The 57,671-nt window shown below is 41.4% G+C and carries 45 protein-coding genes and 2 tRNA genes (1 of these 47 running past the window's edge); 23 read left to right on the forward strand and 24 right to left on the reverse strand.

The window, feature by feature from the left end:
• The 6 genes from EOD41_RS02965 to EOD41_RS02990 all read left to right on the forward strand — a co-directional run.
• Window positions 1–546, forward strand: the 3' portion of a protein-coding gene (locus EOD41_RS02965) for a phosphogluconate dehydrogenase C-terminal domain-containing protein (RefSeq protein WP_127703283.1). Its footprint begins 279 nt before the window's first position; only the last 546 of its 825 coding nucleotides appear in the window; its start codon lies off the left edge, out of view; its stop codon occupies window positions 544–546.
• Window positions 547–551: 5 nt separating this feature from the next.
• Window positions 552–2,480, forward strand: coding sequence for a VOC family protein (locus tag EOD41_RS02970; RefSeq protein WP_127703284.1), 1,929 nt, complete (start codon window positions 552–554; stop codon window positions 2,478–2,480).
• 260 nt (window positions 2,481–2,740) lie between these two features.
• Entirely contained in the window at window positions 2,741–5,341 is a 2,601-nt protein-coding gene (locus EOD41_RS02975; protein WP_127703285.1) for a galactose oxidase, read from the forward strand.
• A 119-nt stretch (window positions 5,342–5,460) separates the two neighbouring features.
• The gene (locus EOD41_RS02980) at window positions 5,461–6,870 is read left to right on the forward strand and encodes a DUF1593 domain-containing protein (protein WP_127703286.1); all 1,410 of its coding nucleotides are present in this window, start codon (window positions 5,461–5,463) and stop codon (window positions 6,868–6,870) included.
• 34 nt (window positions 6,871–6,904) lie between these two features.
• Window positions 6,905–8,233 carry a hypothetical protein gene (locus EOD41_RS02985; RefSeq protein ID WP_127703287.1) on the forward strand — a complete coding sequence of 443 codons (1,329 nt, stop codon included), beginning with the start codon at window positions 6,905–6,907 and terminating at the stop codon, window positions 8,231–8,233.
• Window positions 8,234–8,237: 4 nt separating this feature from the next.
• Entirely contained in the window at window positions 8,238–10,634 is a 2,397-nt protein-coding gene (locus EOD41_RS02990; RefSeq protein WP_127703288.1) for an alpha-L-rhamnosidase-related protein, read from the forward strand.
• A gap of 222 nt (window positions 10,635–10,856) precedes the next feature.
• Here EOD41_RS02990 and EOD41_RS02995 read toward each other — a convergent pair.
• The 3 genes from EOD41_RS02995 to EOD41_RS03005 all read right to left on the reverse strand — a co-directional run bounded on the left by EOD41_RS02995 (window position 10,857) and on the right by EOD41_RS03005 (window position 11,682).
• A tRNA-Leu gene (locus tag EOD41_RS02995) sits at window positions 10,857–10,941 on the reverse strand.
• Window positions 10,942–11,019: 78 nt separating this feature from the next.
• Window positions 11,020–11,092 (reverse strand) — tRNA-Gly (locus tag EOD41_RS03000).
• A gap of 107 nt (window positions 11,093–11,199) precedes the next feature.
• A complete protein-coding gene (locus EOD41_RS03005) occupies window positions 11,200–11,682 on the reverse strand; it encodes a regulatory protein RecX (RefSeq protein ID WP_127703289.1) in 483 nt (160 codons plus the stop codon).
• A gap of 60 nt (window positions 11,683–11,742) precedes the next feature.
• On the opposite strand from EOD41_RS03005, the gene EOD41_RS03010 reads away from it, so the two are divergent.
• On the forward strand, window positions 11,743–14,205 hold the full coding sequence (locus EOD41_RS03010) for a bifunctional UDP-N-acetylmuramoyl-tripeptide:D-alanyl-D-alanine ligase/alanine racemase (RefSeq protein ID WP_127703552.1): 2,463 nt from the start codon (window positions 11,743–11,745) through the stop codon (window positions 14,203–14,205).
• 14 nt (window positions 14,206–14,219) lie between these two features.
• Here EOD41_RS03010 and EOD41_RS03015 read toward each other — a convergent pair whose 3' ends face one another.
• Window positions 14,220–14,957, reverse strand: coding sequence for a hypothetical protein (locus tag EOD41_RS03015; RefSeq protein WP_127703290.1), 738 nt, complete (start codon window positions 14,955–14,957; stop codon window positions 14,220–14,222).
• A gap of 154 nt (window positions 14,958–15,111) precedes the next feature.
• Between EOD41_RS03015 and EOD41_RS03020 the strand changes: the two genes are divergently transcribed.
• Window positions 15,112–15,711, forward strand: coding sequence for a DUF502 domain-containing protein (locus tag EOD41_RS03020; RefSeq protein WP_127703291.1), 600 nt, complete (start codon window positions 15,112–15,114; stop codon window positions 15,709–15,711).
• 243 nt (window positions 15,712–15,954) lie between these two features.
• Here EOD41_RS03020 and EOD41_RS03025 read toward each other — a convergent pair whose 3' ends face one another.
• Window positions 15,955–17,205 (reverse strand): TCR/Tet family MFS transporter, encoded by a 1,251-nt coding sequence (locus EOD41_RS03025; protein WP_127703292.1) that lies wholly within the window; start codon window positions 17,203–17,205, stop codon window positions 15,955–15,957.
• A gap of 77 nt (window positions 17,206–17,282) precedes the next feature.
• Between EOD41_RS03025 and EOD41_RS03030 the strand changes: the two genes are divergently transcribed.
• Window positions 17,283–19,211 (forward strand): redoxin domain-containing protein, encoded by a 1,929-nt coding sequence (locus EOD41_RS03030; protein ID WP_127703293.1) that lies wholly within the window; start codon window positions 17,283–17,285, stop codon window positions 19,209–19,211.
• A gap of 51 nt (window positions 19,212–19,262) precedes the next feature.
• Here EOD41_RS03030 and EOD41_RS03035 read toward each other — a convergent pair whose 3' ends face one another.
• Together EOD41_RS03035 and EOD41_RS03040 are read right to left on the reverse strand one after the other, a co-directional pair.
• Window positions 19,263–19,970 (reverse strand): LOG family protein, encoded by a 708-nt coding sequence (locus EOD41_RS03035; RefSeq protein WP_127703294.1) that lies wholly within the window; start codon window positions 19,968–19,970, stop codon window positions 19,263–19,265.
• Between the two features lie 29 nt (window positions 19,971–19,999).
• A complete protein-coding gene (locus EOD41_RS03040; RefSeq protein WP_127703295.1) occupies window positions 20,000–21,484 on the reverse strand; it encodes a sodium:solute symporter in 1,485 nt (494 codons plus the stop codon).
• Between the two features lie 182 nt (window positions 21,485–21,666).
• On the opposite strand from EOD41_RS03040, the gene recR reads away from it, so the two are divergent.
• From recR to EOD41_RS03055, 3 genes are read left to right on the forward strand one after another with little or no spacing between them, the layout of a single operon-like run.
• A complete protein-coding gene (recR, locus tag EOD41_RS03045) occupies window positions 21,667–22,284 on the forward strand; it encodes a recombination mediator RecR (protein ID WP_127703296.1) in 618 nt (205 codons plus the stop codon).
• A 1-nt stretch (window position 22,285) separates the two neighbouring features.
• On the forward strand, window positions 22,286–23,116 hold the full coding sequence (locus EOD41_RS03050) for a glycosyltransferase family 2 protein (protein ID WP_127703297.1): 831 nt from the start codon (window positions 22,286–22,288) through the stop codon (window positions 23,114–23,116).
• Window positions 23,100–23,915 (forward strand): SDR family oxidoreductase, encoded by an 816-nt coding sequence (locus EOD41_RS03055; protein WP_127703298.1) that lies wholly within the window; start codon window positions 23,100–23,102, stop codon window positions 23,913–23,915. Before EOD41_RS03050 ends, EOD41_RS03055 begins: the two co-directional genes overlap by 17 nt.
• 79 nt (window positions 23,916–23,994) lie before the next feature.
• Here EOD41_RS03055 and EOD41_RS03060 read toward each other — a convergent pair whose 3' ends face one another.
• A complete protein-coding gene (locus tag EOD41_RS03060) occupies window positions 23,995–24,855 on the reverse strand; it encodes an SDR family oxidoreductase (RefSeq protein ID WP_127703299.1) in 861 nt (286 codons plus the stop codon).
• A 259-nt stretch (window positions 24,856–25,114) separates the two neighbouring features.
• On the opposite strand from EOD41_RS03060, the gene trpD reads away from it, so the two are divergent.
• The 4 genes from trpD (at window position 25,115) to trpA (ending at window position 28,763) form a co-directional block, all read left to right on the forward strand.
• A complete protein-coding gene (gene trpD, locus EOD41_RS03065) occupies window positions 25,115–26,110 on the forward strand; it encodes an anthranilate phosphoribosyltransferase (protein ID WP_127703300.1) in 996 nt (331 codons plus the stop codon).
• Complete coding sequence (locus EOD41_RS03070) at window positions 26,107–26,724, forward strand: phosphoribosylanthranilate isomerase (RefSeq protein ID WP_127703301.1); 618 nt, start codon at window positions 26,107–26,109, stop codon at window positions 26,722–26,724. The genes trpD and EOD41_RS03070 overlap by 4 nt, the downstream gene beginning before the upstream one ends.
• Window positions 26,725–26,730: 6 nt before the next feature.
• The gene (gene trpB, locus EOD41_RS03075) at window positions 26,731–27,912 is read left to right on the forward strand and encodes a tryptophan synthase subunit beta (RefSeq protein ID WP_127703302.1); all 1,182 of its coding nucleotides are present in this window, start codon (window positions 26,731–26,733) and stop codon (window positions 27,910–27,912) included.
• 80 nt (window positions 27,913–27,992) lie between these two features.
• Window positions 27,993–28,763 carry a tryptophan synthase subunit alpha gene (gene trpA / locus EOD41_RS03080; protein WP_127703303.1) on the forward strand — a complete coding sequence of 257 codons (771 nt, stop codon included), beginning with the start codon at window positions 27,993–27,995 and terminating at the stop codon, window positions 28,761–28,763.
• Here the strand turns inward: trpA and EOD41_RS03085 are convergent, their stop codons facing one another.
• From EOD41_RS03085 to sucC, 4 genes are all read right to left on the reverse strand, one after another.
• Entirely contained in the window at window positions 28,764–29,384 is a 621-nt protein-coding gene (locus tag EOD41_RS03085; RefSeq protein WP_127703553.1) for an L-threonylcarbamoyladenylate synthase, read from the reverse strand.
• Between the two features lie 8 nt (window positions 29,385–29,392).
• Window positions 29,393–30,091 carry a hypothetical protein gene (locus EOD41_RS03090; protein ID WP_127703304.1) on the reverse strand — a complete coding sequence of 233 codons (699 nt, stop codon included), beginning with the start codon at window positions 30,089–30,091 and terminating at the stop codon, window positions 29,393–29,395.
• Between the two features lie 178 nt (window positions 30,092–30,269).
• The gene (locus tag EOD41_RS03095; protein ID WP_127703305.1) at window positions 30,270–30,803 is read right to left on the reverse strand and encodes a YceI family protein; all 534 of its coding nucleotides are present in this window, start codon (window positions 30,801–30,803) and stop codon (window positions 30,270–30,272) included.
• A 207-nt stretch (window positions 30,804–31,010) separates the two neighbouring features.
• Window positions 31,011–32,204, reverse strand: coding sequence for an ADP-forming succinate--CoA ligase subunit beta (gene sucC, locus EOD41_RS03100; RefSeq protein ID WP_127703306.1), 1,194 nt, complete (start codon window positions 32,202–32,204; stop codon window positions 31,011–31,013).
• Window positions 32,205–32,395: 191 nt separating this feature from the next.
• Between sucC and EOD41_RS03105 the strand changes: the two genes are divergently transcribed.
• The 4 genes from EOD41_RS03105 to EOD41_RS03120 are packed head-to-tail and all read left to right on the forward strand — an operon-like array spanning window position 32,396 to window position 35,532.
• Window positions 32,396–33,046 (forward strand): ABC transporter ATP-binding protein, encoded by a 651-nt coding sequence (locus tag EOD41_RS03105; protein ID WP_127703554.1) that lies wholly within the window; start codon window positions 32,396–32,398, stop codon window positions 33,044–33,046.
• A 7-nt stretch (window positions 33,047–33,053) separates the two neighbouring features.
• Window positions 33,054–33,362, forward strand: coding sequence for a hypothetical protein (locus tag EOD41_RS03110; protein ID WP_127703307.1), 309 nt, complete (start codon window positions 33,054–33,056; stop codon window positions 33,360–33,362).
• Entirely contained in the window at window positions 33,352–33,972 is a 621-nt protein-coding gene (locus tag EOD41_RS03115) for an HAD family hydrolase (RefSeq protein WP_127703308.1), read from the forward strand. Before EOD41_RS03110 ends, EOD41_RS03115 begins: the two co-directional genes overlap by 11 nt.
• A gap of 42 nt (window positions 33,973–34,014) precedes the next feature.
• A complete protein-coding gene (locus EOD41_RS03120; RefSeq protein ID WP_127703309.1) occupies window positions 34,015–35,532 on the forward strand; it encodes a S41 family peptidase in 1,518 nt (505 codons plus the stop codon).
• Between the two features lie 52 nt (window positions 35,533–35,584).
• Here the strand turns inward: EOD41_RS03120 and smc are convergent, their stop codons facing one another.
• From smc to lpdA, 10 genes are all read right to left on the reverse strand, one after another.
• Window positions 35,585–39,121 carry a chromosome segregation protein SMC gene (smc, locus tag EOD41_RS03125; RefSeq protein ID WP_127703310.1) on the reverse strand — a complete coding sequence of 1,179 codons (3,537 nt, stop codon included), beginning with the start codon at window positions 39,119–39,121 and terminating at the stop codon, window positions 35,585–35,587.
• Window positions 39,122–39,211: 90 nt separating this feature from the next.
• Window positions 39,212–39,997 (reverse strand): PhzF family phenazine biosynthesis protein, encoded by a 786-nt coding sequence (locus EOD41_RS03130; RefSeq protein ID WP_127703311.1) that lies wholly within the window; start codon window positions 39,995–39,997, stop codon window positions 39,212–39,214.
• A 26-nt stretch (window positions 39,998–40,023) separates the two neighbouring features.
• Window positions 40,024–41,451, reverse strand: a complete 1,428-nt coding sequence (locus tag EOD41_RS03135; protein WP_127703312.1) for a hypothetical protein — start codon at window positions 41,449–41,451, stop codon at window positions 40,024–40,026.
• Entirely contained in the window at window positions 41,448–42,425 is a 978-nt protein-coding gene (locus EOD41_RS03140) for an aspartyl protease family protein (protein WP_127703313.1), read from the reverse strand. Before EOD41_RS03140 ends, EOD41_RS03135 begins: the two co-directional genes overlap by 4 nt.
• A gap of 78 nt (window positions 42,426–42,503) precedes the next feature.
• A complete protein-coding gene (locus tag EOD41_RS03145) occupies window positions 42,504–42,755 on the reverse strand; it encodes an ATP-binding cassette domain-containing protein (RefSeq protein ID WP_127703314.1) in 252 nt (83 codons plus the stop codon).
• Between the two features lie 8 nt (window positions 42,756–42,763).
• Complete coding sequence (locus EOD41_RS03150; RefSeq protein WP_127703315.1) at window positions 42,764–43,165, reverse strand: ATP-binding cassette domain-containing protein; 402 nt, start codon at window positions 43,163–43,165, stop codon at window positions 42,764–42,766.
• 315 nt (window positions 43,166–43,480) lie between these two features.
• Window positions 43,481–44,185, reverse strand: coding sequence for a deoxyribonuclease V (gene nfi / locus EOD41_RS03155; protein ID WP_127703316.1), 705 nt, complete (start codon window positions 44,183–44,185; stop codon window positions 43,481–43,483).
• 49 nt (window positions 44,186–44,234) lie between these two features.
• The gene (locus EOD41_RS03160) at window positions 44,235–45,095 is read right to left on the reverse strand and encodes a sigma-70 family RNA polymerase sigma factor (RefSeq protein ID WP_114004714.1); all 861 of its coding nucleotides are present in this window, start codon (window positions 45,093–45,095) and stop codon (window positions 44,235–44,237) included.
• A 110-nt stretch (window positions 45,096–45,205) separates the two neighbouring features.
• The gene (locus tag EOD41_RS03165) at window positions 45,206–46,048 is read right to left on the reverse strand and encodes an MBL fold metallo-hydrolase (RefSeq protein WP_127703317.1); all 843 of its coding nucleotides are present in this window, start codon (window positions 46,046–46,048) and stop codon (window positions 45,206–45,208) included.
• A gap of 150 nt (window positions 46,049–46,198) precedes the next feature.
• The gene (lpdA, locus tag EOD41_RS03170) at window positions 46,199–47,590 is read right to left on the reverse strand and encodes a dihydrolipoyl dehydrogenase (protein WP_127703318.1); all 1,392 of its coding nucleotides are present in this window, start codon (window positions 47,588–47,590) and stop codon (window positions 46,199–46,201) included.
• A 351-nt stretch (window positions 47,591–47,941) separates the two neighbouring features.
• Between lpdA and EOD41_RS03175 the strand changes: the two genes are divergently transcribed.
• Window positions 47,942–51,106: a TonB-dependent receptor gene (locus EOD41_RS03175; protein ID WP_164849871.1), complete on the forward strand. Its 3,165-nt coding sequence runs from the start codon at window positions 47,942–47,944 to the stop codon at window positions 51,104–51,106.
• An 82-nt stretch (window positions 51,107–51,188) separates the two neighbouring features.
• Here the strand turns inward: EOD41_RS03175 and EOD41_RS03180 are convergent, their stop codons facing one another.
• The gene (locus EOD41_RS03180) at window positions 51,189–52,370 is read right to left on the reverse strand and encodes an AIR synthase related protein (protein ID WP_205780479.1); all 1,182 of its coding nucleotides are present in this window, start codon (window positions 52,368–52,370) and stop codon (window positions 51,189–51,191) included.
• Between the two features lie 60 nt (window positions 52,371–52,430).
• Between EOD41_RS03180 and EOD41_RS03185 the strand changes: the two genes are divergently transcribed.
• Together EOD41_RS03185 and EOD41_RS03190 are read left to right on the forward strand one after the other, a co-directional pair.
• Window positions 52,431–54,212, forward strand: a complete 1,782-nt coding sequence (locus tag EOD41_RS03185) for a chloride channel protein (RefSeq protein WP_127703320.1) — start codon at window positions 52,431–52,433, stop codon at window positions 54,210–54,212.
• A gap of 167 nt (window positions 54,213–54,379) precedes the next feature.
• On the forward strand, window positions 54,380–55,216 hold the full coding sequence (locus EOD41_RS03190; RefSeq protein ID WP_127703321.1) for a universal stress protein: 837 nt from the start codon (window positions 54,380–54,382) through the stop codon (window positions 55,214–55,216).
• A 32-nt stretch (window positions 55,217–55,248) separates the two neighbouring features.
• On the opposite strand, the gene EOD41_RS03195 is transcribed toward EOD41_RS03190, so the two are convergent.
• Window positions 55,249–57,423: a glutamine synthetase III family protein gene (locus EOD41_RS03195; protein ID WP_127703322.1), complete on the reverse strand. Its 2,175-nt coding sequence runs from the start codon at window positions 57,421–57,423 to the stop codon at window positions 55,249–55,251.
• Between the last annotated feature and the right edge of the window lie 248 nt (window positions 57,424–57,671).

A 57,671-nucleotide genomic window follows, 5' to 3' on the forward strand; every position in this document is an offset into this window, starting at 1 on the left:
GCCCCGCTTGCCGGCGCATTGCCTGAAAGGGCAGATGTTAGCTATTTTGCAGCACACCCGGCGCATCCATCCATATTTAACTACGAGGATACGGCAGAGGCGCACTTTGATTATTTCGGCGGTATAAAAGCCAAGCAAGCCATTGTTTGTGCGCTTATTCAGGGACCTGATAGTGATTACAAAAAGGGCGAAGCATTAGCTGAAAAAATATATGCACCGGTATTCAGGTCACATCGTATTACTATTGAACAAATGGGCTTACTGGAGCCTGCACTTTCAGAAACTTTTACAGCCTGTTGCCTGGCCATTATGAAAGAAGGATTAGACGAAGTAGTGAAAAAAGGCGTACCAAAGGACGCCGCGCGCGATTTCTTTTTAGGGCACATGAATATCCTTGCAGCTGTTTTATTTGAAGAAATCAATGGTGTCTTTTCTGATGCCTGCAACAAAGCCATTGAGATAGGAAAGCCGCTCATATTTAAAGACGATTGGAAAAAGGTATTTGACGATGATTGTGTTAAAGAACAAATAAAAGCCATAACCTGATAATAGTGGACGCTTTAACTGATAACATATTATTAAACGGCACAAATACCATAGCCGCAAAGCCACTTTTGTTAAAGGCAGGTAAACTCACCATGCAATATCAAAACGGGAATTTGCGCTATATAAAAGCCGCTGATGTTGAAGTTATACGCATGATATATGCTGCAGTTAGAGACGAAAATTGGGGTACTGTTGAGCCCGTAGTGCTGGCAGAAAATATCATACAAAAAGATACCTCATTTTCAATCAATCTAAAAGTTGAATATAAAGCCCTGCCTATACATTATGTTGCCGATTATGCCATTACAGGGCTTGAATGCGGAAAGATAATTTTTGATATGAAAGGCACATGTGTTACACCTTTCAGAAAGAACCGCATTGGCTTTTGTATACTGCATCCGTTAGCAACTTGTGAAGGAAAAACCTGTGAAATTACCCATGCAGATGGCAATACAGTTAAGTATCACTTTCCCAAATTGGTTAGTCCGGCACAGCCATTCTTAAATGTAGCAGGAATGGAATGGACACCGGCAAATAATATCACAGCCATACTAAAATTCAGCGGCGATATATTTGAAACGGAAGACCAACGTAACTGGACTGACGCTTCATACAAAACATATTGCACACCCCTGGCTTTGCCATACCCCGTATGGGTATCGCCCGGTGATGTATTTAAGCAACAGATTGAACTTACAGTTACAGGCGATTTTACAGACATTGACATTGATAAAACCAAGCATTTCATTCAAATCAATAAAAATAAGAAGTACTTGTTGCCGGAGATAGGCGTCGCCGCCGGACCAGCCTTAGATCAGCTAACCAATGAAGAATTATCGCTGCTAAAAAACCTGCGTTTCAAGCATTATCGCATTGATGTTAAAGTTGGAAGCACCGGCTGGCGCGAGAAATTGATAAGCCAGGCACAGGAGGCTGTTTTGCTGCAATTGCCACTGTTTATAGCTTTGCATGTCAATCTTCAGTTTGCTATTGAAGATATTGATGCGTTGTATAATGATGTGAAATCAGCAGGCGCTGAAGTAAATCAGGTTTTATTGTTTCAAACAGGTAGAAAAACAACAGACAATGAATTGTTACACCGGATTTTACCTGTTATAAGAGAAAGATTCCCGCTTGTAAACATAGGTGCCGGTACCGACGCTTATTTTGCGGAACTGAACCGGCAGCCTGTTTATGCTAAAAACATCGACTTTGTTAACTTTAGTATCAACCCACAGGTACATGCTTTTGACAACCCGTCGCTTATTGAAACGCTTGACGCGCAAACCGCCGTTTTGGCAAAAGCGAAGACGTTGTTTCCGGGTAAGCATATCAGCGTATCGCCGGTAACTTTAAAGCCTCGATTTAATCCTAACGCGGCGGCAGATAGCTCAGTTATTTGTGATACGGATGATACGATTGATGCAAGGCAAGGTTCGCTTTTTGTCGCCGGTTGGACGCTGGGCAGCATTGCCGCCTTAGCCAAAGGAGGGGCACAAAATATTACATTTTATGAAACCTATGGCGCTAAAGGATTTTTCGCCAGCCTGAACCAGGCGGAACAAGAGGTGGCACCCTTTATGCCGGGCTATCAGTTTCCTATGTTGCTGATGTTTAAACTGCTTAGCCAGTTTTCTGGCAAAGTACATTGCAAAGAAGTTGTAAATGATAATCCTTTAGATTTATCGGCATTGGTGTTATGTGCCGATAATAATAAAGAGCTGATTGTGCTGGCAAATCATACAGATGAAGTGTTATCGATAGGTATCAAAAGCGATAAAAGTTATTCAGTAAAGCAGCTTACCGCTGAGTTGCTTAAACAGGATAACTGGTTTTATGAATGGAATAACCAGTCAATTAGCACAACCGCCGCTACAAAAAATATAGTAAGCGTAGATTTAGAACCCATGGCTGTAGCAATATTGGCTAATTAGTTTATTAATAGGACAATAAAAATTATGTTTAAACAGGTAAAATATCATAACGCCGTATATATTTGCTGTATCTGCAACTTTAGTATAAACTGCACATAATTCGCGTGCAATGTGGTACATAAGTTCATACGGAGTGTAATAACATTCCTGCCAATAAACCTTAAAATTAGAATAAGTAAATAGAATATATGCCGTGCATATGTCTGTTTGTTTCTGATAGGATGAGATTTGCCAATTAGGAGTTAACTTATAAATACTGGATGATTACAGGTGTTTACAGGCTTTTATTACTTTGTGCTTTAATACTGTTTGGGTATGTGCCGTTGTTTGCCCAATCATCAGGATTAGAGTTTGCCAGTCATGAAGTAAATGCCGATAAACGTACCGGTGTTAGTTTAAGCGGCGAGAAAGCTTTGTGTTTTGAAGACGATATGGAAATGAAGTTTGAATTTTCCTTCGTGCCAAATCAAAATGATTATTTCGGTTATATATTCAGAATAACTGATGAAAACCGGAATAACATCGACTTTATTTACGATAAAGATTCTGCCAATCATTTCAAGCTGATATGTGGTAACAATTATTCAAAGGTTTCCTTCAATTTACCTGTCGCCAATCTTTACAACTCCTGGACGCGTATCCGTATCAAAGTTTCACCAAATAAGCGTTTAGTTCATTTTTGGGTAGGCAAGAAGTTATACACGCAGTCAATTAACGTAAGCCCCGGTAATTGTTTTAAAATATTTTTTGGCGCTAATGACTACGGCAGCGTGCGCACTAAAGATGTGCCGCCAATGAAAATAAAAAATGTGGAGATTGCTGAGAATGGGGATGCAAAATTTTCATGGAAGTTTGACGAAGATGCAGGCAATATTGCTCGCGAAGCGTTAAACGAACAAAACGCAACAGTAAATAATCCTGTGTGGATACGCAGGCTACACGCGGGCTGGCAGTTTGTGCAAAGCATAAAAACAAAAGGGGCTGCGAGTGTGGCTTTTGATAACCAGAAAGAAGAGTTGTTTATAATTGGCCAGGATTCGCTTACTAAATATTCTTTCGGGTCGCACCAGGTAAGTCGCGAAAAATATGAATCAGGCCAGCATGTATTGCTTCGTGGCAGTCAGTCGTTATTTAACAAAGCTGATGGTAAAATCTATAATTACTATACTGATCAAAAAAAGGTTATTACTTACAATCTGCAAACGCATAGCTGGGATAGTAAATTTAATGCTGATTCAATTACTGATAACTGGCATACTAACAAATTTTATTCTGCTGCCGATTCATCATTTTACATATTAGGTGGCTATGGTCATTTCAGGTACAAAAATCTTATTCGTAAGTATCATATCCCTACAAAAAGCTGGACAGAAGTAGTACCCAAAGGGCATCGCTTTATACCGCGTTACCTGGCAGCTTTAGGGCAGGCCGGCCACGGAGCCTATATTTTAGGCGGGTTTGGAAGTGTTACAGGCCAGCAATTACTTAGTCCGCAAAATCAATATGACCTGCTTTATTTTGACGCTAAAGCCAGTACATTAAAAAAAATATATCAGTTACCTTTTCCTGAAGAAGACTTTGTATTTGCCAACTCGATGATTGTTGATGAGGCTAACGGGTTTTATTACGCGCTTGCCTTTCCGCAACATAAATTTAATTCAAGTTTACAGCTTATTAAAGGTTCCTTAAGCAAGCCCGAATATAAGCCCCTGGGTAATCGTATCCCTCTAAACTTTCATGACATCCGCTCGTTTATCGACCTGTATTACAGTCCCGTAAGTAAGCGTTTTGTGGCTGTTACCATGTTTCGTAACGAGAACGATATTACTGAAACCCGGGTTTACAGCATAAATAGTCCGGTTATTGCCCGTGTACAAAAAGCAGCGCCATTTGAATTAAGTAAGTTGGCTAAAGTGATAGTTGGTTTTGCGGCGCTTGTTTTAATTGTTGGCACTGTGATTTTTATGGTCAGAAAACGACTGAAAAAGAATGGCGTTACAATAACCAGGCAGCCAAACCATGATATTCCACATATCACTGTAAAGCATACAGTTCCCTCAGCCTTGTCTGAAGAAGAGCGTTTGCCAATTATACCAACTCTTGAAGAGCCTGAAATTCCAAACGCGCCCGAAGAACACTACAAAAGCACCATTTTTACTTTTGGCGATTTGCGTTTATTTAGTGCAGAGGGCGACGAACTTACAAAGTACTTTACCCCACTAATAAAAGAACTGTTTTTGTTGATACTGCTCTACACCTTGAGGTGGGAGCGGGGCATTAGCTCTGAAAAGCTGAAAGAGTTACTATGGTCAAGTAAAAGTGTTCAACGTGCACGTAACAACCGTTCAGTAAATTTGGGCAAACTCAAAAGCATTTTAGATAATTTGCCCGGTTGCGAAATTGTGAAACAACCCGGCTATTGGAGCGTGGTTATTGATTATGACCGTATAAAAGTTGATTATTATGATTACCTGCGCATTGTAAAAGATAAAAGCAAGGTTGATAAGAAAAAAATAATCGCTTTAAGTAATATTACCCGTCGCGGCGCATTTTTAACTAATGCCGATTATGAGTGGCTTGATCAGTTTAAGGCCGAGATAAGTAACGACATTATTGACACCTATCTGCACTTTGCGAACTCTATTGAAATTGCCGATGACCCTGAATTCCTGATACAGGTAGCCAACTACATTTTTTATTTTGACGCTGTGAACGAGGAAGCGATGACCATTAAATGCAAGGCGTTCTCACATTTAGGCAAACACTCGCTTGCCAAAACCACGTACGAAAACTTCTGCAAGGAATACAAAGTAATTTATGGTGAAGAATTTAAACGCCCGTTTCATGCTATTTTAGAATAATTTCACAAAACTTCTGCTTAAAAGTGTAGATTAATCTGTTTTTAACCAATTTATAACTACTCCATCCGTAATTTATCTTCTCATTAACCTGCCTGAATATCCAGTGCACTAAACCAATTATGAAGATAATTTACTGTACTTTCCTTATTTGCCTAAGCCTTAGCATTTGCAAAGCAAACGTAGTGGATAGCTTACCGAACACTAAAAAACGGGTATTTATATTAACAGATATTTCTAACGAACCGGATGATGAAGAGTCGATGGTGCGGTTTCTTGTGTATGCCAATCAGTTTGATGTTGAAGGATTGGTAGCCACTACGTCTATGTACCTTAAAAACCAGGTACGTGAAGATTTAATACGCCGTCAAATTGCAGCTTATGCAAAAGTGCAGCCTAATTTAAGCAAGCATGCCGACGGCTTCCCGACGGGCGCTCAGTTAGAAGCTGTTACAGCATCAGGACAACCCGGTTATGGTATGGCGGCAGTAGGTAACGACAAAGCCAGTAAAGGAGCCGTGCTGTTAACAAAAGCAATTCTAAAAAATGATTCGCGCCCTTTGTGGATTTGTGGCTGGGGCGGGGTAAATACCCTGGCACAAGCATTAATTGATGCGAAAAAAAGCGTTTCACCTAATGTATTTAAAAAAGCAATTTCAAAATTGCGCGTTTATGCCATTGCCGATCAGGACGATGCCGGGCTATGGATTAGAAAGCAATTTCCCGACTTATTTTATATTGCTTCTCCGGCTACCGATTACCGTGAATATTTCCGTGCAACCTGGACAGGTATCAGCGGCGACCGCCACTACGCTAACGCACCGTTGTTCAAGTTTAATCTTGTAGATAATGCCTGGTTGCGTGCCAACGTGATTGATGGGCATGGGCCTTTAGGTGCCTTATATCCGCCTTACGCCTTCATAATGGAAGGCGACACCCCGTCATTTTTAGGGCTGATAAATAATGGGCTTGGCTGGGCAGAAAGCCCTGCAAATGGGGGATGGGGTGGACGTTACGTACTATTTAAACCCACAGGCGAATCGCGCGAATTCTGGACAAACAATCAATTTAGCCGTGACAGTGTGGCTGATGGTATGGGCGGAACATCAGTAAGTGACCCCGCTACAATATGGCGCTGGCGCGAACATTACCAGCATGATTTTGCAGCGCGGATGGATTGGTGCGTGAGCGATTTTAAGGGTGCAAACCATAATCCTACAGTTGTTTTAAATAACAATCGTACCACACAAATAATAAACATAGAAGCCAGGCCAGGTGAAACTATAACACTTGATGGTGCCGGAACTACCGATATTGATGGGAACGACACTAAAATCAGCTGGTTTGTTTATAAAGAAGCAGGTACTTACAATGGCACTGTAAAGCTTGACACTGGTAACAGCACCAAATGTTTATTAAAGGTACCGCCAGGCCAGGCGGGGCAAACCGTGCATATTATAATGCAGGTTAAAGACAATGGTACGCCATCGCTATACGCTTATCGCCGCGCTATAATCAAAATTTTGCCTTAGTCGTCATACTTAATCTATACAATTTATATCCATAATGTATAAAATTTCTACTTGCGCTGTCGCGCTGTTGCTATTGTGCACAACCGCTTGGTCACAAAAAAGTATTCAGACTACATTTAGCGAGGTTACACCGCTTAAAAGTAATATAGTTGCTGATGCCGTGGGCGTCAACACGCACCTTGATTATGTTAACACGGTTTATTACAAACGATATGAAGATATTATAAAACCACGGTTGGCCGAATTAGGTGTAAAGCACATCAGAGATCATTTTGGCGACACGCTGATTAACAACCGTTACGCCGAACTTGCCCGTTTGCATAACATCAGGCTACTGGTTATTGCTAAAGACAACGGCGAGGATTTACATCATTTAAAAAATGAAGTAAAACGGCTTAACCGCTCGCAACAAGTTGTGGAAATGATAGAGGCCGCAAATGAGCGTGATAATGGCTGGAAGCAAAACTGGAACAGGCTATGTTATTATTTAAAAGAGTTTTACGCCGTTTTTAAAGGTGATGGTGAAACAAAAGATATTCCTTTAGTTGGACCTTCTTTCGCGAATACGCGCGACGCGGCAGTAGAACTTGGTAAAGCCTGCAACGATGCGCAAAACAATATGGATGTAGGAAATATACATGCATACAGTGGGCTATTCCCTGAAAGCCCGATAGCCGGCGGCTGGGGAATAAGCCTTACCCAAGCTATTAAAAATTACCGTACAATAGCCGGTAATAAGCCCATTATAGAATCGGAATGCGGTTATAAAATGAGCGAAGGACTTGATGGACATCCGGCGGTTTCACAACGCACTGCCGCAAAGTATGCACCCCGTTTGGTGCTTGAGAGAATGCGGCATGGTATTAACAAGCTTTACTTTTATCAGCTTATTAATGATGTTGAAGACTTTGGTTTGTTAAATAATGATGGCTCTCCACGCGAGCAATTTGTCGCCTTAAAAAATCTCATCCATTTAACAACCGATAACAACAGCAATTTTACTCCGAACAAAGTAAGTTACGCGTTGACGGGCGATACAGCTAACATCCGGCAAATGGTATTGCAAAAAAGCGATGGTAAGTATCTGCTGATGTTATGGCAGGGGGTGAGCGGATCAAACAAAGGGTATCACCACAACGACCAGGTTGATGTAGCTGTAGCAGATAAAAAAGTAACGCTGCAACTTAAAAACAAGCCGGCTGCTGTAAGGGTTTTCAGGCCATCTTTCAGTAAAATGCCCGATGGTAATGGTATTAGGCCCGTTGCTATGTATAACGGGCAATCGTTGGTAAAGCTTAACGTGCCTGACCATATTGTTATAGTTGAAATAACACCAGCAACAGGTAAAGCTACATCTAAATAACACTATGATATCAATCAAATCATCAAGATTTGCTTTACTTACAGTGCTTGTGTTGTTATTGCTGAGCAGTACTTACGCTAATGCGCAAACTATCCGTCAAAAGCTTTTACAAAACCAATGGAAAGCATCATGGATAACTGTCCCGGGTGCAAGTGGTAAGGGATATGGTGTTTATTATTTCCGCAAACAAATCAATATTCACTCAAAGCCGTCTGCTTTTATTGTTCATGTATCAGCTGATAACAGATATAAGTTATATGTAAACGGAAAACTGGTTTCAATAGGGCCAACATCAAGTGATTTGGCGCACTGGAATTTTATGACTGTTGATATTGCTCCTTTTTTGATTAGCGGTAGAAATACATTCGCCGCCCAGGTATGGAATGAAGGCGATTGGCGACCCGAAGCGCAGATATCTTTAAGAACCGGGTTTATTTTACAAGGACAAAATGAAGCGGAAATGCTTAATACCGGTACAGGTTGGAAATGTATTGCCGATAGCAGTTATTCGCCTTTAACGGTTAAAACACCGGCTTATTATGCGGCAGGTCCGGGGCAAATAGTTAATATGAATCGTTCGGTTAAAAAGTGGCAAACCAGTGATGTTGATGATAGCCGGTGGCAGAATGCAAAAATCATTTCACCGGGTATTCCAATAAATACAATCGGCGAAGATGTGGCAACCGACGCCTGGTTGTTGCAACCATCAATATTGCCGCCTATGGAATTAACTTACCAACGGCTTACCGCAGTACGGCAATCAAATAAGGGATTGAATATTCCTGATGGTTTTCCTTCACAAAAAAAATCAGTAACCATACCTGCAAACAGCAAAGTCAATATTTTGCTTGATCAGGGTTTTCTGACCAATGCATATCCAACCATTGGTTTTAGCAGGGGAAAAGGTGCCACTTTAGCTTTAACTTATGCCGAAGCGCTTTATACGAAATACCCGGCAAAAGGCAACAGAAACGATGTTGAAGGTAAAACAATGATTGGACGAATGGATAGTCTGATATCAGACGGCACCACAGGCCAGCAGTTTACACCATTATCGTGGAGAACTTTTAGGTATCTGCAAATATCTGTTACTACAAGTGATGAAGCTTTAGTAATTGATGATATTTATGGAACTTTTGTTGGGTATCCGTTCAAGCAAAATGCATCGGTGCAAACAAGTAATACCGATATCAACAAAATCCTCGAAATAGGGTGGCGTACCGCCCGGCTTAGTGCCGTTGAAACCTATATGGACTGTCCGTACTACGAGCAACTGCAGTATATTGGCGATACCCGCATACAAGCTATGGTTTCTTTATACAACAGCGGCGACGACCGCCTGATACGTAATGCTTTAAACAATATGGATAATTCACGCCGGCCCGAAGGTATTACGCTAAGCAGGTATCCCTCAAAAACACCACAGTACATTCCAACCTTTTCGTTATGGTATTTAGGTATGCTGTATGATTATTGGATGTATGGTAGTGACCCAGCATTTGTAAAAAATAAACTGCCCGGTACACGGCAAATACTTAATTATTTCAATCAATACCAACAAAGTGATGGTTCTATCAGCAATATGCCGTTTTGGATGTTTACGGATTGGGCCAAAGGTGAGGGTTGGCACCTGGGCCGCGGACCAAAAAGTTCCGATGGTACATCTGCTTTAATTGACCTGCAATTGCTATGGGCCTATCAGTTAGCCGCCGAATTGGAAAGCCGGATTGGCATGAAAGAATATGTTGTTGAATACAACAAACGTATTGTGCAGCTAAAGGCGACTATTCGTCGAAAATATTGGAATGCTAACCGCCAGTTATTTGCCGACAGACTTGAAAAAGATTTGTATTCACAACATACAAACGCGCTTGCCATACTCACCGGAGTTATTTCAAATGAAGAACGAGCAGTTGTTGCAAAAAACATATTAACTGATAAGTCGCTTGCTGCAGCATCAATTTATTTTAAATACTATGTGCATCAGGCATTAACAAAAGCCGGTTTAGGAAATGATTATTTAAACTGGCTTGATAAATGGCGGCAAAATATACAAATGGGCCTGACTACCTGGGGTGAAACGTCAGAAATTGATACAACTCGTTCTGATTGTCATGCCTGGGGCGCAAGCCCCAATATCGAATTTTTCAGGACGCTGCTTGGCATTGATACTGATGCACCGGGTTTTTCCAAAGTGAAAATCACGCCTCATTTAGGTGGTATAAAAAATATAAGCGGTACCATACCGCATCCCAATGGTAAAATTTCGGTTGAGTACATCAATCGTGCTAATAATTATTACATTAAAATCGTATTACCACAAAATATTACAGGCACTTTGCTGTGGAAAGGCCGGTTATATAATTTGCATGGCGCTTCTAATCAATTTGTTTTGAATTAATATCCAACTTATTTAAACAGAACTTAGCAGGGTAGCTGATCTACTGACAGAAAGCGCGATCTATTTATAAGGCTTTATATTTACACCGTTTTAGTCGAAGGCGAAATAACCACTTCAGGCCTATCGAAAAGATGGAGTTTCTATCACAGCCGAAGGATAAGTCATTGGAACTAAAGTATAAAAAAAAACGTTCGCAAGTATATAGCAACTTGCGAACGTTTGTACTCAGAGCGGGAATCGAACCCGCACGCCTGTTGAGGGCACAGGATTTTAAGTCCTGCGTGTCTACCAGTTCCACCATCTGAGCAGGTGTTAACCTGTATTTCTGAAAGACCAAATATAATATCTTTCAAAAATAAATCCCTTCTTATTGGGAAGGGATTTGAGCGAAAGACGAGATTCGAACTCGCGACCCCGACCTTGGCAAGGTCGTGCTCTACCAACTGAGCTACTTTCGCGTTGGTGTTTCAAACATTTGAGAAGCGTTTACTTCCGTGTTTGTGGCTGCAAATATAGGGAGAAATGCATTTCCTGCAAGCAAAACTTTAAAAAAAATATAATAATTTCATAACTCGCTGTTTTTCAAAACATCTAAAATTACATCGCTTTCAAAACCCCTGCTATAGGCATATTGCTGCAGCTTGTAACGTCGTTTATAGCCGTCTTTCTCTTTTAAACCCGAGGCTTTTTTTGTCAATATATCCTGCAATACCCGCAGGTAATCGTCCATATCAATACCCAGCAGCGCTTTTTTGATCAGCACATCGGGTACCTGTTTTAATTTTAAGCCCTGTTTTATTTTGATCTTGCCCCAGTGTTTCTGGTTGAATTTACCCCTTGCATACTGTTTGGCAAAGCGCTCTTCATTCAAAAAGTTCTCTATGATGAGCCGACTTATTACAATTTCAATTACACGCCCGGCTACTCCCCATTCGTACATTTTGTTGCGCACTTCCTGTTGCGAACGTTCCTGGTAGACGCAATAACGCTGAGCTTTGGCAAGGGCTATGTTTTCGTCGGTAATTTTTACGGTTTTGGCGGGTTCCATTCAAACCAAAATTCGGGAAAATTCTTGTATTGGCAGAAATATAAGCAAATTAGCAAAGTGATGCATAAGAGCCGTTATACCACAAGCCAGATACGTGAAATACTGAATGCCAAGGGAAGCGTTGCAACCGACAATCCCATCAGCATACTGCTTACCGACAGCCGCCGCATAAGCAACCCGTCGGGCGGACTCTTCTTCGCACTCAGCGGCCGGCGCAACGGTCACGAATTTATTGCCGAGGCCTATAATGCCGGCGTGCGCGATTTCGTGGTAAAACAAATGCCTGAAGGCTATTTTCCGGAAGCCAATTTTTTGATAGTGCCCGATGTGCTTACAGCTTTGCAGCAGCTGGCAGCTTACCACAGGAAGCAGTTTAATTTCCCGGTTATAGGCATTACAGGCAGCAATGGCAAAACCATTGTAAAAGAGTGGCTGTACCAGCTGATGGCTGCCGATAAGAATATCGTTCGTAACCCCAAAAGCTATAACTCACAAATGGGCGTGCCGCTATCAGTGTGGCAAATAAACGACCGTAACAACCTTGGCATTTTTGAGGCCGGCGTATCCACCGTAGGTGAAATGGATAAACTGGAAGCTATTATACAACCTGAAATAGGCGTGCTTACGCATATCGGGTCGGCACATGACGAAGGTTTTGCCGACAGGGATGAGAAAATTGAGGAAAAGCTGAAGCTGTTTAAAAACTGCCGTTTGCTCATTTATAATTACGAACAACTGCTCGAATATAAGGAGGCCGTAAAAACGCCCGAAAAATTTATCTGGAGCCGTAAGTTTAATCAGGCGGATTTATACGTGTTCAGCGAAGCGGCAATAGAAAAAAACTACTACATGCGCGCCGTCTATAAGGGTGAAGAAATAGAGTGCCTGGTGCCTTTCAGGGATGAGGCTTCTATAGAAAACGCTATTGTATGTTGGGCAACCATGCTGGCGTTGGGCTATAGCCCGGCCGTTGCCGATGATCGCATTGAAAAGCTAACACCCGTTAGCATGCGCCTCGAGCTGAAAACAGGGATAAACGATTGCTCTGTTATTGATGACTCATATAACTCAGATGTGCAGTCGCTTGAGATAGCGCTTAACTTTTTGAGTCAGCAAAATCAGCATCCTAAAAAAACGCTCGTACTGTCAGATATCTACCAGTCGGGACTGCAGCAGGATGTGCTTTACAGGCAGGTAGCTGAGCTGGTGAAGGCGAGGGGCGTAAACAAGTTTATAGGTATAGGGGAGGCGCTTTCGGCCCACCGTGAATACTTTGATATACCTGATAAGCAATTTTATAAAAGCACTACTGATTTTTTAACACACCTGCAAACGCAGCAGTTCCGTAACGAGGTTATCTTGCTTAAGGGATCACGCACTTTTGAGTTTGAGCGCATAAGCCGCATGTTTGTGCAAAAGGCGCACGAAACCGTGATGGAGATTAACCTGAACGCGCTGCTGCATAACCTGAACTTTTACCGTTCGAAATTGAAGCCCGGCGTAAAAGTGATGGCTATGGTTAAAGCTTTTTCATATGGCAGCGGTACCTACGAGTTGGCGAACATGCTGCAATATAACAAGGTTGATTACCTGGCGGTTGCTTATGCCGATGAAGGTGTTGCACTGCGTCAGGCAGGTATTACATTGCCAATTGTAGTGTTGAACACCGAGGTTACCGCATTTGAAAAGCTTACCGCTTATAAACTTGAGCCCAATATTTATAGCTTCGGCTTGTTCGACGAGTTTATAAAATACGTGCAGGACAGTAATATATTTCATTACCCGGTGCATATTAAGATAGATACCGGCATGCACAGGCTTGGTTTTGAGGACTTTGAGATAGAAACGCTTTGCGATTTGCTGGAAGAGAACCCTTATGTGCGTGTACAGTCGGTTTTCTCGCACCTGGTTGCCAGCGATGCTGAGGCGCACGACCTGTTTACCTTAAAGCAGATCAACATTTTTGAAAAGGCTTACCAGCAGATAGAAGAGGTACTGGGTTACCGGGTGATCAGGCATATATGCAATACTTCGGGTATTATTCGCTGGCCTGCCGCGCATTATGATATGGTGCGGGTGGGTATTGGCCTATACGGCGTTGACGCGGCTATCCCCGAAGAAGAAAACGCGCTTCAGCCGATAGCAAGCCTTAAAACAAGTATTTCGCAGATAAAGAAAATACTTGCAGGCGATACCGTAGGCTACAACCGTAACGGCAGCCTGACGAAGGACGGCAAGATAGCCACCGTACGCATAGGCTACGCCGATGGCTACCTGCGCGCTTTTGGTAATGGTGTTGGCTGTATGCTTGTAAAAGGTACCAAAGTGCCCACGGTTGGCAATGTATCTATGGATATGTGTATGATAGATGTTACCGGGCTCGACGTTAGGGAAGGGGATGAGGTGGTAGTTTTCAACGACAAATTGAAGATAGAAGAGCTGGCTAAACAGATAGGTACTATCCCGTATGAGATACTAACAAATGTTTCGCAAAGAGTAAAAAGGGTGTATTTTTATGAGTGATGGTCACATCTCATTCATTTCGTTTTTTTATCGGCTTGATACCACCAATTATTTATAAAGTAGTAATCCTCTTTCCCTAAAATGATTACAGGAAAATAGCCATTAATCTTTTTTTTGATTGTTGATTGTGAATTAGTCGTAATAACTTTATTATTTAAGTTTTGCTTAGCACTATAAAAAACACTGTTCTTTTTATCAAAGTTTAAAATGGTGGTGTTGTTAAAAATGTAATTTTCCTCCGGATGTTGTTTTGATATAACATAATCGCAAATTTCCGCTACAATGCTATAGTTATTTTTGCTATCAACTTTCAAACTTGACTTGACATTATAAGCTTTTTTATAGGCACCGTCATCCCAATCACTGTATCTCAAAACATGCATGGCTTCAATCAATCTTCCATTTTTTACACATAGGATTAATAGCTTCCCCATTCCTAAGTTTGAACCACCTCTAACTTCGTACTTTAGTTCAAGAAAAGTACTGTTTAAGAGTTTAACTTCAGGTGGCACACCCCAAAACTCGCGAATACTGATTGTATCATTTAAAAAGGATAATTTTAATACATGTTTAACATAGTCTGAGGTAACGTTAACCTTGACATTTTCTCCATCCAGTGCTAAAATATTATATATTTTTGTTTGTTTATCAAGTGTTAGTGATTGATTATCAGTGATATTATCTTGAGCGGTAGCGCAATTCATTGTAAGAACAAAGACAGCGCAAGCGATAGTAATCAGTTTAGTGTTCAAGAAGCAGACTTATTAATTGAAGAAAAATTACAATGCCGAATTAAATATAAATCAAATAGTTGGTTATTAATAGCTACATAGTTTAATGAACGCATTTTTGATTTACTGTCCAAACCTTATATTTTTACCAGTTATTCAATCCAACTTTCCTTAAATGAAGAAACTTGCCGGTGCCATATTAAATTACTTTGTTAAAGGGCTGCTTGTTGTGGTGCCGCTTGGCGTAGTGTTTTTTGTGGTGTACTGGGCGATAACCGGAATTGATAATGCCCTTAACCTGAGTGAAGAACTTTGGACCGATAGTCATGGAAAACCTGTTTACATCCCTGGCTTAGGCATACTTACCGTATTATGCGTTGTGCTGATAGCCGGCGTGCTGGTTACCACGGTTGTTACCGACCCGATAAAGCGCTGGTTTGCCCGCTGGCTTAACCGTCTACCGCTTTTCCAATTTTTGTATTCATCTGTTAAAGACCTCACCGAAGCTTTTGTTGGCGAAGAGAAAAAATTCAGCGAACCGGTGCTGGTAGAGGTGAATGAAACGGGGTTAAAAAAGATTGGTTTCCTCGTAAAAAAAGACCTTGCATCTATCGGGCTTCCCGGCGAGGTGGCGGTGTATTTCCCATTGTCATACTCCTTTGCCGGGCAGGTGGTAATTGTGCCTTCCGACAAGATAAAACCCATCAACAAAAGCGCCGCCGAAGTGATGAAATTTGTTGTATCAGGGGGCGTAAGCGGACTGGATAATATTTAGCTTTTGCTACTACTGCCAAGATTTTGACAGTGTTGACGCGGTGTTGACGGGTGTTGATTTTTGGTGTTTCTGGTGTTGACTTTTAGGTCTCCCTTTTGGTTGTCTAAATTTTTTATCTGTATAAGTTTCTGATATATAATATGTTGCATATATAACCAATAGTCAGGCTTTAACTACTGCCAAAATTTTGACAGTGTTGACGGGTGTTGACGGTGTTGACTCTGTTGACGTCAACACCTTGCATTAAAGCGTATCAGCATCAACCTTTACAGGATGCACTTTTTTAAAACTGCGTATCGCCAAAACCGTACTGATCAGCATCAGCAAAGCCCCTAAAAAGAACGGCGCTCCAGGCAGGTGCGCAGGTGTCCCCGGCTTGGTAAAATAGTAAAACAAATAGGACATTGTCATAGGTGCGAAGGTGGAACTCAAGCTCATCAAACTGGTTAAACCACCTTGAAGTTCGCCTTGCTCATTTTTTGACACCTCATTGCTCATAATACCTTGCAATGCCGGGCCCGCAATGCCACCCAGGGTGTAAGGTATCAGAAAAACGAACATCATCCAACCCTTTGTTGCGAGCCCAAAAAGTACAAGCCCGATACTGTACAGTAACAACCCAATCCATATGCTACGCTGCAAACCAAGTTTTGGCAAGGTTATGCGTATCAAACCACCCTGAACAAGTGCAAACATAAAACCTACAAAACCAAGTGACCAACCCACTGTCCCTTCAGTCCATTTAAACTTGTACATGGTGAAAAACGTCCAAACGCTTTGTACCGCCTGCCCGGCAAAATAAACCAGAAACAGTGATACAGCTAAACCAATAACGGATGGATACTTTTTCAGTTGTTTTAATGTGCCAATAGGGTTGGCCCGTTTTATGTCAAATGGGCGACGATGTGCCTTATCAAGCGATTCGGGCAACACAAAAAATCCGTAAAGAGCATTTATAAACGCCAGCCCTGCAGCCGCAAAAAAGGGATATTGCGGATTGAATTCAGCCAAATTACCACCAATTATAGGACCTATTATAAAGCCTAACCCAAATGCAACGCCTATCATACCGAAGTTTTGTGCACGCTTTTCAGGTTCGCTAACATCGGCAATATAAGCTGAAGCTGTAGTGAAACTGGCGCCGGTTATGCCAGCTATTATGCGGCCAATAAATAACCAGCCAATAGTTGGCGCAAACGCCAGGAACAAATAATCTATTCCAAAACCCAGAAGAGAGCAAAGCAACACCGGTCGGCGGCCATATTTATCGCTGAGGTTACCAATTAGAGGAGAGAACAGGAACTGCATAAATGCGTACGTAAACAAAAGCCAACCAGACCAGTAGCTTGCGTCACTTAGGTTTCCATGAATTAGTTTCTCAATAAGTTTAGGAAATACAGGTATAGTTATACTAAGGCCAATAACGTCAATCAGTAAGGTGAAAAAAATGAATCCCAAAGCGGCGGGACGCTTCTGCGGTACAGGTTGTTCCATCACGCAAAGTAACAAAGTGGCTGATTAATTTGATATTAATTATTAAATTTTTAGCTTCACTAACAAATTAGTTGACCATGAAAAATATCAAAACCTTATCGGCAATATTGCTTTCGGTATGGACGTTTAAAGGGTACGCACAAACCGGCGAACGGCTTAAACTATCAACCGCTACACCCGCCGCAGGCCAAAAAATTACTTTTACTTACGATACAGCAGGTGCAGCCTTAGGTGCAAAGCCGGAAGCAACCGTTCACTTCCTGAATAAAGATTATCCTGTAGCTGATATCGATCTTGCTGCTCAGGGCAAAGGCTTTACCGGGGACTTTACTATCCCGGCTACAGCTAAAGCTTTTTACCTGAAATTTAAGGGAAGCGGTGACAACGTTGATAATAACGGTGGCCAAGGATATATCTACGAGGTATATAAAAACGGCAAGCCTGTTGAAAGCGCTTACGCCAGCGAAGCATACCTGATCTCAACCGGAATGGGTAACTACTTTGCAAAGATTGAAGCCGACAAAGCCAGAGCGGCGGAACTTTATAAAAAGGAATTTACATTACATCCGCAAAGTGAGCCGGAGTACATAAGTGAATATATTCCATTTCTTATAGTTTCAAAGGACGCCGGAGACAACGCACTTGCTAATAAGAAATTAGAAGCTCTGAAAAAGAAAGGCGATGAAAAAAGCCTGACTGCGTTAAATGCTATATATGCAAGGCTGCGTAAAAAAGCTGAAGCTGATTCGGTTGGTAACATACTTGTAGCTAAATATCCAAATAGTCGGTTTGCAAAAGATCAGGCTGCCGATACTTTCAGCCGGGAAAAGGATCTTGTAAAAAAAGAAGCGCTGCTAAAGGCCTACTTTGCAAAGAACCCTGATAATGCTGAAAATAAAAAGATAAATGATAACCTGAGGACGATCATGGCATCGTCTTACCTGAAAGCCGGTGATATGCAGGGATATGAAAAATATGCAGCCCAGATAAGTAACAAAGCTAATCTGGCAGGCAGCCTTAATAATATAGCTTATGACTGGGCAACAGGCAATCAGCGTTTAGATGATGCGGCTAAGTTGTCACAGCAGTCGCTGCAGATTTTGGATGCCGCTTATGCAAACGTTATAAACAATCCGTTTCAATCGCCTAAACAGGCGAAAGCAATTAATCGTGCTGATTATTACAATTATGCTGATACATATGCCTATATTCTTTACAAGCAAGGTAAGCTTAATGAAGCGCTAAAATATCAGCAGATGGCATATGATAGCATTGGTTATGATAACCCGGAAATTAATGAACATTACGCTTTGATATTAAATGCTTCAGGCAATACAGCTAAAGCAAAACAAGTAGCCGAAAAGTCAATAAAAACAGGTAAAGGTTCACAGGCTTTAAAGGATGAGCTGAAAAAGATCTACATAAAAGAAAAAGGAAGCGAGAAAGGCTTTGACGATTATATTGCATCATTAAACGGCGCGGCAAAAGACAAAATGCGTGATGACCTGGCCAAAACCATGATAAATGAAACTGCGCCTGTATTCACACTGAAAGATTTTAATGGTAACGCGGTTTCACTGGCAAGCCTTAAAGGAAAAGTTGTAGTACTTGATTTTTGGGCTACCTGGTGCGGTCCGTGCAAGGCTTCGTTTCCGGGCATGCAAATGGCTGTTAATAAATACAAAGACAATCCTAATGTGAAGTTTCTGTTTATCGATACCTGGGAGAACGGTGACAACTTCTTGCCTAACGTTAAAAAGTTTATTGCCGACAATAAATACACTTTCCATGTCCTGATTGATGAAAAGACTGAGGATGGCAGTCAATCGAAAGTGGTAAGCAGCTATAAGGTTGATGGCATTCCAACAAAATTTGTGATCGACCAAAACGGTAATATCCGCTTTAAACATGTAGGCTTCTCCGGGTCATCAGAAGGTGTGCTCGAGGAAGTTTCGGCTATGGTTGATATGTTAGTTAAACCTACAGAAACTGAAAAAAGCAGGTAAAAATTTTGATTCTATAAAAAAAGCGACAGGCAACTGTCGCTTTTTTTATGCTTAAAAGTTTGGCTTGAGCAGGTACTTATCGTAGAACTTGAAGATATGCTCGGTAGCTTCTTCTGCCGTATCAACCACACGGTACAGGTTTAGGTCTTCCGGACTGATGTTTTTCTCAGTGTTCAGCATTTTTTCTTCTACCCAGTTAAACAAGCCGCCCCAGTAATCCTTACCCACAAACACAATGGGAAAACGGGCAATCTTTCCGGTTTGAATCAGTGTTATAGCCTCAAACGATTCATCCATGGTGCCGAAGCCGCCGGGCAGCACAATAAAGCCCTGCGAATACTTCATAAACATTACCTTCCGCACAAAAAAGTAATCAAACTCAAGCAGTTTATCCCTGTCTATGTATTTGTTATGGAATTGCTCAAAAGGAAGTTCGATATTCAAACCAACTGATTTACCACCGGCTTCGTGAGCGCCTTTGTTGGCTGCTTCCATTATACCCGGTCCACCGCCTGATATTACACCATAGCCACGCTCTGTAAGCAGCCTGGCAATCTCTTCGGCGGTTTTATAGTAATCATGCTCATTACTGGTACGTGCCGACCCAAATATGGATACACAAGGGCCAATTTTAGCCAGTTTCTCAAAGCCGTCAACAAACTCGGCCATTATTTTAAATATCTGCCACGAGTCGGTAACTTTTATTTCGTGCCAGTTCTTGTTCTCAAAAGCGAGTCTTAGTTTTTCATCACCTGTCATAAATCACAATAGAAGTAGATACATACTAACTACAAAGCAGCCACACTTGTTTTGTGCCTGGAGGTTAGTAACAGTCCGGCAAATGTAATTAAACCGTTAACAATGATAAGTTCGTTATCAAAAACATAACCGCCAAGTAATGTTGCCGAGTGGCTGCTAAGGTAATAACAAACTGCAGGCGAAATAAGGCATATAAAAGGTACCAGCTTATCGTTTACCTGCCGACGACTCATAAATAGTCCGAATGAATATAAGCCAAGTAAAGGCCCGTATGTGTACGACGCAACCTTAAAAATAGCGCTCACCACAGCGTCATTGTTTATCGAGTTGAAAATAATAATCGTTAAAAACATCAACCCTGAAAAAGCTATATGCACATAATGGCGTGTTGCCACGCTTTTTTTGCTATTTACATCACCTTTCTTGTTGAAGTTGAGGAAATCCACACAAAATGATGTAGTTAAGGCAGTTAATGCCGAATCGGTAGTGGCGAAGGTAGCAGCAGTAAGCCCCAGCATAAAAACAATAGCCGGTGCCATGCCTAAATAATTCAACGCGATGGTAGGGTACAGGTAGTCTGTTTTTTCAACATTTACACCATTACGAGCGGCATAAATGTAAAGCAGCGCGCCAACGCTCAAAAAGAAAATGTTGATAATGACGAAAATTCCTGTAAAGCTGAACATGTTCTTTTGCGCTTCCTTAATGTTTTTCAGGCTGAGGTTCTTTTGCATCAGGTCCTGGTCAAGGCCGGTCATAGCAACGGTGATAAATAATCCACCTAAAAACTGCTTGCCAAGGTGAAAATGGCTGCTAATAAAATCTTCTAAAAAGAATATCTTAGAATAGCTGCTTTCTTTTATGGCGTCGGCTGCCTGAAAAATGCTCATATCAAGGCTGTCGCAAATGAAATAAATAGATAGAAACACCGAAGTTACCAGGAACAGCGTTTGCAGGCTATCGGTAATTATAATTGTTTTTAAACCGCCTTTGAACGTGTACGACCATATCAGCAGCAGGCATATCAGCACTGTAGCTGCAAACGGCACATGATAACTATCGAAAATGAAATGTTGTAACACAATCACAACCAGATACAGCCTGAATGCCGAACCAATAGTGCGGCTAATCAGGAAAATGCCCGCCGCAGTTTTGTAACTCCAGGTGCCTAACGCACCTTCAATGTAACTATATATCGAAGTGAGTTTTAAGCGGTAATACAACGGTAGCAAAACCGTGGCTATAATTATAAAACCAGCCGCATTACCAAGCACAAACTGGAAGTATGCAAACTGATCGCCGCTTGGTGCGCCTACTTTTCCGGGAACTGAAATAAATGTGACCCCACTCAATGCGGTGCCTATCATGCCGAAAGCTACCAGGTACCATTTGGAATTCCGGTTAGCTACAAAAAAGGTGTCGTTATCTGCTGATTTACGAGAGGTAAACCACGATATCAGCATGAGTATCAAAAAGTAGCCTATTACAAATGAAAGCAGTATTGCAGGAGACATGTGTTTGTTTTTAAGTCCGGAAGTTGGAAAAGTCCATACGTCCGAAAGATAAATGAAAATCGAAAATATGAATTTATTTATTATGAAACTTCAAGTGTTATTCTGTCTTCAACTTTAAGCTGTTTATTCTTTCGTAACTTACGGACTTTCGGTCTTCCATACTAAATACCTAAATTCGCACAATGAACTTTTCATCAAAGTTGCTTGAGGATGCGGTTGCCGAGTTTGCAAAATTACCGGGAGTAGGACAGAAAACCGCGTTGCGCTTGGTATTACATTTACTTAACCAGGAGAAAGAGGATGTTGAGCAGTTTAGCCGTACAATAAGCAAACTGCGTAATGAGATCAGGTTTTGCGAGGTGTGCCATAATATTTCTGATCAGGTGGTATGCGAGATATGTGCCTCACATAAACGCGACAAAAGTACCATTTGCGTTGTAGAAGATACCCGTGATGTTATGGCTGTTGAAAATACCAACCAATACAACGGTGTTTATCATGTACTTGGCGGCCTTATTTCACCAATGGATGGCATTGGCCCGTCTGACCTGGAGATTGATACCCTTGTTGAGCGGCTGAATAATGATGAAGTAAAGGAAATAATCTTTGCCCTCAGCGCTACTATGGAAGGCGACACTACTATATTCTACCTGAATAAACGCATTAAACATTTCAACATAACTATCTCAACCATTGCCCGTGGCATAGCCTTTGGTGGTGAATTAGAGTATGTGGACGAAATTACGCTTGGCCGTTCAATAGCCACGCGCGTTCCGTACGAGAATTCGCTAAGAAAGTAGTATGAAATTATCTGTTATTGTAGTAAGCCATAACCTTGACATGTGGTTGCGGCAATGTATAGGCTCTTTAGTTAGCGCTTGTAAGTATATTGACTATGAATTGATTGTAGTTGATAATGCTTCAAATGATAGCTCGGCTGCTATGGTGCAACAGGAGTTTCCAAATGCGCGTCTTATTAAAAACGATAAAAACGTGGGCACTGCCAAAGCGTATAATCAGGGCATTGGACTGTCCCGCGGCGAGTATGTTTTACTGGTCAGTCCGGATACACTTACAAAGAAAAAGACGCTTGAAAAGCTTATCAGTTTTATGGATGACCATTATGCTGTTGCCGGATCAACAGTGCGTATGGTAAACCCTCACGGCGAATTTTTGCCCTTTTCAAAAAACGGACTTGGCAAGTCATGGTCACGATTAATCAGGTGGACAGGGCTTGGTAAATATTTCCCAAAATCACATTTGTATCCACAAAAAAACAATCACATCAGTAACGAGTATGAAACGGCCGAAATTGATGTGCTGAATTGTGCTTTCATGATGTTACGCAGATCAGTGCTGAATAAGGTGGGTATGTTTGATGAGCGCTTTAAGTCATTTGGTTATAACATTGATCTTTCCTTTAGGCTAAAAACAGAAGGATTTAAAAACTATTATTTCCCGAAAACCTATATCATAAATTTTAATGTTCAGCCTCAGCATGGCTTTAAATACTTCAGGCATTTTTATGGGGCTATGTTTATATTCGTTGCCAAATACCTGTTTGAGGCACCAAAACTAACACTTGGACGTGTGCCGCAGGCATATTCTCCGCGGTATGAAGTTGAACAATAAGGTTATTATTATCACTGGTGCTTCCTCGGGTATTGGCAAAGCCATGGCTATGGAATTTGCGTCAAGAGGAGCTAATTTAGTACTTGGCGCAAGGCAATATGTTACTTTATGTGAAATTGCTCAAGATATTGAAAAAGAATTTAATATAAAAGCTATAGCAGTAGCTTGCGATGTTACAAAAGAAGACGATTGCGCTTTGCTTATTAAACAAGCATTAATCACTTTTGGCAGAATTGATGTGCTGATTAATAACGCCGGCATAACCATGCGCGCGCTGTTTAAAGATGCCGATATCGACGTTTTAAAAAGAGTTATGGACGTGAACTTTTGGGGGATGATTTATTGCACTAAACACGCCTTACCCGAAATTGTCAAAAGCAAAGGCAGCATTGTTGGTATATCCTCAATAGCCGGATACAAAGGATTGCCGGGCCGTACAGGCTACTCGGCATCGAAATTTGCCATGAACGGTTTCCTGGATTCACTAAGGGTTGAAAATCTGAAAACCGGGGTACATGTAATGACAGCTTCGCCGGGATTTACGGCTTCTAATATCCGTAATGTAGCGTTATCAAAAAATGGTTCACCGCAGGGTGAAAGCAGCCTGGAAGAAGATAAAATGATGACCGCCGAAGAAGTTGCCAAACTTATTGCTAACGGCATTGAAAACAGAACCCGCACACTGGTAATGACCGGTCAGGGAAAGCTTACTGTATTACTAAATAAGCTGTTACCAAGCTTTCTTGATAAAATGGTTTACAACGTTTTTTCCAAAGAAAAGGACGCGTTGTTGAAGTAGTCGATAGTCCATGGTCGATAGTCCATGGTCGATAGTCCATAGAGATTTAAGTACTATCGACCATGGACTATCGACTATACTACCCATTCACTACATCACCACCGTTCACGTGCAGTATTTGCCCGGTAATATATGAGGCATCCTGCGAGGCCAGAAATACATAAGCAGGCGCAACTTCTGAGGGTTGACCGGCACGTTCCATCGGTACATTCTGACCAAATTTCTCAACTTTTTCTTCTTCAAAGCTTGAAACAATAAGTGGCGTCCAGATTGGCCCGGGCGCAACACCATTTACGCGTATTTTCTTTTTAGCCAGGTTTGTAGCCAATGAACGTGTAAAACTGGTTATTGCGCCCTTGGTCGACGAATAATCAAGCAGTTCAGGAGATGACCGGTAGGCGGTTACTGATGTGGTATTAATTATGCAATCGCCTTCCTCCAAATAATCAAGCGCGGCCTTTGCAAAGTGGAAATATGCCAGTATGTTGGTTTTAAAGGTTGTCTCCAATTGCTCTTCACTAATATCCTGAAGTTCTTTTTGAGGATACTGTACCGCGGCATTGTTTACCAGTATGTTAAGTGCGCCAAGCTCTTTATAGGTTTGTTCAACAGCGCTTTTACAAAAAGCGCTGTCTTTAACGTCGCCTTTAATTAAAAGACAGTTCTTGCCTTCCATTTCAATCAGCTTTTGTGTTTCTTTCGCGTCGGCATCTTCGTCTAAATATACAATAGCAACATTGGCGCCTTCTTTTGCATAATGAATACTTACTGCTCTGCCAATGCCACTGTCGCCGCCGGTTATAAGCGCTACTTTGCCTTCAAGCTTCCCGGCAGCCTTGTAGTTTTCGTTTATATATTCAGGGCGGGGATGCATTTGCTGCTCGTTACCCGGTTGATGTTCCTGCGTCTCCGGCGGAAATGATGTTGGTTTAGTTTCCATAGTAGTAGTGTTTTTTATCTGAACAATGAAACATCCGTGCTGGTTTACTTTTGGGTAAATTTTTTAACTGTGAAGGTTTTCCCGATTTTTTTCATTCTACTTGCTTTTAGAAAAAATATTTTCATATTTGTGCCGTAATGGAAATGAACGCATTAAACAACTGCTGGTGGCTTAACGAGTAATCGTAAGGCAATTCTGTATTTGTTTATTTAGATATTCAGAAGGGTTGCCACAAGGCAGCCCTTTTTTGTTAAAGCCCATGAAACAGATATTAAACCACTTATTCGAGCATAAAACATTTACCCGCCAGCAGTCGAAAGAGATACTGACCGACATTGCGCAGGGTAAGTACAACGCTTCGCAAATGGCCGCTTTTATGACGGCTTATTGTATGCGCAGTATTACCGTGAACGAACTGGAGGGTTTCCGTGATGCTATGCTGGAGCTTTGCTTACCGGTTAATATTGAGCACGATACCTTGATAGACCTTTGCGGTACCGGTGGGGATGGTAAGGATACTTTCAATATTTCTACACTGGCCTCATTTGTAGTAGCCGGGGCAGGTTATAAGGTAGCCAAGCATGGTAACTATGGCGTGTCATCTGGCTGTGGTTCATCAAATGTAATGGAATACCTGGGTTACAGTTTTACGAATGATATGGATAAACTGAAGACAGGAGTTGACAAAGCCAATATCTGCTTTCTGCACGCGCCGCTTTTCCATCCGGCTATGAAAACTGTTGCGCCTATCCGCCGCGAGTTGGGTGTGAAAACGTTCTTTAATATGCTTGGCCCGCTGGTGAATCCGGCGAAGCCGAAAAACCAATTGGTGGGCGTTTTTAACCTTGAACTTGCACGTGTATATGCTTATTTATATCAGCAATCGGCTACAAAATATACTATTGTGAATGCTTTGGACGGTTATGATGAAGTTTCATTAACAGGCGATTTCAAAACTTTTTCTGCCGAAGGCGAAAAAATAAACAGTATTGACAGTCTTGGTTTTGAAAGGTTGAACCCTGATGAAATTACAGGCGGACATACTGTGGCTGATTCGGCGGCGATATTCACAGGTGTGCTTAACGGCGACGGCACCTCGGCACAAAACAACGTGGTGCTGTGCAACGCGGCACTGGCCATAAAAACTATCAATCCAGAAAAATCATTTGCCGATTGTTATTATGAAGCCGAAGAAGCATTGTTAAGCAAGCGCGCGCTGGATAGTTTTAAAGCACTGATAAGCACTGCAGCATGAAGATAAAGGTTTGCGGCTTAAGAGAACCGGATAATATACAGGCAGTTGTAGCTTTACAGCCTGATTATATCGGGTTGATATGTTATGATAAGTCGCCGAGATTTATTGATGATTTATCGGCCGAAGCTGTAAGCAACCTGTCGCAAAGCATTATAAAAACCGGGGTATTCGTAAATGAGAGTGCCGAAGAAATAGAACGGTTGATAGCAAATTATGGTTTAGGGGCCATACAACTGCACGGCAGCGAAACACCGCACTTTTGTGTGCGATTTAAAGGCAAAGTACAAGTGATAAAGGCTTTTGGTGTTGATGGAGATTTCGATTTCAATCAGCTTGATGCTTACACGGATGTGGTTGATTTGTTTTTGTTCGATACCAAAACTGCTGTGCACGGCGGGTCTGGAAAAACTTTTGATTGGGATATTTTAAAAAACTATACAGGCAATGTACCGTTCATGCTATCAGGTGGTATTGGTCCGGATAATATAGCCGAGGCGACAGCGGTTAATCACCCGCAATTTTACGGTGTGGATTTGAACAGCCGTTTTGAAACCGAACCCGGCATAAAAAATATTGAAGCCCTGCAAAAGGCATTTAACACGATAAGAAACTAAACATCCATGAAGTACGGAGTTGATGAACATGGTTATTACGGCGATTTCGGCGGAGCATACATTCCCGAAATGCTGTACCCAAATATTGAGGAATTAAGAAAGCAGTACCTCGCGGTATTGGAAGACGACGATTTTAAAGCCGAATTTGATCAGCTGTTAAAAGATTATGTTGGCCGCCCTTCACCGCTGTATTATGCCAAACGCTATTCGGAGAAATATGGCACCAACATTTTCTTTAAACGTGAAGACTTAAACCATACCGGTTCGCACAAAATAAACAATGCAATCGGGCAGATATTGCTGGCCGAGCGCCTTGGCAAAAAACGTATTATCGCCGAAACCGGTGCCGGGCAGCACGGCGTGGCAACAGCTACCGTTTGTGCTTTGAAAGGACTTGAATGCGTAGTGTACATGGGCGAAATTGATATGCAGCGTCAGGCGCCAAACGTATCGCGCATGAAAATGCTGGGCGCCAAGGTGGTGCCTGCAACATCAGGCAGTAAAACCCTGAAAGACGCTACCAACGAGGCATTGCGCGACTGGATAGGTAACCCGGAAGACACGCATTACATTATTGGTTCAGTAGTAGGGCCGTATCCTTACCCCGAAATGGTGGCCAGGTTCCAGTCGATCATCTCTTTCGAAACAAAAAAACAATTACTTGAACAAACCGGCAGCGAACTCCCAAACTATGTACTGGCTTGTGTGGGCGGTGGAAGTAACGCCATGGGCATGTTCTATCATTTTCTGGATGATGAGGACGTTAAACTGATAGCTGTTGAAGCTGCAGGCAAAGGCGTTGATACGGGCCATTCGGCAGCTACTACATTTTTGGGTAAAGAGGGTGTTTTACATGGTACCCGCACCATACTAATGCAAACAGAAGATGGGCAGGTAATTGAGCCGTACTCTATATCTGCAGGGCTTGATTATCCTGGCATTGGCCCGCAACATGCGCATTTATACAAAGCGAAACGTGCTCAATATGCAAGCATTACCGACGAAGAAGCACTTAACGCAGGTTTGTTATGCTGTCAACTGGAAGGCATAATTCCGGCTATTGAAAGCTCACACGCGCTGGCTTATCTTGAAAAAATTAAATTTAAGCCTGAAGATAACATCGTTATCTGTATATCAGGCAGGGGAGATAAAGACTTAGATACGTACATAAAGCATTTTGGATACTAAATTAGTCCGTAATCCATAGACGACAGACCATAGAAACAATCGGCTATCGACTATGGACCATGGTCTATTGACTAAAGAACATGAACCGTTTACACAACCTTTTCGCGAATAAAAAAAGTAACCTGTTGTCGATATATTACACTGCCGGGTATCCAACGCTTGACAGTACTGTAGCTATTGCCGAGGCGCTTGAAAATGCCGGTGTTGATTTCCTGGAAATTGGATTTCCTTATTCAGACCCGGTAGCAGATGGGCCAACCATTCAGCAAAGCTCAGAAAAAGCGCTTGAAAATGGTATGACCCTGAATGTGCTTTTTGAGCAACTGAAAGATCTGCGTAATCGTGTAAGCATTCCTATTTTGCTGATGGGCTATATCAACCCGATGGTGCAATACGGTGTTGAACGTTTCTGTAAAAAAGCGTCGGAAGTAGGCGTAGACGGTGTTATTGTGCCCGACCTGCCTATGTATGAGTATGAAAAGCTCTATTCAGGCTACTTTAAAGACAACAACCTGAGCAATATATTTCTGGTTACACCAAATACATCTGAAGAACGCATACGTAAGATTGACGGGTTGACCGATAGCTTTATTTATCTGCTTTCTTCATCGTCAATTACCGGCGGTAGCTTGCAGGTGTCAACTAATATTGAAGATTATTATAAGCGCATCCGGGGCATGGGACTTAGAAATCCTGCTGTTATCGGTTTTGGTATATCAAACAGCGAATCGTATAATAAAGCTTGCCAGTATGCGGCAGGTGCAATTGTAGGAAGTGCGTTTGTGAAGCATCTGGCTACCAAGAACTACTTAGAGGGTATTCCTGAGTTTATTAAAAATATCAGGCCGTAATTACAGGTATTGTTCCAGTTCGCCTTTACCTTCGCGGATAATTTCGAAATCGCCTGATGTGCAATCGACCACAGTAGATGCGAGGTTGCCACCGTAACCACCGTCAATCACCAGGTCAACAAGGTCTTCGTATTTCTCGTGAATTAGTTCCGGGTCGGTAGAGTATTCAATAATTTCATCTTCATCCTTTATTGATGTTGAGATGATAGGATTACCAAGCACCCTCACAATTTCACGGGCGATGTTATTATCAGGTACACGTATACCCACTGTTTTCTTGTTGGAACTTACCAATTTGGGTACAAGACCGCTGGCATTAAATATAAAGGTGAACGGTCCCGGCAGCGCTTTTTTCAGCACGCGGAAGGTGGTGTTATCTATGGGTTTTATATAGTCGGATATATGGCTTAAATCGTAACAGATAAAGGAAAAATTAGCCTTTTCAGGCTTAATGTTACGAATACGGCAAATACGCTCAATAGCCCGGTGGTTGGTAATATCACAGCCCAAACCATAAACTGTATCGGTAGGGTAGATGATGATGCCGCCTTTGCGCAGCACCTGCACCACCTGTTCAATGGCTTTCTCGTTCGGGTTTTCTGGATATATTTTGATAAGCATCATCTCGCCTAATAATTGTTATTTTGAAACTCCTGAGCCTGGTTTAAATAGAACTCGTCAGTTATTAAACCGTTAAGATGGTTTACTGTTTTTAGCAAGTCTTGTCTAACTGTTGCTTTATCCTTATCTGATATATCAAAATTATGCATAAGTTCGTCGTTAATGTATTGAATAAGCAAAGCTGTATATAATTTCTTTTGAGCCGAAATATTATAAGTTTTTAAATCGTTATATTTTTTTTCATAGTTGTATATATCAACTGAATATTCTGCATAACCCAATATTCGCGAATGTATATGTCCGAAGTAAGTACCGCCTCCCCCTAAACGCATGTAGATGTGATTAATATCCCTGAAAATTTTTACAAGGTTTTCTCTTCTTGCATTATCCTCATGCCCGCTTTTCTGTTTAAGAAAGTAAGCGTACAAAATGTAATAACTATCTTGCCCAACCTCGCTTTCAAAATTGTAACCATCCTCGCTTGCTTGTTTACTGTAGTTACGTTTGGCGTATGTAATATCAGGAGTCTCGGCTATCTCTTTAAACTCAGGATAGTATCTTAATATTTTTATCAGGTCATGTCTGCTTTCATAAAATGTATCTGAAGAAATCGTTCTGATATTAATTGTATCATTTTTAGGCGGATCATTATAATATGCGCCATTTGGAATAGTGCTTTCCGCCTTAATGCTATTTGTTCTGTTCAAATCGGTTGTTTCAGATTTTTTATTTTGAGGATTACTGCAGCCGACAAGAATCAAGAGGAGAAAACAGACAAGGGAATATTTCATGTAATTGTGTAAAGCTTATTGCCAATAAATATACCATAAATAACAAAGCCACCCTTCGCAAGGTGGCTTTAACAATAATATATTGAAACGTTTTTTATTTCTGTTTTGCAAACTGCACGTTGAAGATCAGTTTTACATCGTCGCCAACTACTATCGAACCGGCTTCGGTTACGCCGTTCCAGGTTAAGCCAAAATCTTTACGGTTAATTTTACCGCTTACTTCAAAACCTGCTTTGGTGTTGCCATAAAAGTCGTCGGCCGAACCACCAAACTCTACATCAAGGGTTACCGGTTTGGTAACATCTTTTATAGTTAAGTCGCCGGTTAATTTATAGTCGTCACCGCCTTCGCTTGTAAATGATGTTGATTTAAAAGTGATTTTTGGATATTGTTCAGCATCAAAAAAATCAGCTGATTTCAGGTGGCCGTCACGTTGGTCCTGGTTAGTATCAATGCTGTTAACATCTAATGAAAATTCAACCTGGCCGTTGGTTACGTCGTCGCCTTCAGTTTCAAGTGTACCTTCAAACGAGCGGAAGAAACCGGTTACGGTAGAAATTACAAGGTGTTTTACTTTAAATTGTACTTCTGAGTGGGTTGGGTCTAATACCCATTTTGTAGTTGCCATGATTGTATGTGATTTATTGTTTTATCTAATTATAAACAAAGATATAGATAGATGTTTAAACATGTATTGTCTCTTTGACGCTTTTACAATTGGGTGATAATTAGTGTTTGAACATCAAATATAAAGGATTGTTTTATTAAAGATCAGGCAGATACAAATAAAAAAGGGGACAAGCGTCCCCTTTTTATACACATATGTTTGTATAGCTTATTTAGCCAAAACTTCTTTCACACGCTCGGCAGCTTCTTTCAGTAATATAGCTGAGTAAACCTTTAGGCCTGAGTTATCAATCAGTTCTTTCGCTTCAGCAGCGTTGGTGCCTTGCAAACGAACAATGATAGGCACAGGGATGTTGCCAATTTCCTGGTAGGCATCAATTACACCTTGTGCAACACGGTCGCAACGTACTATACCACCAAAAATATTAATCAGGATGGCTTTCACGTTAGGGTCTTGCAAAATGATGTTGAAGGCAGCTTTAACAGTTTGCGCATTAGCAGTACCACCTACGTCAAGAAAGTTTGCAGGCTCACCGCCGGCAAGTTTAATAATGTCCATGGTAGCCATTGCCAAACCGGCACCGTTTACCATACAGCCTACGTTACCGTCAAGCTTTACATAGTTAAGGTTTGACTTGCTTGCCTCAACCTCGGTAGGGTCTTCCTCTGATGTATCACGCAGGGCGGCATAATCAGGATGACGGTATAAAGCGTTGTCATCAAGGTTTACCTTAGCGTCAACGGCCAATATCTTGTTATCAGATGTTTTTAAAACAGGGTTGATCTCAAACAATGACGAATCAGTTGCTACATACGCTTTGTATAAAGCGGTGATAAACTTTGTCATGTCTTTAAAGGCTTCGCCTGACAGACCAAGATTAAAAGCAATTTTGCGCGCCTGGAAACCTTGCAAACCTACTTTAGGATCAATCTCTTCTTTAAATATTTTCTCAGGAGTATGTTCGGCAACAGCCTCAATGTCCATACCGCCTTCAGTAGAGTACATAATGATGTTACGGCCTTTCGCACGATCAAGCAATACGCTTACATAAAACTCTTTGGTTTCGCTTTCACCCGGATAGTAAACATCCTGCGCAACCAGCACCTTATTTACTTTTTTACCTTCCGGACCGGTTTGCGGGGTAACCAACTGCATGCCTATAATAGCACCGGCCTTTTCTTTCACCTCATCAAGGTTCTTTGCAAGCTTAACACCACCGCCTTTACCGCGGCCGCCTGCATGTATCTGGGCTTTTACAACTACCCAGCTCGAATTAAAGTCGTCTTTTAGTTTTTGAGCAGCTTCAACTGCCTGGTCAACTGTGTCGGCAACAATGCCTTCCTGAACCCTTACACCAAAGCTTTTTAATATAGCTTTGCCCTGATATTCGTGAATGTTCATGTTTCTATAAGATTTGCGGTAAATCTACGCTTTTTTGTATTAAATGAAAGTTGATACCGTGATTAAGTGATATTCAAATGATTTTGTTTGGATTGAACATGGCATTACGTCGTAGCGATGGGTTTAAAACCCATCGCTACATAAACGCTACGTATATCGCTACTAACCAAACAAACCATTACCTTTGCTTTATGCTGAAAGCACATGCTATCCACAAAAAATACGGCCAGCTCGAAATATTAAAAGGAGTTGACCTTGAAGTGAACAAAGGCGAAATAGTAAGTATTGTAGGCGCTTCGGGGGCGGGTAAAAGTACCCTGCTTAATATTTTAGGCACGCTTGACACGCCTGATGCTGGCAGCATACATATTAACAACATCGAAGTAAGCCGGCTTAACAATAAGCAGTTGAGTAACTTCCGCAATAAGCATATTGGCTTTATATTTCAGTTTCACCATTTGCTTGCAGAGTTTTCGGCTATTGAAAACGTTTGTATGCCTGCTTTTATAGCCGGTAAAGCAAAACATGCCGCCGAAAAAAGGGCAGGGGAGTTGCTTGAACTTTTAGGACTTGAGCATCGTGTACATCACAAACCGGCACAGCTTTCGGGCGGCGAACAGCAGCGGGTAGCCGTTGCCCGCGCGCTTATCAACGATCCGGCGCTGGTGTTTGCTGATGAGCCGTCAGGCAACCTGGATTCGGCCAATGCCCGTGAACTGCACGAGTTATTCCTTAAACTTCGTAACGATTTCCATCAAACTTTTGTGATAGTAACGCATAACGAAGAACTGGCTGAACTTTCAGACAGGCGCGTTTTCATGAAGGATGGTTTAATACAATAATATCCACATGCCATATACTCTTATAACGGCGGCAACATCGCCAGGGGCATACCGCATAAGCAATAATTTAGGCAGTGAAAATCTCCTGCTGGGCGACTATCATGATATTCCCGGTTTTATGGTGTCGAGCGGTAAAATGATACAGTTGCCTAATCCGGCGTCGCCAAGTTATGCGCACCAGATGCTTACGCTTTGCCTTGATAAAAGCATCGATACCATATATCCGCTTAACAAAGAGGAAGCGTTGCTGCTTAATGAAGCGACGCAATTATTTAACGAATACGGCATTAACATAATTTATACCGATGAAGTATAACGACATCGACCCTAGAAAGCAGGCTTTTGTGTTTGAACTGGACAATGTACTGTACCCTGAAAAGGATTACCTTTTCCAGGTATATTACCTGTTTGCCAACATGCTTGAGTACACAGAACTGTGGGATGCAAAAGCCATGACAGCATTAATGACCAATACTTACGCAGAAAAAGGCCATGCCGGTGTTTTTGATACTTTAAAAGAAAAGTTTAATGTTGACGAAAGATATCGCACTAACCTGGAGGATATGCTTGTTACATCGCGCTTACCTTTAAAGCTCTTGCTTTACCAAAATATGCTCACTTTATTGCAGGATATAGTAGTTGACAGGAAAAAAATCTTTATCTTGACCAATGGCAATCCACAACAACAGCTAAATAAAATAAAGCAAACCGAATGGAACGGGCTCGAATCTTATTTAACCTGTTATTTTGCTGATGAGATAAGGGCTAAACCCGAACCCGACGCTTTAAACCAGCTGATTGCCGAACACAAACTGAACCGCAGGGATGTAGTTATGGTGGGTAACAGCAGTACTGATGAGTTTACTGCTGAAGCTGCTGGAGTTGATTATTATAAATCAGCTGATTTTGTTTTGAACTTTAAGTAAGTAATTGTCGTATATAGCGTTAATGATTGAATTGTGAGTGATATGAAGAAAAAACTGTTATTTATTCCCCTGATTATTTTAGCTGCCTTTACAGCTTGTAAAAAAGATAAAGCTCCAAAAGATGACGAGGATAAAGTACCAACTGAAGGCACAGCGTTTCAAAAAATACAGGATTCGGTATTTTTATATGCTAAAGAATCGTATTTATGGAATACTGCCTTACCTACATATGCGTCTTTTAAGCCAAGAGATTTTGACGGAAAGAGTGATCTGTCCACTTTGCAGGCCGAAGTTGACGCCCTTTCGCAGTTTGCCATAAACCCGGATACAAAAAAACCTTTCGAATTCAATGAAAGCGCTGAGGGCGAATCAAAATATTCGTTTATAGATGATGGAAGCACATCAGGCGAACTGGGTGGACAAGCGGGCGATTTTGGCTTTGATGTAAGGTATTCAATTGACGGAGAATTATATGTAAAATCTGTTTACCTTAACTCGCCTGCAGCTGCGGCAGGTTTAAGGCGTGGTTATAAAATTACCAGCATTAATGACCGCACTTCGCTTTCGCAAACCAATGCGAATATTTCTTTTCTTATAAATGCTTTATATAACAACGACAATATAAAACTTGGTTTGGAGAAACCCGACGGTTCCTCTTTTACTGCCGATTTTAATGTGGGTGAATACACCATCAACCCGGTGTTAGCATATAAAATAATAACCGTGGGCGGAAAAAAAGTAGGTTATATGGTTTTTGATACCTTTACCGCCATTGAAAACGCCAAGCCAAAAATTGCGCAGGCTTTTAATGCTTTCAGCGCAGGAAGTGTAACAAGCCTTGTAATAGATCTTAGGTATAATGGTGGCGGATACACCAATACCGCTGCTTATTTGTGCGATTTAATGGTACCCTCAGCAAAAAATAACGCTTTAATGTATAGTTATTACTTTAATGAGAATATACAGAATGCTAAATGCCCGATATTTAACAGAAAGGTATTTGACAATGAACTTAAGCCAGGAGATTTAAAACCAGAGAACCCTAACGCGCAAATACGTTTTAATAAAGAAGGATCATTAGAAGTGAGTAAGGTGGTGTTTATTGTCACAGGCAGCTCGGCTTCAGCCAGTGAATTGGTTATCAATAACATGAAACCGCATCTTGATGTACAATTAGTAGGTGAAACCAGTTATGGTAAGCCGGTAGGGTTTTACGGTACTCCCTTTGGAAAATATGACCTGTATATTCCACAGTTTGAAACAAAAAATTCAGTAGGAAAGGGTGGATATTATGCCGGTATGACACCTGGTTCAGCAACTTATCCCGGCGTTTATCAGTATGATGATGTTACACGCGATTTTGGTGACGAAAACGAATGGTGTTTAAAGCAGGCACTGAATTATATTACCAATAATAGTTTTCTACCTATTATTAAGAGCAACATGAAAAGGAAAGCGGAAGTACGTTCAGCATCTGTAATCCGTGAAATGGGCATACAACTAAGCAAACCGCGTTTTAAGGGTATGATACTCGGAAAAGACGAATTAAAAGTGAGATAAGCTTTTTAACTTTAACAAAGCGGTTGCCAAAAGTAATCGCTTTTTTTATGCCTTAATCGGCCAGTTCGCGCAAGTCAACCGCTACTACACGCGAGATGCCTTGTTCAACCATTGTAACGCCGTAAATAACGTCGGTACTGGCAATAGTGCGCTTGTTATGTGATACAATGATGAATTGCGAGTCGGTTGAAAATTTGCGGATGATGTTGTTGAACTTATCAATATTGGTATCATCGAGCGGCGCGTCAACCTCATCAAAAATACAGAATGGCGCTGGCTTTAACAGGTAAAGTGAGAACAGGATGGCCGTAGCGGTCAGTGTTTTTTCTCCGCCTGAAAGCTGGTTTATTGACAATGGCCTTTTTCCTTTTGGCCGGGCTATAATATCAATGTCCGACTCAAGCGGGTTCTGCGGATCGGTCAGTATCAAATCGCACGAATCCTCATCATTAAATAGTGAACGGAACACTTTTATGAAGTTCTCCCGCACCTGTGTAAATGCGCTCATGAATTTTTCGCGCGCGGTATCATCTATTTCCTGTATTGTAGCCAACAGTGATGCCTTTGCTTCAGCAAGGTCTCGCTTTTGTCCCTGAATAAACTCATAACGTTCATTCATTTCGTTATAAGCTTCAACAGCCATAGGGTTAATGGCACCAAAATCGTCAAGCTGTTTTTTTAGCTTCTCTGTTTTTTCGCGTAGCTCCTGTTCGCTTTCGTCAGCGGGGACTTCGGTATCAAGCAGGTCTTCAATATCTACATTAAACTCTACAGAAAGGCGTTCTTTCAATGAGTTTAGTTCTATCTTCAAGTTATTCCGCTGATCTTTCAGCTCATTCTCAATAGCTTCGGCATTGTCTTTTTTACGCCGAAGGGCCGATATTTCGTTTTCACTTTCAGCTATTTTACCGCGCCATTCATAGTATTCCTGTTCGGCTTGTTGCGTAGCTTTTTCCAACGATTCTTTCTGCTCATACATAGCCATCAAGTCATCATCCGAATGACCGGTTTGCTGCAGATTTTCATGGATAGCAGCCTTCACTTTTTCCAGTTCGGTACTGTTTTGTGTAATTCGCGTTTCCAGCGCTTCTTTTTGCGATTCGCGGTATTCCTGATCTTTCACCAGGCTTGAAACCTTGTTCTGCTGCTGATGAAAGCGTATATTTTGCTGGTTGTAGGCATTTGACCGGACAGTGACTAACTCGTTAAGCTCTGTAAACTCAGCCTGCTTTTCTTGTAGTAGCTCCTGCTGCGTTTGCTTTTGTGCCCGCAGGTCTTCCAATTGAGGTTTCAACGCCGCCATATCGTTGTTAATGCTCTCAATTTTCTGAGCGATGTCTTGCTTGCGGTTTAGGCTGTTTTCAATAAAAGCCTGGTATTGTTCCTGCCTGGTTTTTATGGTAACCAATTCGGTAGTGAGGCGGTTAAGTTCCTGTTGCTGCTGGCGTATTTCGACGGCCTTGCCTGCGGCTTTCATACCGGTTAATTGCGTTTGCAGGTTTTCCAGTTGCCCTTTTGAAGTGGTTAATTCAGCATCAAGCGATTTGATTTCTTTTTGAAGATTCTCAAGGTTTTTGGCACGACCAATCCGTTTACCTTCAAACAAGCCAACAGAACCACCCGCCATTGTGTATCTGGATTTATTGAACTTTCCGCTTTTACCCAATAATACAACATCAGCCGGCAGGGCAGAAGCATCCATCTGCTGATCGTTGGTATCGTCAAGCAGATAAACATTTTTAAGCAGGTGGCTGCACAATGCCTGGTATTTTTTATCAACCTCAATTACACTTAGAGCAGGTTTCCAGGTAGAGTTAATATCATCGGCTGTCTTAATATCCTTAAAGCTGTCGAGAATAAAGAACTGTGCACGGCCGCGCGCGGCATCACTCAACAGTTTTATAGCTGCTATAGCCTCCTCATAGCTTTCAACAACATAGTGGTTCATCAGCGGCTCAAGGTAGTTCTCAATAGCCACCCGGTATTCTTCCCTGCAAAATAAGATATCACTAAAAAGCGGTGCGTTTTTGGCCCAGTCAGTATTCTTCTTTAAAAACCTTATCGACTCTGGAAAACCTTCAAGGTTATCAACCAAGCTCTTTGTCAGGTTATATTCGTTTTGTTTCGCGTCGAGCTTGCGGCTGTCGGCAGTAATGGTATCTTTTAATGTTGAAATGGTACCTTCGGTATTGGTGATCTGCTCCTGTAGCTTGGTTTCAAAATCAACAGCTTGCTGATATTCGGTTTCAAGTGTTTCTACCCGCACCTGCAATTCGCTTACCGCCTCGTTAAAGTGCGAAAGTTCAGCTTCCTTGTTGCTTGCGTCCTCCATGTTGCGCTGGCTTTCCTGTTCAAGCGCCTGTTGTTGTATGCTTAGTATTTCGAGATCTTTTTCGGCTTTATAAACCTGGCTTTGCAACCTGTTGTTTACAGCGTTAAGCTCATTCAATTCATTACGAGCTTCAGTTTGCTGTTCGCGCAGATTATCAACGGCCAGCTTCAGGTCATTTAAAGCATCCTGTACGGTTTGTAGTGTCTCCTCTTCAAGAAGCTTTTCTTCTGCAAGACGCTTGAAATTATATAACACATGATTTAACTGCCCGCGGTCACGTTCCAACTCTTCGCTTAAGCGTTTTTCCTTGTCCTGCTGAAACTTCAGCTGTTCATTTTTTATCTTTTTCTCGCTCTCGTAAGCCCTTATCTTGGAAACGTACTCGTTGGTAGCCTTCTGCTGCACCGACAGGTTTTTTTCCCGTGTGATGCTTTCCAGCTTATCTTTTTGAACTTCAGCTTCCAGCTTATCAATTTGTGTTAGAATGCCTGTTTTTTCACCTCGCTGTTTTTGCTCCTGATCTTCTATTTTGCTTAGAGATTCACTAAATGATGCTATTCTAAATGAGGCAAGCGTAATGCTCAGTGCCTTATACTGATCTTTAAGTCGATAATACCGTTCGGTTTTTTTTGCCTGATTTTCCAGCGTTTTCAGGTTCTTTTCTATTTCGAAAAGCAGGTCCTCTACACGGGCCAGATCAGCTTCGGTATCTTTTAGCTTATTAAAGGTCTGCTTTTTACGCAGTTTGTATTTTGATATGCCCGATGCTTCTTCAAACAAGTTGCGGCGGCTGCCTTCTTTGTTTGTAATGATCTCATCGATCATCTTCAGCTCGATGATTGAGTAGGAGTCGGAGCCTATACCAGTGTCCAGAAACAGGTCGGTAATATCTTTCAGTCGGCACTGCACATCGTTCAAACGATATTCACTGTCGCCGGTACGGTATAGTTTACGCGTGAGTGTTACCTGAGAATATTCAGTAGGAAGGATGTTTTTGGTATTGTCAAAAGTAAGGGATACCTCTGCAAGGTTAGCTGCTTTGCGGTTTTTAGTGCCGTTAAAAATGATATTCTCCATTTTCTCCGACCGCAACGCACGGGTACTTTGCTCACCCAATACCCAGCGTATGGCATCCACAACATTTGATTTACCGCAGCCGTTTGGTCCTACAATACCCGTTACACCATCATTAAAATTAATAGTGATCTTATCACCGAAACTTTTGAAACCCTTGATCTCTAATCGTGTAAGCTGCATGTATTCTTTCCGCTCCTTAAAAGAAAAATCCTTTAACGAGGAAAGATACTAAAGAATAGGCAATTTTGATAGATGTGAAATGTAAAAGTATCATATGTAAATCTCACCCTTTAAAAACGTTACTGCTTTACCAGCCATAAGTGCCCTGTCGCCTTTATGCTCGCACCAAAGCTCGCCTTTACGCGCAGATAATTGATAAGCACGCAATTCGTTTTTGCCAAGTTTTTCTGCCCAGTAAGGAATCAAATTACAATGTGCCGAACCGGTAACCGGGTCCTCAGGAATACCGGCTGATGGGGCAAAAAAGCGTGATACAAAATCGGCTTCAATACCAGGAGCGGTGATGATAACGCCCAGGGTATCTATTTTCGAAAGTAATGAAAAGTCGGGGGCGGTGTTGCGGATGTCGTATTCGCTTTCGTATACCAAAAAGTAATCGCGCGATTTTAATACCTCAACAGGTTGTTTGCCGCCAAGCGCTTCAATCAGTCCGTCAGGCAAACTTGCAGGCTGCGGCGGTCGTGATGGAAAGTCCATTAAATATTTATCGCCTTGTTTAGCTACGGTTAATGTACCTGCTTTAACGGTTTCAAATTCTAAAGTATCGGCTGTATAACCTAATTCGGTGAATATAATATGCGCGGTAGCCAGCGTAGCGTGTCCGCAAAGGTCTATCTCATACTCGGGCGTGAACCAGCGCAGTTTATAGCCGGTTTTATTTTTAACGAAAAATGCCGTCTCAGCCAGGTTATTCTCAACTGCGATTTTTTGCATCATTTCGTCAGGAAGCCATTCTGTTAACGGGCATATTGCCGCCGGATTACCGCCAAACAGTTTATCGGTAAAGGCGTCAACCTGGTAAATAGGTATAGTCATCTTTATAAATAAATAGTTATGTTTTATCATTCAAGCCATAACACCGAATTGCCGGTGTTATGCTCATTTTCTTCCCATAGTTTGTTTGCCGGGTCGAGTATCCATTTACCATCAACTATAAATTTATAGCGGTGTTTACCCGGCGATAATTTCATGCTGATGTACCACTCGTCTTTATTGCGGCACATGGTATATTGATCAGGGTCCCAATTGTTAAAACTGCCCGCCACACGTACCGAACTTGCTTTGGCATACCCTTTAAGTCTGAACGTATAGGTTGGGTCAACTGCCATAAATGAGTTGGTTATACCGCCTTCAACAGCATAACAGGTATTTGCAGGGTCGGTCATCCAGTTACCGTCAACAATAAATTTATACTGATAGTTTCCTGGTTTTAATACCAGCGACATGAGCCATTCGTTATTCAGTTTTTTAAGATAAAGATTATCTGGTTTCCAGTTGTTAAAGTTACCCGCTACACATACTTTTTTGGCGTTCTGATATCCTTTTAGTTTGAATGCTACTGTTTCACCAAGGTTGATCACCGAGTTTGAGGTGCCATTATCTTCTTTTACTTTGGACGAGTTGGCCGGGTCTGCAAGCGATTTTCCGTCAACAACAAAATGATATTTGTACGATCCTTCATGCAGGTAAAGTGTAACCTGCCAGCCAGTCTTCGTTTTTCGCAAAGGTATATCATCAGCTTCCCAGTTATTGAAATTGCCTGTAACGGCTACGCTTTTTGCGTTTAAATAACCGGGAAGCTTAAAAGTATAATTGTACCTGAAATAAATTGAATTATATCCATGATAGCCGTCATCTTCGCTCTGCTGATTGAAGATATCGTGTGTCCATCGGCCGTTGATGATGTATTTATAGGCATAAATACCCGGCGATAGTTTGATGTCTTTTATCCAGCCGCTGTCGGTTTTAAGCATCAAGCCTTGCGATGTTGTCCACTTATTAAAACTGCCTGATAACTGCACTTTCTTAGCCGCAAGGTTACCCGGCATGAAAAATCTTGTCAATCCGGAAGGCAATTCACGCACGGTAAGCCTTGAGAATTTATTTCTGCCAAATACCACTTCAGCAGGATAACCGGGACGGCCCGATGTTTTAATAAGGTTAACAGTGAGCAGATATGGCTTCGAAGGTGCCACATCGCTTTCAATCGACTTGTTGAACTGCACAACATTGCCATGGCGTTCCCTTAGTTGCCAGCCATCTTTAAGCAGCGCTTTGAAGTCATTATTAAGTACATCGTCACCTTTGCCTGGCGGAATGCCTGCACGTTTTAATATACTGTCGATAGAATTTTGAGATGATCGAAGGTCGAGTAGCAGTATCAGTTTGTCATCAGTCAATACCAGGTTGTTGCTTGCTTTTTGGGCAAACGAAGGCATTCCGCACGCCAGCAGCAACAGCGTTAATATATAATACCTGATCAGCCTCATAGTTTATAAGTGTACATCTCAAACTCCTTCTTCACAAAATTAATTGTGAACACGCCCCGCATAAAAAAGTCGTAACCCAGTATACCGTCGACGGAGTGGCCATAAGCCCTTCCCATGTTCTCTAAATTGGTTAGCACTACCTGGTTTTTCATAAATATACGGTCGCCAACCATTAATTGATCAAACTTCGCGTAAATAATTTGATAGGATGACCCGCCAACGCCCGTAAGTTTTGCTGTGTTAAGCACTTCCATACTTTGCATTATTTTCTTTGACCTGCGGTAATCCAAAAGGTTTGTTTCGGCACCCGTATCAAAGGCCAGCCACATATCGTTATTGTTGATGCTGCTTTTCAGGAAAATCACGTCATTAAGCAGTTTAAACGGACTTGTCATATATGGCTGACTAAATATCCTTTCAGCTGTAGGGATATTTCCGTCTTCATCCAGTTTATGTATGTATAGTACGTTTTTAAATATATCTACTGTTATAGCGAACTTCGAAAAAAGCCGGGTCCCCAGCAAGCCGAGTATTTTTACATTACGACCGTTTTCGATAGCTGAAAGGTCGGTAACATCGGCTTTTAGCCTGCGGTAATACAAATCGAGTATAGAAAAGTTTGTTACTTCTGTAGTGAACGTATTGGCTACTTCGCCATTTATCCCGCCTGATTCCTGGGTATTAATAGGGGGCATGTATCGAAAATAAGTGGAGTTAAGTACCAGATGCGGCGCGCCGGTATCAAGCACAAAGTTGCCCATTATACTATCAATTTTCGCTTCTACAAGCAGCAGGTTACCAGCTCGTTTTATGGGAACAACTAAAGTTTTAAAATCACCATAAGTTTCGGGATCAGGGTCATAGTCATCCGTGCCGATATATACGCCGCCAAGTTCAATAGCAGTTGCCTTAGCAGTTGTAAAACCGCTTGCCGTAAGTACAATTGCAATAAGAAATGCGTATAACTTGTGCATCAATCAACAGGTTGAACACCCATAAGACGAGCATTATAATGCTTGTGTTACAATTGTTAATAAAAATGTATATACATGCTAATATCCGCTTATGTAATTGTACTCAACTAAATCGGCAGCGCTATTAATAGCTTTGGTTGCTCCGTTGTTTAAAAGAATTATCCTGTCGCTGATGTCAAGCACATTATAATATTGATGATCGGTTACAATAATGCCTTTTGTTTTGGCGCACTGTTTAATGAGCGGTTTAAAGGTCTCGACCTGTACAGGAGATATATGTGTAAAGGGCTCATCAAGCAAGATAAAATCAGCCCTGCTGCAAATAATCATTAAAGTTTCTAATTGGCGTAATTCGCCACCTGAAAGCTCACCGGCTGTTTTGTTGTGATAATTTTTATATATAGGATGTGAGGCAATTCATCCCAAATGTTAGGGTCGACAAGCGGTAGTGCCAGCTTTGATATTTTGATCCCTTTAGGCAAATAATTGTGTTGAGGCAAGTAAGCAATGCGGTTGTTGTGATAGCCTTTCTTAATGTATTCTCCATTAATACTTATGTACCTGTAACTACAATTAAGACTGCCAAAAATTATGCGTAGCAAAGATGATTTGCCACAACCGTTACGACCAAGCAAACCTATTACTTCACCCTGTGTGCAGCTAATGAAAACGTCCTGAAGAATCTTACGGTCATCAAACTCCAGTTGTACGCTATCAACCTTTAACGTTTGTAATGGCATAATGGATTAGGTGTGAAGGTATTGACAGAACAATATAAATCAAAAAATCTAATGCGAATGTATAAGTGTACATCTGCCGTGCACTGTAGCCCGCGTTACGGAAATAGAAATAGCTTTTAGGCTCAAAAAAGTACTGATATGATACAGTAACAAAATAACCGAACAATTTAATACCTATTGCAATTGGCAGCGAAGCTGCACCAAATACAGCACATTGATAAAGACTACCAAGCGTAAATAATAGATTTAGAAATATAATATGCTTATAAAAATGTAACACCAGTGCTTTTAAGTGCTTCATTTTATAATAAGATATTAAGTGAAAAGGTCATATTGATTACCGGGTTTAGCGCTGTTGGCTAAACGTACCTGGTTAACCAGCAAGTGTGCCTGCCGGGTTGGTTCGGGTATGCGGTAGCCGCGTATGCAATGTTTGATGATGTCAACGCTTTGCTGCATACTGATATTGTGCCCCGGTGAAATATAAATAGGATTGCAATTGCGTTTACTGCGTAAGGCTATGCCGATTAACTCACCTTTATCATACATTGCACTTTGAGCAAGGGGTTCGTTGTCTGGCTCCTCATATTTACCGGTTAACCTGCTTTTAGCGCTGCCAATGGTTGGAACGTTCATTATCAAACCGAAATGCGTAGCAATACCCAAACGACGCTCATGTGCAATACCTTGCCCATCAAGCACCAGGACATCTGGTTTTATTTCAAGCTTTTCCCACGCTTCAAGCAGGGCGGGTACTTCGCGGAAAGCCAGTAACCCTGAGATATATGGAAACGAAGTACGGCTGATGGCATTAGCATTGCCAACTATCTTTAGGTCAGGATAACTGAACAGCACAATGCCTGCATAAACGGTTTCCTCATATTTGTTGTAAGATATATCAGCCCCGGCAATAGTATTAATTGGCGTTTCAAGTGGCTTTATCTGTATCTGCTTTCGCAATTCATGCTGATAGGCAATGGCCTGGGCAGGAGTGAGGTGTTCGTAATCGGCAGGTTGCATAGGTATTTAACAAAAAAGGCTTCCAACTGTTGGAAGCCTTTTTTGAGTGTTAACCCAAATATGATTTAAGGATTTTACTCCTTGAGGTGTGCCGCAATCTTTGCAACGCCTTATCTTTTATCTGCCTTACACGCTCGCGTGTCAGGTTAAATTTCTCGCCAATTTCTTCAAGAGAAAGCGGGTGGTTGGTGCCTAAACCAAAAAATAATACAATAATTTCACGCTCACGCTCCGTTAATGTCGAAAGTGAACGTTTAATCTCCTCTGATAATGATTCATTGATCAGTATCGAATCGGTATTCGGTTCGTGGTTCTCCAATACGTCAAGCAGCGTGTTTTCTTCACCTTGTACAAAAGGCGCGTCCATTGATACATGGCGGCCTGAATTGCTTAATGTATCTGATATCTTGTCGACAGTAGTTTCCAGGATATCAGCAAGCTCTTCAGGTGAAGGCTCACGCTCATATTCCTGTTCAAGCTTTGAAAACGCTTTGCTGATTTTGCTAAGTGAACCTACTTGGTTTAATGGCAAACGTACAATGCGCGACTGCTCGGCAATAGCCTGCAGTATCGACTGACGGATCCACCAAACAGCGTATGAAATGAACTTAAAACCTTTAGTTTCGTCAAAGCGTTTGGCTGCTTTTATCAAACCAAGGTTACCTTCGTTAATTAAGTCGCCAAGGGTTAAGCCCTGGTTTTGATATTGTTTTGCAACAGAGACCACAAAACGAAGGTTGGTTTTGGTTAAGCGTTCAAGCGCAGCCTGGTCGCCTTCCCTTATTTTTTGTGCAAGTATTACTTCTTCTTCGGCAGTTATCAGGTCAACTTTACCAATTTCGTGAAGGTATTTATCAAGTGATTGCGATTCACGATTGGTAATGGATTGTGTGATCTTGAGTTGTCTCATCTATTTTATAGCCTCGATTCTTTGTTTTAGAATTGAACGTGCAAAGGTAAGCATTTGTTCTCTATTTTTCGCTGTAATATAACATATTTACGTAAAAAACATGTTAGGTGCTACACAATTTCTGCCAGGGTGAAAGTGTCTTTCACCCTTATTCCTTTCTCTGTCATTTGCAAAGTACAGCATTCATTAACAGCGTCATGCTCAAAGTACAAAATGTATTCCTTTTCTAAAGCTTCTGTCAAAATGGCCTTCTTTTCTGCCAGCGTTTTAAGCGGAAACATGTCGTAAGCCATTACATAAGGCAAAGGTAAATGCCCAACAGATGGCAGCAAATCGGCCATGTACAACAGCTTGCGGCCTTTATACTCGATCAGCGGCAGCATCTGGGCGTCGGTATGGCCATAAGCAAAACGCACGTCAAAACCGTTGATAAAGTTTACGCCATCTTGAGCATCAATAAACTTCAACTGACCGCTATCATGTAACGGTAATATATTCTCTTTTAAAAATGATGCTTTCTCGCGGTCGTTTGGGTTAACGGCCCAGTCCCAGTGTTGCGCGTTGCTCCAGTAGGTGGCATTTTTAAAAGCCGGAACCAGCTTTTCGCCATCACGATTAACGGCGCCTCCCACATGGTCGAAATGTAAATGCGTTAAAAAAACATCTGTAATATCGTCACGATGAAAGCCGTGTGCTTTAAGCGAACTATCGAGCGTGTCGTTACCATGCAAGTGATAATGACCTAAAAATTTCGCGTCTTGTTTGTTGCCAATGCCGGTGTCAATAAGTATCAGCCGGTTACCATCTTCAACCAGCAGGCACCGCATAGCCCATGTACACAGGTTATTTTCGTCGGCAGGATTAGTTTTGCTCCAGATAGTTTTTGGAACAACTCCAAACATAGCGCCGCCATCAAGTTTAAATAATTCTGTGTTTATGGTGTATAGGTTCATTAGTCCATAGTCAATAGACCATAGTCCATAGCGAAAATCCGAATTCCGAATCAGCGATTATGAACTACAGACAACTTTAATTCTATCAGCAATAATTCATAGTCAATAATCTCAATTTTATGGACTATCGACTATGGACCATCGACTAATTTAAATATGTATCACCTCACCGTAAGCAGCGGCGGCAGCTTCCATAATGGCTTCACTCATGGTTGGGTGCGGGTGTACCGATTTTATGATCTCCATGCCGGTAGTTTCCAGTTTGCGGGCTACAACGCATTCAGCAATCATCTCGGTAACGTTAAAGCCTATCATGTGCGCGCCTAAAAATTCGCCGTATTTGGCATCAAAAATCAACTTTACAAAGCCGTCTTTTGCGCCTGCTGCGCTTGCCTTGCCCGATGCTGAGAACGGGAATTTTCCCACTTTAATCTCATATCCGGCTTCTTTAGCGGCTTTTTCAGTATAACCTACTGAAGCGACTTCCGGTGAACAGTAAGTACAACCCGGTATATTGTTGTAATTAATAGGTTCAGGGTGATGGCCTGCAATTTTTTCAACGCAGGTAATACCCTCTGCCGATGCTACGTGTGCTAATGCCTGGCCCATTACAATATCGCCTATTGCGTACACGCCCTCTACGTTAGTACGGTAAAACTCGTCAACCAGTACTTTACCCTTGTCGGTTTTTACGCCAACTTCCTCAAGACCTATGCCTTCAATGTTAGTAGCGATACCTACTGCTGACAGTACAATCTCAGCTTCAAGCACTTCGGTACCTTTAGCGGTTTTAACACTTACTTTGCACAGGTCGCCTGAGGTATCAACCGATTCAACTGTTGAGTTGGTCATGATATTTATGCCTTGTTTTTTCAGGCTGCGCTCCAGTTGTTTTGAAACCTCTTCGTCCTCTAAAGGCACAACGTTTGGTAAAAACTCAACTACAGTTACCTGAGTGCCAATGGCATTATAAAAATATGCAAATTCAATACCTATAGCGCCCGAACCTACAACTACCAATGATTTTGGTTGCTTAGGCAACGCCATGGCCTGACGGTAACCGATAATCTTTTTGCCGTCCTGTTTAAGGTTAGGCAATTCGCGCGAGCGGCCGCCGGTGGCCAGTATAATATGTTTTGCAGATATGTCCTGGGTTTTGCCGTCTTCGGCTTTAACTTCAACAACGCCTTTACCTTTAAGCTTGCCGAAACCCATTATCACATCAATCTTGTTTTTCTTCATTAAAAACTGAACGCCTTTGCTCATGCCATCGGCAACGCCGCGGCTGCGTTTTACAACGGCATCAAAGTTAACAGCACCCTCGCCATTTATTGTAATACCATAATCGGCAGCGTGATTTATATATTCAAAAACCTGCGCACTTTTTAAAAGAGCTTTTGTAGGGATACAGCCCCAGTTAAGGCAGATACCGCCAAGGGATTCTTTTTCTACTATCGCGGTTTTTAAACCAAGCTGGGAAGCGCGTATTGCGGCAACATATCCGCCCGGGCCCGACCCTATAACTATCAAATCGTAGCTCATATTTTATTATGTGTGTTTTATGATGTTGCCAAAGCTAATTAAATAGGCTGAAATCCAAAAATTAACAGGGTTTGGTAAAACCTTATGGCTTTAAACTTACATACTTACACAGAAGTAACAAATTTAATACAAAGTAAAATTGACTTCGTTTTTAATTAAATGCTTAAATGGCAGGATATTACGAAACTGTGAATGAATTACACATTAATGTTGAGAATTTTTTTAAGAAACTTCACAATTAATTAACATAAGGCGTGAATGTTTTGCATAATTTTGCGGAAATTATAATTAACTGATTTATTAACAAATTCCCCTTACATGAAAAAGTTTTTACTTTTTTTACTTTTTTCTATGATTATTTGTGGAGCCTCATTTGCGCAGGTTACAACAAGTAGTTTAACAGGAGTTATTAAAGACGCCAAAGGCGAGACCCTTATTGGCGCTACCGTAAAGGCCACTCACACCCCAAGCGGTACAAACTATGCAACGGCAACCAATGCCGATGGTAAATTTACCCTTCCGAACATGAGGGTTGGCGGACCTTATCTAATTACTGTTACTTATGTAGGTTACAATGCCAAAAACATATCAGATATTTATCTGAAACTTGGTGAACCTTATTCATTGAATTTAACGCTGGAAAGCGGAAATGTTTTGCAAGACGTAGTAATTACTGCTAATCGTAATTCATTAATGAATTCAGACCGTACAGGTGCCGGTACTAACGTTAGCCGCTCAACCATTCAGGCAATTCCTACAATTAACAGGGGTTTGCGCGACTTTACAAAGTTATCACCTTTAGCAAACGTTAATGGTTCAGGTACTTCATTTGCTGGTACAAACAACCGTTACAATCAGTTTTCAATTGATGGTATAACCAATAACGACGTGTTTGGTCTTGCTGCTTCAGGTACAAATGGTGGACAAACCAATATCGAACCAATCAGCTTAGATGCGATAGAAGAGTTCCAGATCAACATTGCACCTTATGATCTGCGTCAAGGTGGTTTTACCGGTGGTGGCATCAATGCTGTAACACGTAGTGGTACAAACGAGTATCAGGGTTCAGTTTACTATTTTGGTAACAACCAAAGCTTGGTTGGCCAAAATAACCCTAATACTAACGTAAAATCAAAGTATCCTAAATATTCTGACTACCAATTAGGGTTCCGTGTTGGCGGACCAATAGTAAAGAACAAATTATTTTTCTTTGTAAATGGTGAAATAACACGTAATACTACACCAAACGCGTTTGACCCAACTGATCCGGGTTCAGGTTCAAAAGTGACGATTGATGAAATAAACCGCGTAGTTAATACCTTGAAAAGAATTGCGCCAAGCTATGATCCGGGTTCATATGGTAAAATTGATGATGAGACAAACTCAAACAAATTTTTGGTTAAAATTGACTGGAACATCAATGATAAACATAAGTTAACTGCCCGCCACAGCTATGCTTTTGGTGAAAATATTGATAATAGCCGGGGTAACAACAACCTTAGCTTTTATAATCATGGTCAATATTTTCCAAGCACTACAAACTCTACAGGTGTCGAGTTAAACTCAACCTTTAATTCGGAGTTTTCAAACAACCTGTTATTGGGTTATACCCGTGTTCGAGACGACCGTGATCCTTTAGGTGATCCATTCCCCGAAGTCCGCATAAACAATCTTAGCGGCGGCGGCTACATCTATTTGGGTAGTGAATATTCATCAGTGGCTAATCAGCTTGATCAGGATATCTTTTCTATTAATGATAACTTTAGCTGGTATAAAGGCAAGCACACTTTCACTATAGGTACCAACAACGAGTTCTACAAGTTCTACAACTTGTTTGCACAAAACATCTTCGGAAGTTATGCTTACAAAACTCTTGAGGATTTTGAATCAATAGGTACTGCAGCAGAAGTCGCACCAACTTATTATGCAAAAAGTTACTCCTTTGACCCTAACGACGGTCCATATCAAACAAATGCAGCTGCACGTTTCAGCGCAATGCAATTAGGTTTATATGTACAGGACGATTTCCAGGTTACTGACGACTTTAAACTAACCTACGGTATCAGAGGCGATCTTCCGGTATTCAATGATAATCCTCCGTTTAACCAGGATTTTGCAAATGCTTACGGTTCAAGAGGTTTATCAACCAGCCAAAAACCAAAAACAACAGTATTATGGTCTCCACGGCTTGGATTTAACTGGGATGTATTGGGTGACAAATCACTAAAAGTACGCGGTGGTACCGGTATATTTACCGGTAGGGTGCCATTTGTATGGATATCAAACCAATACTCAAATAACGGTACTGTTGTAGCTGGTGGTACTGTTGGTAACAGCTCTTCAAGCGGTAACCCAATCACGAACCCTACAGGTATAAAATTCAATGCTGATCCGTTTAACCAGCCTCAGGATGTGGGTGGAGTTATTAACCGTGGTGCGATAAACATTACCGATAAAGACTTCAAATTCCCGCAAACATTCCGTAGCAACATCGGTATCGATAAACAATTACCATGGGGCTTAATAGGTACTATTGAAGCCATTTACAGTAAAGGTATAAATAACGTAACCTTTGAAAACCTGAACAGGGAAGTAGACGCTTCATTTACCTTTAACGGTGCTGATCAAAGACCACGGTATTATACAGGCAGAAGAAACAGCCAGTTTGATGAGATTATTGTATTCGGTAACTCAAACAAAGGTTATTCATATAACTTTGTAGCACAACTTCAAAAACAGTTTAGCCACGGTTTTGCAGGTTCGATTTCTTATACCTACGGCAAATCAACAGATATCAACTCTGGTACTTCAAGTACAGCTTATTCAAACTGGAGATATGTAAACGCAATCGATCCGAACAATGTTGGTGCAAGTTATGCTAACTTTGATGTTCGTCACAGAGTTTCAGGTTTCGTTACTTACCGTATAGAATACGCTAAGAACTTCGCTACTCAAATTTCGTTGTTCTATAATGGTCAGTCAGGTCAGCCGGTATCTTATATATATGACGGTGACCTTAACAATGATGGTACTGCTAACGACCTTATATTCGTTCCGGCAAACAGATCACAAATCAGCCTGACAGATATTACAAACGGCCTTACTGCTGATCAGCAATGGCAAAAATTGGATTCATACATATCTAATAATTCTTACTTAAAAGATAGAAGAGGTAAATATGCTGAACGTAATGGTTCAAGATTGCCATTCCAGCAAGTGTTTGATGTAAGGATATTACAAGATTTGGGTATGAATATCGGTAATACTAAAAACAGGCTTCAATTATCGTTTGACATATTGAACTTTGGTAACCTGTTAAACAAAAACTGGGGAAGCTTTAATACCGTTCCTAACCAAACGTTTTCGTTTATTAAATACACTGGTTTAGCTACTGACGGAAAAACGCCGAACTTTCAATACACAGAAGCAGGACAAACAGATGGTAAAATATATTCTGAAAGTGATTTAACCTCTCGTTGGAGAGCTCAGATCGGTATCAGGTATATCTTTAATTAAGAAACCTCTTAAGCAAAAAGCCCTGCTGATTTTCAGCGGGGCTTTTTTATGTATCAGAATTAATTAAAGGGATAAGGAAGGATCAGTTATAGATAAACTTCCCAAATTCCGACTGCACGGTTACCTGTTTTTTCTCAGCTGCTTCAACACGGCCAATTACCTGGGCCTCGATATTAAAGCTTTTGGATATGCTAATGATATCATTAGCATATTCGGCAGGTACATAAAGTTCCATGCGATGGCCCATGTTAAATACCTTGTACATTTCCTGCCAACTGGTTTTTGATTCTTCGTGTATCAGCTTAAACAGTGGTGGAACCGGCAGTAGGTTATCTTTTATTACATGCAGGTTATCAATAAAGTGCAGCACTTTGGTTTGCGCACCGCCGCTGCAATGTACCATGCCATGTATGTGGCTGCGGTGCATATCAAGCACAGTTTTTATAACAGGTGCATAAGTACGGGTGGGTGACAATACCAATTTGCCTGCGGTTACGCTTTGCCCGTTACCGATATCAATTGGGTCTGTTAGGTTTTTACTTCCTGAAAAAATCAACTCATATGGTATGGCAGCATCATAACTTTCGGGATACTTCTCTGCAACCGTTTTATTAAATACATCATGTCTTGCTGATGTAAGGCCATTTGAACCCATACCGCCGTTATATTCGGTTTCGTATGATGTTTGCCCGTATGAAGCAAGCCCGACAATAACATCACCTGCCTGTATGTTATGGTTTGATATCACATCATCACGGCGCATGCGGCAGGTAACGGTTGAGTCGACAATAATGGTTCGCACCAGGTCGCCTACATCGGCAGTCTCACCACCGGTAGAATAAATGCCGATTCCTGCATCACGTAAGCCGGCTAAAACTTCTTCAGTGCCATTTATAATAGCAGCGATAACTTCACCGGGGATAAGGTTTTTATTACGACCGATTGTTGATGACAGCAAAATATTATCCGTAGCGCCTACGCAAAGCAGATCGTCAATATTCATGATGATCGCATCTTGTGCAATGCCACGCCAAACTGATAGGTCGCCGGTCTCTTTCCAATAGGTGTAAGCTAATGAAGATTTTGTGCCTGCTCCGTCGGCATGCATAATATTACACCACGCAGGGTCGTTGCTTAATATATCGGGTACTATCTTACAAAAGGCTTGAGGAAAAATGCCTTTATCAATATTTTTTATAGCGTTATGTACATCATCTTTAGAGGCGGAAACGCCGCGTTGATCATATCTTTGCGAAGAAATCATGGGCAAATATAGCCTTTAAACATTTAAAATATTACATTGCCCGCTTCCATCTGTCTGCTTATGTTCAAAAATCTGTTCTACAAAATAACCAAATGGCGGCTAAAACTTAACAGCCAACGCAATTTCCTTATATACTGCAGTGCTTTGGCCGGGTTACTTGGCGGATTAGCAGCGGTTGCCCTAAAGTTCCTGGTTCATTTTATGGAAGATGTAAGCCGCAGCATTTCTGCTCATTTGCCATTTCATTTTATATACGTCTTTCTGCCAGCTTTGGGTATCCTGTTTACGGTTATTTATACTCACTTAATAAACCGCGATAAACTTGAAAAAGGTATTGGCAGTATTTTGGTTAATATTAAACGTAATCGCTCAAACATCGCTGCAAACAATATGTACGCGCATTTAATTAGCAGTTCGCTCACAGTTGGTTTCGGCGGATCATCGGGGTTAGAAGCGCCAATTGTTTGCACCGGCGCTGCATTAGGCTCAAATACCGGCAGGTTTTTTAAGCTCACTTCCTACGAAAAAATGGTTCTGATAGGGGCAGGGGCCTCTGCCGGTATAGCGGCGGTGTTTAACAGCCCTATTGCAGGTGTATTGTTTTCGTTAGAGCTTTTGATAGGAGAAATCACTACTGCAACATTTATCCCCCTGCTTATTGCTTCGGCAACGGGTGTTGTGGTGTCAAAGGTTTTGTACTCACGGCAGTTATTCCATCTTGCTACTGATGGTTGGGTGATGGCAGCGCTGCCATTTTACATTTTGCTGGCACTGTTATGTGGTTGTATCTCAGTGTACATTGCAAACGTTGGCGGCAAACTTGAAAAAGGTATACTGCCAAAACAAAACAGATATGTACGTGCAATTATAGGAGGTTTATTACTTGGTATTATTATTCTTGTTTTTCCGCCTTTGTTTGGAGAAGGGTATCATGATGTACAGGAGATTCTGAACGGTAATATAGAGATTATTGCCAACGGTTCGATTTTTAGTGAGTGGTTAAGCCATCCGCTTGCCTTGCTTGGTTTTATTGCCTTGCTTGTATTTTTAAAAATAATAGCTACGGGTATTACAATAGGTTCGGGCGGTAACGGCGGTACGTTCGCGCCAACAATGTTTACGGGCGCATTTTTAGGATTATTTATTGCATATGGAATTAACCAAACCGGTTTGATACATCTTAACACCAGTAATTTTATTGCTGCGGGTATGGCTGGCGCGCTTAGCGGCGTTTTGCACGCTCCGCTTACAGCAATATTTCTTATTGCGGAGATTACAGGCGGCTATGTGCTGTTTATTCCGTTGATGATTGTTTCGGCTATTTCATATATAATATCACGCTATTTCAATCCGCACAACATGTATTGGCACCATTTGGTGCACGAGCGTAACATCAGGCCCGATCATGACGATGATACCTTGTACGCCATACCGCTTGACAGTGTTATAAACCGGAATTTTTCAGCTATCAGCAAACATTCTTCTGTAAAGGATTTTTATACTGTGCTTTCACAAACGCAGGCTAATATTTTTCCTGTATTAAATGATGGTGGCTCACTTGAAGGAGTTGTATTGCTCGACGAGATACGTAAACAATTGTTTGATACCGATATTGCCGGACAAAACATTGCTGATATAATGATAGCACCGCCTGCAGTGGTTAATTATGGTCAATCGGTAACAAGTGTAATGGCATTATTTGATGCTAATGATGTATGGCAGTTGCCGGTTGTAAAAGATGATAAATTCATCGGCTTTATATCAAAATCCACCTTGCTTGCCAAATACCGCGAAGTATTTATTAGCCAGCACCGGCAGGCTGACCCTTTTGCTCATTATTAATTTGTTCGTTCCGGTTAAACATTAAATAAAAAGTAAGATTGTGGATTTAATTGGGTTAAATTTTAGCTAAGTGTTGCTTTTTATCTGATAATCAATAACTTTGAAATACCGGAACCTAAATTAATAGATGCTAATGCCGGTAACAGTATTTTTTCAACCTGTTTCACATGAGTAATTTTCTGGTATTAACCAATTTTACGCCTTCATCACACAATGCCACATTGTATGCTTTGCAAATTGCAAAAAACATCAGGGCAAATATCACTTTATGCCATGTTATAAGCGGTGGAAACGATCAAATCCGCAGGGAAAAACAAGAAAATTTACGGGCTGTAGCCGAAAGATTAATGCACGATGACCGGTTAAGTGGTGGTAACGGATATAACCCTGTTGTTGATTATACCTGCCAAAGCGGAAAAATAACTGAAGTTGCAAAAAGAATATATGAAGATCGTGATATAGCCGTTGTTGTGATTGGTATGTCAGGCTCGGGTGGTGGATTGTTTTCAAGCAGTACAAGTAAAGATATTATTGATGAGGCGGAATTTCCCCTTTTAGGCGTACCGGTTAAGGCGGCTTTTAACGGGTTAGGCAAAATTGCGTTTGCAACCAGCCTTCGGGAGAATGATATTGACGTGGTTTCATCAATAGCCGAAATAGCGAGGGCTATCAATCCTGAAATTTTGCTGGCGCACGTTACCAACGAGAAATTTGACAACGATGTGCATAAGCTAAGGGTAAACCACTTTATAAATACAGCCAGCACCCGCTCAAACTACGGTAAGATATTTTACAGGCATATAAAAAGCGTAAATATTGATCAGGGACTTAACTGGCTTGCTACTAATGGAAATGTAAACATGCTGGCCATAGTGCACCGCAAACAGAAAGGCTTTTCGCTTTTTGAAAGCAGCCATACGCACCATCTGGCTAAGTCAACCGGGTTACCGCTCTTGGTTTACCCGCCTGCAAATGTTTTGGTGAAAACTGCAATAGTAAACTAAATACAAATAAAAAGGGGCTTGAGCCCCCTTTTTTATTTAAAGAATAATAGTTCTCTGAATTTTGGCAATGGCCATATCGAATCGTCAACTAATTGTTCCAGTTTATCTACATGGTAACGTATCGGTTGGAAGAATGAGCGCACCTTTTCGTCGTAATCAATAGCTTTCTGTCGTATATCATCAACCTGGTTGATCTGTTTACGCTGCTGCACCATCTCTTCAACATTATTTTTGATGAAGTTTATGTGTTCAGATAGTTTTTTGATAATATCTATCTGCGCGGAATAAGTTTCTTCGCCGAGCCCCAGTTCTTTAAGTCCGCGCACATTTTCAACCAGTTTGCTTTGATATGAAATAGCAGCCGGAATTATCACATTATTGGCAATTTCACCCATAACACGCGCTTCTATCTGCAGTTTTTTGTAGTAGCTTTCAAGTAATATTTCATGGCGGGCATGCGCTTCGCGAGAGGTGAAAACACCGGTTGATGCAAATAGCTCTTCCGTTTTTTCGTTTACCATAACATCAAGCGCTTTAGGTGTAGTTTTAATGTTGGCTAAACCTCTTGCTTCGGCTTCTTTTTCCCACTCTTCGCTATAACCATTGCCTTCAAAGCGGATATTCTTTGACTCTTTGATGTAGCGTTTAATCACCATCATCAGGGCAACGTCTTTCTTTTCACCTTTGCGTAAAAGCTTATCTACATCGTATTTAAATTTCTTAAGCTGATCAGCCACAATGAGGTTCAATACCGTCATAGGGCTGGCTGAGTTTGCCGAGGAACCTACTGCGCGTAGCTCAAACTTATTACCGGTAAATGCAAAAGGCGAGGTGCGGTTACGGTCGGTATTATCAGCAAGTATTTGAGGTATTTTGGGGATGCCTTGCCAAAGCGTGTTCTCTTCTTTTATTTTTTTGCTTAAGCGAGAGCTTTCAATTTCATCCAAAACTTCGGTTAACTGGCTGCCCAGGAATATAGATATAATAGCAGGCGGAGCTTCATTAGCACCCAAACGGTGATCATTATTTACTGATGCAATAGATGCGCGCAACAAATCAGCATGCTCATAAACAGCCTTTATGGTGTTAACAAAAAAGGTAAGGAACATCAGGTTGTTCTTTGGCGTTTTACCCGGCGAAAGCAAATTTCTCCCTGTATTGGTGATCATGCTCCAGTTGTTGTGTTTACCCGATCCGTTTATACCCGCATACGGCTTTTCGTGCAGCAGTACTTTAAAGTTATGCCTTTTTGCTACGCGGTCCATCAAATCCATCAGCAACTGGTTATGATCTATCGCTAAATTGATCTCTTCATATATAGGCGCACATTCAAACTGTGAGGGGGCCACCTCGTTGTGTCGGGTTTTTAACGGAATACCTAATAATAAAGCTTCGGTTTCCATATCCTGCATAAAGGCGTAAACACGCTCTGGTATCGAACCAAAATAATGATCTTCAAGCTGCTGATTTTTTGCTGAGATATGGCCAAACAAAGTACGGCCAGTTAAATACAAGTCGGGACGGGCGTTAAACAAGGCAATGTCAACCAAAAAATACTCCTGCTCAATACCTAATGAAGCATTTACCTTTTCGATGCTTTTGTCAAAATAATGGCAAACGTCAACAGCGGCTTTATCAAGTACTGACAACGCTTTTAACAAAGGTACCTTATAATCGAGCGCCTCGCCGGTGTATGATACAAATACTGTAGGGATACATAATGTACGGCCCATTATAAAGGCTGGCGACGAAGGGTCCCAGGCAGTGTAACCGCGTGCCTCGAAGGTATTGCGTATGCCGCCACTTGGAAAGCTTGAGGCGTCGGGTTCCTGTTGTGCAAGCGCGTCGCCCGAGAAACGTTCAATAGCGCCACCATCGGCGGTTGGCTCAAAGAATGAATCGTGCTTTTCAGCAGTACTGCCGGTTAAAGGTTGAAACCAATGCGTGTAGTGAGTAGCGCCTTTGCTTAATGCCCACGAGCGCATGGCTGATGCCACCTGCTCGGCCATATCACGGGGTATAGGCTCACCATTATCTATTGAGTTAACTATACTTTGATAGGCTTCGTCAGAGAGATATTCCTTCATTTTCTTTTTATCGAAGACGTTCGCCCCAAAAAAATCAGAGATTTTGGTAGAAGGCATTTTTACTTCAGGCACAGTGCGGTCCAATACCGACTGCAACGCTTGAAAACGGGTATTCAGCATGTTTAATGAATTTTAGGTTCCGCCAAAATTAAGCTATCCTTTTAATAATGCACAATTTTTATACATGACTTACATAACCTCCCTTCTACTTCGATTTAATTAGATAAATAAACTTGAAAACTATTTATAGCATGGTTTTCTGTAAATTTTAGTGATTTTTTTGCTTAAACGTCCTAATTAGTTTATAAAGTTGTCTGTTTTCAATTAAAAAAATGAAATTATCAACCTAAAAATAATATTGAAATCGT

Source organism: Mucilaginibacter limnophilus (assembly GCF_004005815.1).
Lineage (GTDB): Bacteria > Bacteroidota > Bacteroidia > Sphingobacteriales > Sphingobacteriaceae > Mucilaginibacter > Mucilaginibacter limnophilus.

What these genes read in the sequence shown, in the direction of transcription:
- smc (WP_127703310.1), bottom strand. Translation starts at nt 39,121, where the DNA reads ATGCAGCTTACACGATTAGAGATCAAGGGTTTCAAAAGTTTCGGTGAT.
- recR (WP_127703296.1), top strand. Translation starts at nt 21,667, where the DNA reads ATGAACTTTTCATCAAAGTTGCTTGAGGATGCGGTTGCCGAGTTTGCA.
- trpA (WP_127703303.1), top strand. Translation starts at nt 27,993, where the DNA reads ATGAACCGTTTACACAACCTTTTCGCGAATAAAAAAAGTAACCTGTTG.
- trpB (WP_127703302.1), top strand. Translation starts at nt 26,731, where the DNA reads ATGAAGTACGGAGTTGATGAACATGGTTATTACGGCGATTTCGGCGGA.
- EOD41_RS03145 (WP_127703314.1), bottom strand. Translation starts at nt 42,755, where the DNA reads ATGATTATTTGCAGCAGGGCTGATTTTATCTTGCTTGATGAGCCCTTT.
- EOD41_RS03195 (WP_127703322.1), bottom strand. Translation starts at nt 57,423, where the DNA reads ATGCTGAATACCCGTTTTCAAGCGTTGCAGTCGGTATTGGACCGCACT.
- EOD41_RS03185 (WP_127703320.1), top strand. Translation starts at nt 52,431, where the DNA reads ATGTTCAAAAATCTGTTCTACAAAATAACCAAATGGCGGCTAAAACTT.
- EOD41_RS02990 (WP_127703288.1), top strand. Translation starts at nt 8,238, where the DNA reads ATGATATCAATCAAATCATCAAGATTTGCTTTACTTACAGTGCTTGTG.
- trpD (WP_127703300.1), top strand. Translation starts at nt 25,115, where the DNA reads ATGAAACAGATATTAAACCACTTATTCGAGCATAAAACATTTACCCGC.
- nfi (WP_127703316.1), bottom strand. Translation starts at nt 44,185, where the DNA reads ATGCAACCTGCCGATTACGAACACCTCACTCCTGCCCAGGCCATTGCC.
- EOD41_RS03175 (WP_164849871.1), top strand. Translation starts at nt 47,942, where the DNA reads ATGATTATTTGTGGAGCCTCATTTGCGCAGGTTACAACAAGTAGTTTA.
- EOD41_RS03020 (WP_127703291.1), top strand. Translation starts at nt 15,112, where the DNA reads ATGAAGAAACTTGCCGGTGCCATATTAAATTACTTTGTTAAAGGGCTG.
- EOD41_RS03160 (WP_114004714.1), bottom strand. Translation starts at nt 45,095, where the DNA reads ATGAGACAACTCAAGATCACACAATCCATTACCAATCGTGAATCGCAA.
- lpdA (WP_127703318.1), bottom strand. Translation starts at nt 47,590, where the DNA reads ATGAGCTACGATTTGATAGTTATAGGGTCGGGCCCGGGCGGATATGTT.
- EOD41_RS03055 (WP_127703298.1), top strand. Translation starts at nt 23,100, where the DNA reads ATGAAGTTGAACAATAAGGTTATTATTATCACTGGTGCTTCCTCGGGT.
- EOD41_RS03035 (WP_127703294.1), bottom strand. Translation starts at nt 19,970, where the DNA reads ATGACAGGTGATGAAAAACTAAGACTCGCTTTTGAGAACAAGAACTGG.
- EOD41_RS03005 (WP_127703289.1), bottom strand. Translation starts at nt 11,682, where the DNA reads ATGGAACCCGCCAAAACCGTAAAAATTACCGACGAAAACATAGCCCTT.
- EOD41_RS03120 (WP_127703309.1), top strand. Translation starts at nt 34,015, where the DNA reads ATGAAGAAAAAACTGTTATTTATTCCCCTGATTATTTTAGCTGCCTTT.
- EOD41_RS03135 (WP_127703312.1), bottom strand. Translation starts at nt 41,451, where the DNA reads ATGAGGCTGATCAGGTATTATATATTAACGCTGTTGCTGCTGGCGTGC.
- EOD41_RS03060 (WP_127703299.1), bottom strand. Translation starts at nt 24,855, where the DNA reads ATGGAAACTAAACCAACATCATTTCCGCCGGAGACGCAGGAACATCAA.
- EOD41_RS03050 (WP_127703297.1), top strand. Translation starts at nt 22,286, where the DNA reads ATGAAATTATCTGTTATTGTAGTAAGCCATAACCTTGACATGTGGTTG.
- EOD41_RS03010 (WP_127703552.1), top strand. Translation starts at nt 11,743, where the DNA reads ATGCATAAGAGCCGTTATACCACAAGCCAGATACGTGAAATACTGAAT.
- EOD41_RS03070 (WP_127703301.1), top strand. Translation starts at nt 26,107, where the DNA reads ATGAAGATAAAGGTTTGCGGCTTAAGAGAACCGGATAATATACAGGCA.
- EOD41_RS03165 (WP_127703317.1), bottom strand. Translation starts at nt 46,048, where the DNA reads ATGAACCTATACACCATAAACACAGAATTATTTAAACTTGATGGCGGC.
- EOD41_RS03115 (WP_127703308.1), top strand. Translation starts at nt 33,352, where the DNA reads ATGAAGTATAACGACATCGACCCTAGAAAGCAGGCTTTTGTGTTTGAA.
- EOD41_RS03030 (WP_127703293.1), top strand. Translation starts at nt 17,283, where the DNA reads ATGAAAAATATCAAAACCTTATCGGCAATATTGCTTTCGGTATGGACG.
- EOD41_RS02980 (WP_127703286.1), top strand. Translation starts at nt 5,461, where the DNA reads ATGAAGATAATTTACTGTACTTTCCTTATTTGCCTAAGCCTTAGCATT.
- EOD41_RS03095 (WP_127703305.1), bottom strand. Translation starts at nt 30,803, where the DNA reads ATGGCAACTACAAAATGGGTATTAGACCCAACCCACTCAGAAGTACAA.
- EOD41_RS03180 (WP_205780479.1), bottom strand. Translation starts at nt 52,370, where the DNA reads ATGATTTCTTCGCAAAGATATGATCAACGCGGCGTTTCCGCCTCTAAA.
- EOD41_RS03105 (WP_127703554.1), top strand. Translation starts at nt 32,396, where the DNA reads ATGCTGAAAGCACATGCTATCCACAAAAAATACGGCCAGCTCGAAATA.
- EOD41_RS02985 (WP_127703287.1), top strand. Translation starts at nt 6,905, where the DNA reads ATGTATAAAATTTCTACTTGCGCTGTCGCGCTGTTGCTATTGTGCACA.
- EOD41_RS03190 (WP_127703321.1), top strand. Translation starts at nt 54,380, where the DNA reads ATGAGTAATTTTCTGGTATTAACCAATTTTACGCCTTCATCACACAAT.
- EOD41_RS03110 (WP_127703307.1), top strand. Translation starts at nt 33,054, where the DNA reads ATGCCATATACTCTTATAACGGCGGCAACATCGCCAGGGGCATACCGC.
- EOD41_RS03130 (WP_127703311.1), bottom strand. Translation starts at nt 39,997, where the DNA reads ATGACTATACCTATTTACCAGGTTGACGCCTTTACCGATAAACTGTTT.
- EOD41_RS03140 (WP_127703313.1), bottom strand. Translation starts at nt 42,425, where the DNA reads ATGCACAAGTTATACGCATTTCTTATTGCAATTGTACTTACGGCAAGC.
- EOD41_RS03040 (WP_127703295.1), bottom strand. Translation starts at nt 21,484, where the DNA reads ATGTCTCCTGCAATACTGCTTTCATTTGTAATAGGCTACTTTTTGATA.
- EOD41_RS03025 (WP_127703292.1), bottom strand. Translation starts at nt 17,205, where the DNA reads ATGGAACAACCTGTACCGCAGAAGCGTCCCGCCGCTTTGGGATTCATT.
- EOD41_RS02975 (WP_127703285.1), top strand. Translation starts at nt 2,741, where the DNA reads ATGATTACAGGTGTTTACAGGCTTTTATTACTTTGTGCTTTAATACTG.
- sucC (WP_127703306.1), bottom strand. Translation starts at nt 32,204, where the DNA reads ATGAACATTCACGAATATCAGGGCAAAGCTATATTAAAAAGCTTTGGT.
- EOD41_RS03085 (WP_127703553.1), bottom strand. Translation starts at nt 29,384, where the DNA reads ATGCTTATCAAAATATATCCAGAAAACCCGAACGAGAAAGCCATTGAA.
- EOD41_RS03150 (WP_127703315.1), bottom strand. Translation starts at nt 43,165, where the DNA reads ATGCCATTACAAACGTTAAAGGTTGATAGCGTACAACTGGAGTTTGAT.